Source organism: Mycobacterium appelbergii (assembly GCF_032883035.1).
Lineage (GTDB): Bacteria > Actinomycetota > Actinomycetes > Mycobacteriales > Mycobacteriaceae > Mycobacterium > Mycobacterium appelbergii.
In genome coordinates this window covers 340,784-396,007 of record NZ_JAMQTH010000007.1, presented here as the reverse complement: position 1 = coordinate 396,007, position 55,224 = coordinate 340,784, and the positions used below count along the sequence as shown (strand labels likewise).

Here is a 55,224-nt window from a genome sequence, read left to right as displayed (position 1 = left end):
TGCCGGTCGAGACGGCTTCTGAGGTCCTGGCCCGGTTGTCCAAGGGCCTCGGAACGCCAGGGGCGGTGCCCGACATCATCGGGTTGGCCCTGCGCCTGCCGCCGGGACCGCTCGCCGCCACCCCGTGGGACATACTGCTGGCCTCCGCCGGGACCGGGGCCCTGGGGAGGGTGGTGGGCATCCAGCCGGTCCTCCGATGGTCGGGGCAGGCCATGTCAAGTGTGATGCCGCTGCGGTATCGCGGAGCCGATTGGTGGCTGAGCGCCCGGATCGTCAGTGATGTCAAGGGTATCGGTGTGTCGCTGGATGACATGCGCAACCAGTTGTGCACCGCTGCTCTGGAGTTGGATCTTGACCAGGCATGCGGCGCCGGACAGTTCCGGCGGTTGGCTCGATTGACAGTCACCGGTGTGGTTCCGTCCGGCGAAGCACATGATGTGGCGTTCGACCCAGTGCTGCATGTAGCGCAGGGTGTCGAGCCGAGGCCCCGCTGGCTGGCCAATGTGCGAGCCCACGCATACGACCGCAGTCGGCACGGGCGCCACGCCGGGTGATCGGTTGAGGCGTGCGGTTCGCCACCTGGCGGGGTGAGGAAAGAGGGCCGACAGTGAGTCGGCCCTCTTCACACTGGTCAGGACATCGCGGTGTGCTGTTCGTGGGTGAACGGCTTGTCGCTGTGGACGGCGGGTTCTCCCTCCGGATTGGTCTTTGCGCCCTTGTTCTCCCGCATCGAGCTCCCGAGCCACTCGTCGGTCGGGGACTTGATGTATTTCCACTTCATCCCCTCCGGCCAGGGACCCTGCCCCTGATTCCAGGGTCCCCGTGCGTCCCGTTTGCCGTTGGACATGTTGAACGCGACGTTCTGGAATCGGTCATCTCCGGCCAGCGTGCCGGGTGGGAAATTGACCGGCAGCTCGTTGAGTGCCGCTGTGAACTGCTGGTAGTGCGCGACCTCGCGGGTCATCAGGAATGTCAAGGTGTCCTGAACTCCCGGATCATCGGTGAACTGTTTGAGGTATTCGTAGACGATCTTGGCTCGTGACTCAGCGGCGAGATTGCTGCGCAGGTCGACCGACGGGTCGCCGTTGGAATTGACGAACGTGCCCGACCACGGAACACCCGCGGAATCCTTGACGTCGGGGCCGCCCCCGGTGAGCGCGAAGAACAGCGGGTTTACGGCGACCTGGTGAATGGCCTCGTCTCTACCGTCGGGACTGGCGACTGCGGGCATCCAGTTGCAGCGTTCGTTGGCGAGCTTGAGGTCGTCGTTCAGGCCGTCGAGCAGCATGGTGATCATCGACCCGACCATCTCCAGATGGCTGAACTCCTCCGTGGCGATGTCCATGAACAGGTCATACATCTTCGGATTCTTCTGCCTCAGGACGAACGCCTGGGTGAAGTACTGCATCGCAGCCTTGAGTTCGCCGTTGGCTCCGCCGAACTGCTCTTGGAGGATGGTGGCGAATCTGGGATCGGGTCCGGATACCCGAACCTCGAACTGCAAGTCCTTGTTATGGATGAACATTGGTGCTCCTTCGGGCCGGCGGTAGACATGACACCCCCGCGTACCACGCGGCCCCCACCGCCAAACCGATTCAGTGGGAGTGAATCCGTCGGTTTGAAATACGGCGTAAAAGGTAATTCGACTGTCGGACCGGCCGCATTGAACCGTGCTCGGGGACAGGCCGGAAGGCCGTGCTGCACGTTTGGAGATTCGATGACCGCCGACGCACCTTCTAAGCCGCTACTGACGCCCAAGAGGCCATTCCCCGAGCGGATGGGACCCAGGGGCAACCTCGTCTACAAGCTGATCACAACCACCGATCACAAACTGATCGGGATCATGTACATGGTTGCGTGCTTCGCCTTCTTCTTCGTCGGCGGACTGATGGCGCTGTTCATGCGCACCGAACTGGCCGAACCGGGGCTGCAGTTCCTGTCCAACGAGCAGTACAACCAGCTGTTCACCATGCACGGCACGCTGATGCTGCTGTTCTATGCGACCCCGATCGTGTTCGGGTTCGCCAACCTGGTGCTGCCGCTGCAGATCGGCGCCCCCGATGTGGCCTTTCCGCGGCTGAATGCGCTGTCGTTCTGGCTTTTCCTGCTCGGCGGCATCATCACGATCGCGGGGTTCATCGTCCCAGGGGGTGCCGCAGACTTCGGCTGGACCGCCTACTCCCCGCTGACCGACGCCATCCACAGCCCGGGCCCGGGAGGAGACCTGTGGATCATGGGCCTGGCCGTAGGCGGGCTCGGCACCATCCTGGGTGGGGTCAACATGATCACCACCGTGGTGTGCATGCGTGCCCCGGGCATGACGATGTTCCGGATGCCGATCTTCACCTGGAATGTTTTTGTGACGTCGATCCTGGTCCTGCTGGCTTTCCCGCTGCTGACCGCGGCACTGTTCGCCCTGGCCGCCGACCGTCATCTCGGCGCGCACATCTACGACCCGGCCAACGGCGGGCCCATCCTGTGGCAGCACCTGTTCTGGTTTTTCGGACACCCCGAGGTCTACATCGTGGCGCTGCCGTTTTTCGGCATCGTCACCGAGATCATCCCGGTGTTCAGCCGTAAACCGGTGTTCGGGTACACCACGCTGGTCTATGCCACCGTGAGCATCGCGGCGCTGTCGATGGCGGTCTGGGCACACCACATGTTCGCCACCGGCGCGGTGCTGCTGCCGTTCTTCTCGTTCATGACCTACTTGATCGCGGTGCCCACCGGGATCAAGTTCTTCAACTGGATCGGCACCATGTGGAAGGGCCAGTTGACGTTCGAGACACCGATGCTGTTCTCCGTGGGTTTCCTCGTCACCTTCCTGCTCGGCGGCTTGACGGGGGTGATGCTGGCCAGCCCGCCGATCGATTTCCACGTCACCGACAGCTATTTCGTGGTGGCGCACTTCCACTACGTGCTGTTCGGCACCATCGTGTTCGCCACGTTTGCCGGGGTGTATTTCTGGTTCCCCAAGATGACCGGACGCCTGCTCGACGAGCGCCTCGGCAAGCTGCACTTCTGGCTCACCCTGATCGGGTTCCACACCACGTTCCTGGTGCAGCACTGGCTGGGCAATGAGGGCATGCCGCGGCGTTACGCCGACTATCTGCCCTCTGATGGTTTCACCACGCTCAACGTCGTATCGACGATCGGCGCGTTCACCCTTGGGGTCTCGATGCTGCCGTTCCTGTGGAACATCTTCAAGAGCTGGCGCTACGGCGAGCCGGTCACCGTCGATGATCCGTGGGGTTACGGCAACTCCCTGGAGTGGGCCACGAGCTGCCCGCCGCCGCGGCACAACTTCACCGAACTGCCCCGGATTCGTTCCGAGCGACCGGCATTCGAGCTGCACTACCCGCACATGGTCGAACGCATGCGCGCGGAGGCCCATGTCGGCCGCGATCACGACCACTCGTTCGAACCCGCTGACGCGTCACGTTGATTCCGCGGAACCGGTCACTTCGTGGTACGTAGTGCAGCCGGTTGACGACTGTAGCCGGGGCGAAGCGTCACCTGCTCAGATCCGATCCGCGCCAGGTCATCCCAGCCGGCCAGGAACGTTCCGCGATGTCGCCACTGCGCGAGCGCGCCCAGCATCGCCGGAGCGTTGATGCCGGTGCGCTCGTATCCCAGATACGACGAGCGGCTCCGAGGACTGACTATCAGGCCGGTCACCGTGGCCGCCTTCGGATTGTCGTCGCGGTCACCGGCGACGGAAAGCCTGACATCGATCACCGTGCCGACCCGGTGATGGCCGGCATCCACGACGGGCAAGCCGAGAAGCCTACTCAGCTGCATGACGCCCTCCCGGAATGCGGGCGACGATGTGGTCGCGGAGCCAACGTTCCACCCACAGCACGTCGAACTCCATGTCCGTGGGTGCCAATCGCACGGTGGTCCCGATGGAGGCCACCAGCTTCCACGAAATGCCCTGCAGCCGCGATCGTGGCGGGGCACCCCCGAAGATGCGGGTGGCCAGCACCTGTCCCGACAACAACGCGGTGATGCGCGGCGCCGGCGTACCGGGGGCGATGTCCTCGTCGATCTCGACCCCATCAATCTCAAGGTCATCGACGATCCCGACGGGATCGCCTTTGTGGTCGAGCAATTGGCGATCGAGCAGATGGAGTCGCGCATCCAATGTGGTCATTGCCCTGCCCCGGTCACGATCATGAGCGGGATCGCTGCCAGCGACGCAGCCAGAATGATCACCAGATACACCGAACCGAACACGTTCGTCACCCTTCCGTTGGTGTGGTCACCCATGTACTCAGGGTCGTTGGCCACGATGAGAATTGGCAGATAGGTCAGCGGCAGTGCGATGGCCGAGAACACCACCGAATACTCCGTCACCATGACCGGATCAACGCCGGTGAACAACACTGCCGCGCAGACGACGATGCTCACGAACATCACGACGTGGAACCGGGAAGCCTGCGCCGGGCGGCGAAATTTCCCCCAAGGCCAGCCCAGGAACTGCGCCAGCGTGTATCCACTGGACAACGTGGTCTCCAGTGCCGCACCGAAAGTGGCAGCCACGATCCCGATTATCGCGAACGCCAGGGCAAGTTTGCCGCCGGCCTCGGCCACCGGCATCACCACCTGTGAGAGCGACGTCACTTCGATGCGGTTGGGCATCAGCACCAACGTCGCGCACGTGGCAATGGCGACCGACAGGATTCCTCCCAGCGGAAAACCGATCATGACGTTGAGCCGTGAGACGCCCAGGTCCTTGGTCTTCCAGTGTTCTTCAACGGCGCCAGAGGAGAAGAAAAACACTTCGTATGGTGTCATCGCCGCGCCGAAGAGTGCGATGGCGTAGTACCAGTAGGTGGCCGAGGACTCCGACTCCGGGATCACCGGTTGAGTCGTCTGATGTGCGAGTGATCCCCAATCAGGGTGCAGTGCAAAAACACTCACCGCAAATACGATGAGACACAGCCCCATCAGCCCTGCGACATTCTCCATGATCGAGAATTTCACCCGCCAGATGACCAGCCACACCGCAAACGCGGCAACCGGAATCCACATCATCCGGCCGACATCGGTGGCCAGCTGCAGCGCCAAGGCGACACCACCGATTTCTGCGGTCAACGTCATCAGATTGATCAGGAACGAGGCGACAAGATTGGCAGCGGCGGTGCGCGGACCCAGTCTTTCCCGGATGATCTCAAAGGTGGCGCGACCGCTGACGGCCGCCACCCGGCCTGCCATCTGCGCGAACAGGCAGATGCCGACGACGCCGACGACGACGACCCAGACCAAGGCCAGACCGAACCTGGAACCGACGACGGCGTTGGTGACGAGGTCGCCGATATCGAGGAACCCACCGATCGCAGTGAGGATTCCCAGGGCAACCGCGAAGAATTTTTTCATCAGCGGTACCCGGATTCCAGTTCGTCCGCCGATGACATGAGGTCAGCACGCAGCTTCGGCAAAGCCGGATCGGAAACGACGTGGCGTATATGTGCCGATGCCGCGTTGAGCTGGTCGATGATGGTCGTCATGGATTTCGTCAGGAACTGCTGGCGCGCGAGGTCTGCCGGGTAGTCGGCCTTGAGGTCGGCGATGCCCTCATAGGCCTTCACCACCTCGTCACGTGCATCGGAGATCTGCACGCTGACCAGTCGAGCGGTGGTGCGGTCACGCATCCTCAGGTCCAACGCCAGCGCCCCACTGCGGGCGGCGGCCGCGGTTTCCTCCATCGCCTGTGAGAGCTGTCCTGACATGCCGTCCCGGTTCGGCGGACATCGGGTCAGCAGCAGGCCCAGCGCCGCGACGACCAGAACCGCCAGTACCGCGATCCGAAGCTGCCGCAGTCGCTCACCTTTGCGCACTGCGGCCATGTCAGCTCACCCGAGTAGTGTCTGAATACCGGCCGACTTGGACTGACCTGGTCGCAACCCCGGGAACGTCATTGTCACGGGATACCCGGGCACAGAATGATCAAACTCTTCGCGCGTTTAAGTGTGGGTTGGCCGGGTACTTCGGCTTCATGAGTGCAGAATTCACGCGGTCGGTCCTCGCGTGGCACGTGCACGGCTCCTGGATGGAGTCCCTCACCGCAGGTCGGCACCGGTACCTGGTCCCGGTCAACGACGCCAAGGACATCGATGGCCGCGGGCTCAGTGGACGTAATTGGCCGACGGCACACGAGGTTTCGTACAACGATCTGCGCGCCCAAGACTTCGATCTGGTGATACTGCAGCGTCCCGAGGAAATTGACCTCGTCACCAAATGGTCGGGTCGGCGGCCGGGGGTCGATATTCCTGCGGTGTACGTCGAGCACAATGCGCCGCGCCCGTCGGCGGTGGACAGCGTCCACCCCTTGGCGCGCCGTCGTGACATCCCGTTGGTCCACGTCACCGACTTCAACAGGTTGATGTGGGACAACGGAGTGGCACCGACCAGGGTCATCAACCACGGCATCGCCGACCCCGGCCACCTTTACACCGGTGACGTGGCGGCGGCGGCGACGATGATCAACGAGCCGTTGCGGCGCTGGCGCACGGTGGGCACCGATCTACTCACCGAGCTCAGTAGCCATGTGCCGATCGATGTCTGGGGGATCGATTCGCTCGAGCTCAATCGCTCCGGCCACGCCGCGGTGCGGGGCAAGGGAGACATGGACCACGCGCGGTTGATGCGCCAGCTGGCTCGCCGCCGGGTGTACGTGCACCCGGCACGTTGGACCTCACTGGGGCTGTCGCTGATCGAGGCGATGTACCTGGGAATGCCGGTGGTGGCGGTGGCGTCGACGATGGCGCCGCTGGTGGTGCCACCCGATGCCGGCGTTGTGAGCGCGGATGTCAAGACGCTGGCATACGCGCTGGAGGGTTTCGTGACTGATCTACCTGCAGCAACGGCGGCGGGCAAAGCGGCCCGGGAATTCGCCGTGGCGCACTTCGGTATTGACCGGTTCCTCGGGGAATGGGACCGGGTCATCGATGAGTGCAGCTGCTGAGTTCGTGAAGGAGGAGCGAATGAGGATTGCAATGGTTTCCGAGCATGCCAGCCCATTGGCTGCGCTCGGGGGCGTCGACGCCGGTGGCCAGAACGTGCACGTGGCCGAGTTGTCCGCCGCGCTGAGCCGTCGTGGCCATGAGGTTGCGGTGTACACCAGGCGCGACGCCCCGAACCTTCCCGAGCGCGTGGAGACCGCGGACGGTTACACCGTGGTCCATGTGCCGGCCGGACCGCCGGAACAGATCCCCAAAGACGAGATGCTGCGGTACATGGGGCAGTTCGGGCAATTCTTGGACGCGGAGTGGTCGGCCGACCGGCCCGACATCACGCACGCACACTTCTGGATGTCGGGCGTGGCGACCCAACTGTGTGCACGCCATCTGAATCTTCCTACGGTGCAGACGTTCCACGCCCTCGGCGTGGTCAAACGGCGACACCAGGGGGCACGGGACACCAGCCCGCAGGAGCGGCTCAAGCTGGAGGCCATGGTGGCCCGCGGCGCGACGTGGGTCGCAGCGACCTGTACCGACGAGGTGTTCGAGCTGATACGTCTCGGGCGGTCCAAGTCGCGCACCTCGGTGGTGCCGTGCGGCGTGGATCTGAACCTCTTCACTCCCGACGGGCCGAAAGCCCGCCGTGGCGCACCGCGCCGCATCGTCAGCGTCGGGAGATTTGTGCCCCGCAAGGGATTCGATCTCGCTATCCGGGCGCTGGCCAGTATCCCCGACACGGAACTCGTCATTGTCGGCGGACCCGAAAAGCCTGCGTTGAAACATGATCCGGAAGCATGCCGCCTGCGCAGTTTGGCCGAAGAACTCGGTGTCTCCGACCGGGTCCGGCTGTGCGGGCCGGTGGCACGGGCCGATATGCCTGCCTTACTGCGGTCCGCAGACGTGGTGGCCTGCACCCCCTGGTATGAACCGTTCGGAATAGTGCCGCTGGAAGCGATGGCATGCGGTATCCCGGTGGTGGCCTCGGCCGTCGGCGGAATGCTCGATACGGTCGTGCATGACGTGACGGGTCGTCTGGTGCCACCGAAGCGCCCCGACCTGCTCGCCGAAACCCTCAATCAGTTGCTGCGCGACGATTTTCTCCGGCAAAGCCTCGGAGCGGCGGGCCGTGACCGCGCCCGGTCTCGCTATTCGTGGGAACGCATTGCTACCGACACGCTCCGTGTCTACGACCGCGTAGGCCCGACCGGTTACCAGCAACCGGCAACGTCCGGCGTTTCGTCGGGTTGACTCACCGACGATAGAGAACGGCGACATTCATGCACGAACTGAAACGCGTCATGGTCACCGGTGGAACAGGCTTCCTCGGCGGGCATCTCTGCGAGCGCCTGCTCGACGACGGTGTCGAGGTGCTCTGTGTCGACGACCGGTCCACCAGTGCGCCGTCCGCCGAAAGCCTGCTGCGTGACCGCACGGGCTACCGGTTTCTGCTGCACGACATCACCGAACCGCTGCTGGACCTGCCGCGCGTCGACACCGTGTTCCACCTCGCCTCACCTGCCTCACCGGTCGACTACCACCGGATGCCGGTGCAGACGTTGCGGACCGGCGCGCTGGGCACGGCCAATGCCCTGGAGTTCGCGCAGCGGTGGGACGCGCGTCTCGTCCTGACCTCCACCAGTGAGGTGTACGGCGACCCGTTGGAACACCCTCAGCGCGAAACCTACTGGGGCAATGTCAATCCCATTGGACCCCGCAGCGTCTACGACGAGGCGAAGCGGTACGCAGAGGCGCTGACCTTTGCCTACCGGCGCTCACGGTCAGCCGATATCGGGGTGGCCAGGTTGTTCAACACCTACGGGCCGCGGATGCGTTGTGACGACGGCCGTATCGTGCCCACCTTTTCCATGCAGGCACTCGCCGGAGCACCGATCACGGTACACGGCGACGGTGCGCAGACCCGGTCCTTGTGTTATGTCGACGACACCATCGATGCGTTGGTGGCGCTGGCGCGATCAGAGTGCGAAGGGCCGATCAACATCGGTAACCCTGACGAGTTGACGGTGCTTCAGATCGCCGAACTCATCCGTGACCTCGCGGCCAGTGAGTCACCGATCAAGTTCGTGCAGCGCGGGGATGACGACCCGCAACGACGCTGCCCCGACGTCACCGCGGCACGGGAACAACTCGGTTGGAAACCGCAGGTGGAACCCCGGCACGGCCTTGCCGAAACCATCGAATGGTTTGCCAGACAGAAACTTTAGGAGAGGCACATGCGGGTACTCGGAATCAACGCGGTGTTCCACGATCCCGCCGCGGCGCTGATCGTGGACGGACACATCGTCGCGGCGGCCGAAGAGGAGCGGTTCAGCCGGCGCAAACACGGCAAGGAGGCCGTTGCGTTCTCCACCTGGGAGCTGCCATTACAGGCGGCGCGGTGGTGCCTGCAAGAAGCGGGACTCGAACCGGCCAACATCGACGCTGTCGGCTACTCGTACGACCCGCGGTTGATGCAGGATGGCGATACCGATCCGGCAGGGACCGACCGGGATTGGGAATACCTGCGCACGCTGTACGCCGAACGTGCTCCGAAGTTTCTGCAAGCCGCACTTCCCGGGCTGAATCCGGATGTCGTTCAGCATGTCCGCCATCATGTGGCGCACGCCGCATCCACCGCATTGGCATCCCCGCATCCGGACTGTGCGGTGCTGGTGGTCGACGGCCGCGGCGAACGCACCTCGATGCTGGCGGGCACCTACACCGACAACAAGCTCGACGTGCTCTCCGTCCAACGGTTGCCACATTCACTGGGGTTGCTCTACGAGGAACTCACCGAGTACCTGGGTTTCAAGCGGTCCAGTGACGAATACAAGGTGATGGCCATGTCTTCCTATGGCACACCCCGTTTTGCCGATCATTTCCGCAAGCTCGTCTACGCCACCGGGGACGGTGGCTTCCGTACCGACGCGGTGGATTGGCGGTCGTTCGGAACCACGTGGGATGACCGCGTCGATCTGGCGTGCAGTGTGCAGCGGGTGCTCGAAGAGGTGCTGCTCGACCTGGTGTCCTGGCTGCGCGCGCGTTCCGACCATCCGAATCTGTGCCTCGCCGGCGGGGTGGCGCTCAATTGTGTTGCCAATTCAAAAATTCACCGCGACGGCGGTTTCGACAACGTGTGGGTACAGCCCGCCTCGGGGGATTCCGGCACGGCGCTGGGCGCCGCGCTCTCGCTGGCCGCCGAGGCGGGCGAACCGATCACCGGCATGACCTCGGCGGCGTTGGGTCGCGGCTGGTCTGATGAGGAGATCGGATCGGCCCTCGACCGGGCAGCGATCCCGCACGAACGGCCCGCCGATCTCGCAGCCACTGTCGGTGACGCCCTGGCCGACGACCAGGTCATCGGCTGGTTCCAGGGTCGGTCCGAATTCGGTCCGCGGGCACTCGGCCACCGCTCCCTGCTGGCCGACCCCCGGCGGGTGGAGAACCTCGAGCGCCTCAACGACGTCAAAGGGCGCGAACAGTTCCGGCCGGTAGCGCCGATGGTTCTGGCCGAACGCGCGGGCGAAATCTTTTCGGGCGGACCGGTTCCGAGTCCCTACATGCTTTTCGTCCATGATGTTGCCGAGGCGTGGCGGCCGCAGATCCCTGCGGTCACCCACGTCGACGGTACGGCCCGGATCCAGACGGTGGGCCGCGCCGATCCGCTGCTGCACGGCACCATCAGTCGGTTCTGTGAGCGCACCGGCGTGCCGGTGATCGTCAACACCAGTTTCAACACGGCCGGCCGGCCCATGGTGGACAGCCCCCGTGATGCGCTGGAGTGCTTCGGGAGTGCGCCGATCGACATGCTGGCAATCGGACCGTTCGTGGTGCGGAGGCCCCGGTGAGTTTTGCGATTGTGATTCCGACCATCGGCCGCCCATCGCTGCGGCGTCTGCTTGCGGCATTGGAGCAATCCGACGGTCCGGCGCCGGAGGCGGTGATCATCGTCGACGACCGGCCGGTCCCGCAACCGCCGCTGATGACCGAGCTGCCGGTCACCGTGCTGCGCAGTGGAGGCCGGGGCCCCGCAGGCGCCCGCAATGTCGGTTGGCGCGGTGCCACATCGCGGTGGATCTGCTTTCTCGACGACGATGTCGTGCCACACCCCGGTTGGCTCGCAGCCCTTGCCGAGGATCTTCGGCAGGCCGAAGCAGTCGGTGCGGCAGGCTCGCAGGCAGTCATCGAGGTGCCGGTGCCGCGGCAGCGTACCTCCGATGACGAACAACGTACCGTGCGGTTGGCGCACGCACAGTGGATCACCGCAGATATGGCCTACCGCCGGTCGGCGCTCGTGGCGGTCGGCGGATTCGATGAGCGGTTCCCGCGGGCGTACCGGGAGGATTCCGATCTGGCGCTGCGAATTACCCTGGCCGGCAAGACCATCACCCGAGGAAAGCGTCGATCCAGTCATCCGGTCGCGCCCGCCACCTGGGCCGGCAGCGTGCGGGCACAGATCGGCAACCGCGACGACGCGTTGCTGCACCGTAAGTACGGGAGCGGGTGGCGGACCGCGATCGGTGAAGGTCGCGGACGGTTGCCGGTCCATGCGATCACAACTGCTGGTTTGCTGCTGGCGGTGACAACTCCGGCAGGGATCGCGCGGTGGGCTCGAGCGGTGTGGCTGTCGCTGACCGCAGAATTCGCGTTGCGCCGGTTTCTGTCCGGACGGCGGACCCTTTCCGAGGCGGTGCGCATGCTGGCGACCAGCGTGCTGATACCGCCGGTGGCCGTTGCTTACCGGCTATGGGGGGAGTGGGCGTATCGGGCTGCACGCCGCGATCCGCCATTGGCGGTGTTGTTCGACCGGGACGACACGATCATCGAAGACGGCCCGTATCTGAACGACCCGGAAAGGGTACGTCCGGTCCCGGGCGCCATCGATGCACTGGACCGCTTACGGAAACGTGGGTTACTGCTGGCCGTCGTGACGAACCAGTCCGGCGTGGCAAAGGGTTTGATCCAACCCGGCGAGTTGACCGACGTGAACGCCCGAGTGGACACCTTGCTGGGACCGTTCGACTCGTGGCAGGTCTGTGTCCACGACACCGGCGATGGCTGTACGTGCCGCAAGCCGTCGCCGGGGATGGTCCATGCCGCGGCCGACGCGCTCGGTGTGAAGGCCGCCCGCTGCGTCATGATCGGTGACACCGGGGCAGACGTCCAGGCGGCGCTGTCGGCCGGTGCGCGGGCGATTCTGATCCCGACTGAACGCACACTGCCACAAGAGATCACGAACGCACACAGGCGCGCTGCGGTCGCGCCGACATTGGCAGCTGCGGTGTCGCTGGTACTGAGGGACGTCCGATGAGCCGGGCATTGGTGGGCAGGCTGGACAGCGCCGGCGACGTGCTGATCACGGGCCCGGCGGTGCGGGCTGTCGCCGCCGGGCACGACCGCCTCGTATTCCTGGCCGGTCCGCGTGGCCGCGCGGCCGCCGAGTTGTTACCCGGGGTCGACGAAGTCATCGAATGGCAGGCACCGTGGGTCGATTTCGATTCCCCCGAGCTGACTTCCGACCACGTGACCGCACTGATCAAACAACTTCGAGATGTGCGGCCGGACCGGGTGTTCATCTTCACGTCCTTTCACCAGTCACCGCTGCCGCTGGCGCTCATCTGCCGGATGGCCGGGGCACAGTGGATCGGTGCGATCAGTGAGGACTATCCGGGCACCCTGCTGAACCTGCGCCATCACGTCCCGGCCGGCGTGCCGGAACCTGTCCGCGCACTCTCACTGGCCCGCGCGGGCGGTTGCGGATTGCCTCCGCAGGACGATGGGTCGTTAAGGGTCAGGACGCCGGTCCAGCTGTCCGGCAGTTTGCGGAAAATCATCGGTACGGCACCGTATGTGGCGTTCCATCCCGGCGCGGCAGTGCCGGCCCGACAGCCGACGGCGGCGAGAAGCGCACGTATGGTCCGTGCGCTCGTCGCCGCGGGATACCGCGTCGTGGTCACGGGAGATGAGCCGGAGCGGGACCTCACCGCATATGTTGCAGCGAACATCGCCGTCGACCTGGGCGGGCTGACCTCACTGGCGACCCTGGCCGCTGTGTTTGCCGGTGCCAGTGTCGTGGTGGTGCCCAACACCGGTCCCGCGCACCTGGCCGCGGCCGTCGGTGTTCCGGTGGTATCGCTGTTCGCCCCGGTGGTGCCTGCTTCGCAATGGACCCCTCACGCCCGCAGCGTGATTCGACTCGGAGATCAGGAAGCGCCGTGCCGGCGAACTCGCGCCCGCCGGTGTCCGGTTCCCGGTCATCCCTGCCTCGACGGCATCAGTGACACCGACCTAGTCGACGCGGTCGATCAACTCCGGAGGTAAGAAACCATGATTGCGACACACATGTCCGCACTGGCACAGGCGGTGGGGGACATCGAAAGTGAAGCGGCGCGCCTGACCGCGTGGGGAGCACACCTCGCCGACGTGCTCACCGCCGATGGAAGGCTGCTGGCCTGCGGCAACGGAGGTAGCGCGGCCGAGGCTCAACACCTCACCGCCGAACTGGTCGGACGGTTCCGCGAAGAACGGATACCGCTGTCAGCGATCGCATTACATGCCGATACGTCGGCCTTGACCGCCCTCTGCAACGATTACGGTCTCGACGAGATGTTCGCCCGCGGCGTGCGCGCACACGGTAGGCCCGGCGATGTGCTGGTGGCGTTGTCGACGAGCGGCACCAGCCCGAACGTAGTGGCTGCAGTCAAAGCTGCCCACGAGATGCGGTTGACGACCTGGGCGCTGACCGGCCCCGCGCCCAATCCGCTGGCATCGATGTGCGACGACGCGGTCTGTGTCGAGGCGCCCAGCACCGCGACGGTTCAGGAGATTCACCTGCTTCTTGTCCACTCGCTGTGCATCGCACTCGACGGTGCACTGGCGCGCAGCGGCAGACTGTTGGGAGCCACCCGTGGGTAGGCCGGTGGTGATCGTCGGAGATTGCATGCTCGACATCGACATCGAGGGCAATGCCACGCGGTTGAGCCCTGAGGCGCCCGTGCCGGTGGTCGATGCCGAACGGGTCTGGCACCGTCCCGGCGGTGCCGGGCTGGCGGCATTGTTGGCTGCGCGGGTGGAATCCGACGTGGTTCTGGTGACTGCGCTCGCTGCTGACGCCGAAGGCCGGGAACTGTCGGAGATGCTCGGGTCGGCCGGGGTGACCGTGGTGGGACTGCCGATGGCGGGCACCACGCCGTGCAAGACCCGCATTCGGGCGACCGGCCAGTCCATGCTCCGCCTCGACCACGGTGACGGCACTGTGCTGGGCGGTGCGCCGCCAGCCGACGTCGCCGAGGTGCTCGATGATGCGCGCGCGGTATGCGTGGCAGATTACGGCCGCGGGGTGACCGCACATGCCGGCATACGACGGTTGCTGACCAGGGCTGCCCAGCGGGTGCCGGTGGTGTGGGATCCACACCCGCGTGGCGCGGACCCCGTGGCCCGGTGCCACCTGGTAACACCGAACCAGGCAGAGGCCCAACGGTTTTCGGCTGAGACGCTGCGTGGGCGATGGGACGCGCACGCGGTGTGTGTGACGTTGGGCGGAAAGGGTGCCATGCTGGCCACCGAGGGGGGCGGCAGCGTGCACGTGGCGGTGCCCGCCGCGGCAGGTGTCGGAGCCGGCCGGACCGATACCTGCGGGGCGGGCGACAGATTCGCGATCGCCGCCACACTCGCGCTTGCCGACGGCACTGACGTCGAGGGGGCGGTCGCGGCCGCCGTTGACGCGGCCAGCCGGTTCGTCGCCACCGGCGGTGCTGTCGGGGTATCCCGCCCTGCACGACTGGGTGGTCACGGCTCTGGGCCCGATGAATCCGCGATCATCTCCAGGAATACCGAAGAGGTTCGTCACCGGCTGCACGGCCGCGGCGGCGGCAGGCTGGTGGCGACCGGAGGTTGCTTCGACCTGTTGCACACCGGTCATGTCCGCCTTCTGCACCAGGCCAGGCAGCTCGGCGACGCACTGGTCGTGCTGCTCAACTCCGATTCCTCGGTCCGAGGTCTGAAGGGAGCGGGCCGCCCGATCGTAACTGCAGACGACCGTGCCCGGGTGCTCGCCGCACTCGCATGTGTTGATGCGGTGGTGATCTTCGACGAACCGACGCCAGAAGCACAGCTGGAACTGCTGCGACCCGACGTATGGGTCAAGGGCGGCGACTACACCGAAGCCGATCTGGTCGAGGCCGGTGTAGTGCGCGGTCATAGCGGCGAGGTGGTTTTACTGCCCACCGTTGCCGGTTACTCATCGTCCAAACTGATCGCCGCCATGACCGAGAGGTGAACATCATGAACTTGGGAAACATCATCATTACCGGGGGAGCGTCAGGCCTGGGCGCGGCAACGGTGGAAGCTGTTCTCCGCCAAGGCGGTACGCCCCTGGTCATCGACCGCAACGAGCCCGCCGCGGATGTCGCGTTCCAGGGGGCCGACCTCGCCGACACCGAGGCGGTCGACGCTGCGGTATGCATCCTCGCCGACCGGGTGGACCGTCAGATCCACGGCGTCTTCACCGCCGCGGGCATCGATTCGTGCGGCAAGCTCGACGAGGTCAGTGTGAAGGACTGGGAGCAGGTCGTCCACGTCAATCTCCTGGGCACCGCCGCGGTGATCCGCTCGGCGCTGCCCTTCCTCAAAGCCAGCGGTGGCCGCATCGTGACGTGCGCATCGACGCTGGGCATCAAGGCGGTCAGCGACGCGACCGCCTACTGTGCCTCGAAATTCGGGGTCGTCGGCTTCAGCCGTGCACTGGCAGCCGAGCTCGCAGGCGAGGTAGGGGTGACCACCCTGATTCCCGGGGGGATGGCTACGTCATTCTTCGACGATCGCGACGACCAGTACAAGCCCCCGCCGGGCACCAAGCTGAATGATCCCGGCAACGTGGCCGAGACCGTCGTGTTCGCGCTCTCGCAGCCTGCCGGTTGCGAAGTGCGGGAGTTGGTCGTGTGCGCACCCACGGAGTCGTCGTGGCCATGAACACGACCGATGACCAAGTGGTTTCGCTGCCCCCATCCGATCCCGAGCACATCCTGGTTCTGCGCGCGTTGGGCCTGGGAGATCTGCTGACCGGTGTCCCGGCGCTACGCGGCTTGCGGCGAGCTCACCCGGATGCGCACATCGTGCTGGCCGCACCGGAGCGGTTCTGCCAGCTTGCGATGTTGACCGGTGCGATCGACGAGGTCGATCCCACACCTGGCCTGGGACGGCTGCATCCGCGACGTCGACCGCCGGACGTGGCGGTGAATCTGCACGGAAGCGGCCCGGAGAGTATCGGGGAACTGGTTGCTCAACATCCGAAAACTCTGCTGAGTCACCGCCACCGCGACTTCCCGGATTTCGCCGGGCCGCCGTGGCGCGAGGATCTGCATGAGGTCGACCGGTGGTGTGGGATGCTCCAGTGGCATGGAATCGCGTGCAACCCGGACGATCTGGCCATCGCCCGGCCGCAGGGCTATCCGGATCGGTCCGGGGTGGTGGTGATCCATCCGGGCGCTGCGGCAGTGGCCCGGCGGTGGCCGGCCGAACGGTTCGCCGCGGTCGCGGCGGCCCTGCGCGAAGCCGGACATGACGTTGTCGTCACAGGTGACTGTAACGAAATCGACCTGGCGCGCTCGGTGGCGCGACAGGCGGGTTTGGCTGAAACAGCGATGATCGCGGGAACTTTGGGGCTGCTCGGACTGGTGGCGCTGATCAACGATGCCAGTCTGCTCATCTGCGGTGATACCGGGGTAGGGCACATCGCCACCGCCACCGGAACGCCGTCGGTGTTGCTGTTCGGACCCACCCCGCCCAGTCGCTGGGGCCCGCGCGGCACCGGTCCGCACGTCGCGGTCTGGGCGGGGGACATCGGCGATCCGCATGCCGATGAGCCGCACAGCGGGCTGCTGTTGATCACTGTTCCACGGGTATTGGACGCCGTGGAAAGTGCGTTGGGAGTGCGCGCATGAAAGTCGGAGTTGTCGGAGCCGGATATGTCGGCCTCACCACCGCGGTATGCCTGGCCGAACGCGACCACGACACGGTCTGTGTCGATGTCGACGAATCCCGGGTTCAACAGTTGTCCTCAGGTGAGGTCCCGTTCGATGAACCTGGGCTCCCACAGTTACTGAAGTCGGGGCTGAGTCTTGGAACCCTGCACTTCGGCACTGACTACGGGCAACTCGGTGACCGCGACATCGTCTTCGTCTGTGTGCCCACGCCCAGTCGGTCGGACGGCTCTGCCGATCTCAGCGCTGTCGATGCCGTGGTGGGAAACCTGGCTGAAGTCCTGCAACCCGGTGCGATTCTGGCGCTGAAATCGACCGTGCCGGTCGGGACCACACGGGAAATCGCCCGTCGGCTACGCGGCACCGGCGTCCGGACCGTGTCCAACCCGGAATTCCTGCGCGAGAGCCACGCCGTGTATGACTTCCGAAATCCCGAGCGCGTCTTGATCGGGGCGGTGGACGACGCTGCGGCGGATGCGATGCAGAAACTGTATGGTGCCGGCCAGGGTGCGGCGCTGCGGATGAGCCCGGAGAGTGCCGAGCTTGCGAAATACGCGAGCAATGCCTTCCTGGCGGTCAAGATTTCCTATGCGAACTCCTTGGCGCAGTTGTGTTCCCGGGTGGGCGCCGATATCTCCGACGTCACCCGCTGTATGGGTGCGGACGTCCGAATCGGTCGGCATTTTCTCCAGCCCGGACCGGGCTGGGGTGGTTCCTGTCTACCGAAGGACACCGCAGCACTGTTGGAAACGGGTCGCCGTAACAATGTCGAGTTGCTCGAGGTGGCCTCCGCGCGCGCGACCAATGCCGCCCAGGCAGACCGGATCGTCGCCGCACTCGACCGATCCATGGCGGCTCCAATGGGGTCCGCGCGGGTGGCAGCGCTGGGGTTGACGTTCAAGGCGGGCACCTGTGATGTCCGGGATTCACCCGCGTTGACGGTATGTGCCGAACTGGCCCGTCGGGGCGCGCAGATCACCGGTTACGACCCGCGCCTGGCGGCGATCGACCACGACGTGCTGCGACGCTCGGCGGTGAACCCGGTCGACGATCCGTACCTGGCGACCAAGGAAGCCGACGCGATCGTGGTGTTCACCGAATGGTCCGAGTTCAAGAGGCTGGACTGGACGCGGATCTCCGAGCAGGTGCCGACAGCAGTGGTGCTGGATACGCGTAATCTGCTGGATCGCAGCGCAATCGATGAGGCAGGCTTGGGATATCTCGGGAACGGGAAAGCCGCGGGATTCTGAGTCGGTTCGGGCGTCAGGTCGTGGTCACCTTGCGGATCAGCCGAGCGGTGCTGCGTTCCAGTATGGCCTGGCGTTTGTCGGCGGCCCGAGTCCGCGCCGCCCGGCGTGCACCGGCGGCGATGGTGAGGCCGGCGCGGTAGCCGTCGACCACCCGTGGGTCGACGTAGGCACTACGCGCGACGGCCGGGGTATTTCCAAGGGCGTCGGCCACCTCTTGCATTACCGCGGTTTCCACCCTTTTGATCACCCTCCCGTCGACCGCGGGGTCGGCGTCGACCAATGCCACGGCGGCCAGCACGGTTCCGTGCCAGGTACGAAGGTCCTTGACGGAATAACCATCACCGACGATCTCCCTGAATCTGACATTGAGATCATCGGCATGAACCTCACTGAACCCGGCCGAGTTCCGGTACGCCAGCAGGCGACCGCCACGGCCGCAGTTGCGTCGCAGGGCCCGGACGACACGAAGCACTTCCGGATCTTCGATGACCAGCGTCCGGCGCACTCCGCTCTTGGCGGGATAGTCGAATTCGACCGAGTCACTGCGCACCGTGACATGCTCGCCGAGCAACGTCGCAATGCCGAATGAGTTGTGTTCCTCGGCATATTGGTCGCCGCCGGCGCGGAAGTATCCGAGATCGAGTAGTCGCAGTCCGAGCGCCAGGACCCGGTCGCGTGGGAGGCCGCGGATTCTGAGGTCGGCGGCGACGCGGGATCGCCAGTCCGGCAGGGCCGCAGACAACTCCAGCGTCCGGTCGAACTTCTCCTCGCTGCGCTCCTCCTGCCATTGCCGGTGATACAGATACTGTCGGCGGCCTGCGGCGTCGGTGCCGACCGCCTGGATGTGGCCATTGGGGTACGGGCATATCCACACGTGCTTCCATGCCGGTGGTATCACCACCTCATCGATCCGGCGCAGCGTTGCGGGGTCGGTGACTGTCCGTCCATCGTTGTCGTGATAGCTGAAACCGCGGCCGCGGCGCACACGGCGTAGCCCCGGTCCGCCAACAGTGCTGTGACGAAGTCGCATGTCGATCTCCCTGCGTGTGCGTTTACTGCCGGTCAAGCTGGGTATTGGGGGACCATGGCAATTTCAGTGCAGCAGGGTGCCGAAAATGCGCGGGCAGACCCGGGTGCAGGCGAAGTAACGGTCAAAAGTTGCCAGCAAAGCTTGGTCCGGGCGCTCATTCGTCATCGTGATCTGTGGTTACCCCGCGTTGTGCCGCCCCACACCTGGCGGTCCGATGGTTAGCCGACCACGAGGAGTAACAGGACTTGGAGACCACGGCAACCGGGCGGTCGAGTTCTGCATGGCCGCCCGTCCCGAGCAGTTGGCTGTCGCGCGGACTCTGGTGGCGGCCCTGGCGGACTCGGAGAAGTTCGACGTCGAGGACATCGCCGATGTGCGCTTGGCCGTCGACGCTGCTTGTACCGTGCTGGTGCAATCCGCGGCGGCCGACTCGATGCTCCGCTTGGTGGTCGACCCTGGTGACGACGCGATCACGGTGGATGCGTCCACGACCTGCGACACCCCTGAAGCCTTCGAGCCGGATGACCTGAACTGGAACGTGCTGACCTCACTCACTGATGAGGTCAGCACGTTCTCCCGCGCCCAGGACCAGCAGGTGTTGATCGGGATATCGATGACCACCAGGCCGGCGGGGCCCTGGGGAAGCGTCAGTCCGATCCGCTGATCAGTTGTAAGGGTCGTGCTTCAGCGCTGATCACGGAGAGCGCCTCCCGGACGGAAGTGCAGACAGGCAGCGTGGCGTCGGGGTCACAGATGCGCAGGATCCGAGATACCTCCTTGCTGGGGGCGAGGGCCCAACTGACGCCTTCACCGGCACACGCCACGTTGAGGGTGTGCAGCGTCGCGAAGCAGGCCGTTCCGAAGAATGTGACTGCGGTCAGGTCCAACACCAGTCTGGTGCTGTGTTTGACCTGTGTCAGTGAGTATTCGGTGAATATCGTTGCATTGGCGGCGTCCAGGTCTCCGTGCGCGGACACGACAGCGGTGGACGGTTCCAGCCAGCGGGTGGCGAAGTGCGCGGTTTGCCGTCCGGCAAGGTCATGGGGTGGCCGAACGAGCGTTCGAGCGACGTTATCGATGGACATGTGTTGACTCCATAGTCGAATTGCGCGAGACATTCTCGGACGCGTCACGGCCGTGTCGTTACACAAAAGCCCCGGTTGCAGGGAGTTCCTTCCCCCTGCACGTCCTGCGCGTCCAGTGGCTGTGAACTCAACCTGGCATGAACGCTACTACGGGCCCGCACCAGGCACAATCGGTGTAAGAGACTTCTCATGAACCTATCAGCTGAGATGGATCTCGACCGTCGGGACCGCGCCCACGCTGAGAGACCCTGGCGGACAAGGGATTGCAGCGCCCTCGATGGGCATCGCTGCGGCACAGGACTGTTCATCACCGGCGCGACGCGCGGGCGACGAGAATGCTTGACACTGCAACGACTTGGCTCGCGTCCCGTCTCAAGATCACTGGCCGGGGCCCGGTTTGCCACGTTGTTTGATCACCGTCCTGCCTGGGTATATGTCGACTCATGAGGCTAGGTGGACTATTCGGAACACTCGTGTTGGTGTGGTTGCTGATCGGCGTGGTTGCGGCATGGCAGCGTGACTACTTCCAGACCGGAACAACCAGTTGTGCGACTGCCGGCGCCATAGCGCTGACTGTTCTCGCAGGACCGCTGAACTACGCCGGAGTCAACCCCAAGGTGGACGAATGTCGTTTGCCCGAACCCAGTGCGATGAACTCGATCGCCCACTGAAACGGAGGTCATGATGATCATCTTCGGAGCGATCCTGCTCATCCTCGGATTGGTGCTGAACATCTACTGGCTGTGGGTGATCGGTGTGATCCTGTTGGTCATAGGTGCGGTCTTCTGGGTGCTCGGGATGGTGGGCCGCCCGGTTGCGGGGCGCCGTAGCTGGTATTGACATTTGATTAGCTCTCGGAAGGGGAGGTGCATGATGCCGCGTTCGTCGATCAAGGATGAAAAGCTCTACAGCGATCTGCGGAAACAGGGAGACTCCAAGGAGAAGGCGGCGAGGATATCCAACGCCGCCGCCGCGAGGGGCAGATCTTCGGTCGGAAAGTCGGGCGGGCGTTCCGACTCGTACGAGGATCGGACGGTAGCGCAGTTGCGTGATCGCGCAAAGAAATTGGGCCTGAAGGGATACTCCGGCAAGTCCAAGAAGGAATTGATCAATCTACTGAGGAATCACTGACCCTGCCTCGGCCGCGTCAGCCTTCAGGGCGCGCCGGGGCATTGTCTGCATCCCGGATGTCTGTTTGCGCGACAGCGCGTTCAGATCGTTCTACCGTGGTTATCAGCCCGGGAAGTATGGGCGATGGGCGGAAGGAGCAGCCATGAAAGGTCCAAAGGATCCGGTTGATCACGCCAGGACGACGCGTCCACACGCGGGCGAGTCGATGAAGGACAACGTGATCATGCCTGCGCTCATTTTGATCGGCCTCGCACTGGTGATGTTCGTGGGGTGCCTGGCCGCCTTCGCGACCGGCCATCCCGACGTCGGGATGACCGTGGGCGGGTTGGCTGTGGCTGGATTCACCATCGGTTCGGTGTGGCTGGCGCTGGAGCATCTGAGGGTGAGACGTATCGAAGAACGTTGGTACGCGGATCATCCCGGTGTGCTCAGGCAACGACCCAGCAGTTGACCGGACCGCCGCGCGCAGCTGCCTGGCCATCAACCGCCGGGCAGCCGGACATTTGTGCGTGCTCCACGCGTCTTCGGCGGGAACGGCTCAGAATGTGACGGCCAGGACCGCGAAGTCGATGGCCAACAACGCCAATGCGATCAGCGGGACGATGATGCCGCCCCGCCGGCGCGCGGTGACGATCGACACGGCGATGGTGACCACCGGCACGACCAGCGAGCCGTAGAACAGGATTCCGAACCAGAATTCGCCGGGGCCCTGACGTGCGCAGGCATCGGTCGTGCAGCCGGCCATGCTCATGACCGCGCCCATGCCGTACAGAAAGACCGCGATCGCCGCGGGAATCGTCAGCACCGCCAACACCCAGTTCGTCGACAGCCAGACCGGCCGGTGCCGTTGCTCGCCCGTTCGCGTGTCAGATTCGGTCATGCATGCCGGAGTACCCAGTTTCGCCGATTCGTGCACGGGTATTCGTTCGACCATGACGAGATTCGGATACACCTTGATGACCGAACAGAGTGGGCCAAAAGATCTGGTCCGATATGCGGTTTCGGCCGAGGAGGTGGGCTTCGATTTCGAGGTCAGCAGCGACCATTTCAGCCCATGGCTGGCCGCCCAGGGCCATGCCCCGAACGCGTGGACCGTGCTGGGTGCGGTCGCCCACGCGACACAACGGGTTCAGCTGTACTCGTATGTGACCTGCCCGACGATCCGGTACCACCCCGCCGTCGTCGCGCAGCAGGCTGCGACGGTGCAGATACTCGCGGACGGTCGGTTCACCCTTGGACTGGGCAGCGGAGAGAATCTCAACGAACACGTGGTGGGGCGCCGGTGGCCCACTGTTGAGCGGCGCCTGGACATGCTCGGCGAGGCCACGAAGATCATTCGCGAACTCCTCAGCGGCGATCTCATCGACTTCCGGGGCCAGTACTTCGAGGTCGACTCCGCCAGGCTCTGGGACGTGCCCGACGACCCGGTCACCATAGCGGTGTCGATGACGGGCGAGCGAGCGGTTGAGAAACTCGCTCTGCTGTCCGATCACCTGATCAACGTCGCGCCCGATGCCGGCGTGATCGACGATTGGCACCGCCACAGGCAGGCGACCGTGCTTCCTGAGGGCCGGGTGATCGGGCAGATACCGGTGTGCTGGGACCCCGACCGCGACGCAGCGGTCGCGCGCGCCCACGACCAGTTCAGATGGTTCGCCGGCGGCTGGTCGGTCAACGCGGATCTGCCGACCCCGGCGGGGTTCGCCGCGGCGACGAAGTTCGTCCGGCCCGAGGATGTTGCCTCGGCGATTCCGTGCGGCCCCGATCTCGACGCCATCGTCGCCGCGGTCGCCGAGTATCGCAACGCCGGGTTCACCGACATCGCGTTGGTCCAGATCGGCGGGGACAGCCAGGAGCAGTTCCTGAACGAAGCGGCCAAACCGCTACTGGCGGCGCTGCGTGCTGAACTGTCGTAGCGGGGACTAACGGCGTGCTTGATCCACCGACATGGGGCGACCGTTGCGCATCGCCAGCGGCAGCCACAACCACAGGCCCACGAACCCCATCAGGGCGCATGCGCCCGCGATCACTCCGGCCGCGCGACCGGCCACGGTGTCGAAAATCAGCGCAGTCACGCCGGCCACAGCGAGCCCGAGCAGCAGGAGACCGATGAACGCGCAGCGATGGGCTGCCGCGACAAGAGCATTGAGGCGGTGGCGCCGGAACAGTATTCGATGCATGGCCACCGGGGCCACCAGCAGTGCCGTTGCGCCGGTAGCGCACGCCACGGTGATGAGGTACACGGTGCGCATCGGCGCATCGAGCAGTTCGAAGCGCTCCTGGAACGGCAGCGTCAGCAGGAAACCGGTGAGCAGCTGAACGCCGGTCTGCACAACTCGCAGCTCCTGCAGCAGGCTCGACCAGTTGCGGTCGAGCCGTTGGACTTCCGTCTCGTGACGAGCGGCTTGGTCCCAATGTCGGTCGTCCTCGGGACCGTCCGCGTCCATGGCGTCGATGATCCCACCGCTCACCGCCGGGCATCGCGTGTTCGACCGGTATTGCCGCGACGTTTGTCTACGGGATTATTCGGGCACTCCGTCCAGAGCGACTGCAAATGAGGCGAAGGAGTGTTGACGTTGCCGAAGACAACAAGCAAGGGCAAGCCCAAGAAAGACGAACTGCCGAGCACATTACGGAAGTCGGATACCAAGGCACAGCGGACATTCGCCGAGGCCCATGACTCTGCCGTCGAGACCTACGGTGAAGGCGAACGTGCCCACCGCGTCGCATACTCGGCGCTCAAACACAGTTACGAGAAGGTGGGTGACCACTGGGAAGCCAAAGCGCAGCGCGGGCCTTCCGACCAAAGGGCCCGCAGCGGCGGTCCTGATGCGAAGGGTGACACCGCCGAAGGCGTCGACGAGAGCGCCAGCAAGAAGCACCTCATGGATGTTGCTCGCCGGCTGGACGTCCACGGACGGTCGACGATGAACAAAGATGAGCTGGTAGCCGCGATCGAGAAAGCGAACCGCCGGGAGACGCGAAGCAACAAGCGTTGACCGTGAAAACCTTTGCCGAAGCGGGCGCACATCGACCTCGCCCGGCTACCGGGTGACGAGGCGAACCCGCGCCGACGCCTGGAGTACTGTCGGTCGGGATATGCCGGGAGGTCAGATGGCCGAAGCGATGGGCCAACACAACATGCCGACCCGCGGTGCGCGGGCGGTCGAACTGCGGGTAGCAGCTGAGCTCGAGAATTTGGCGGTGCTCCGAACCCTGGTCGGCGCGATCGCCACCTTCGAGGATTTTGATTTCGATGTGGTGGCCGATCTCCGGCTCGCCGTCGACGAGGCCTGCACCACGTTGATCCGGGCGGCGGACCCCGATTCCACACTGGTCCTGGTGGTAGATCCTCATGACGACGCCCTGGCGATCTCTGCGTCCACCACGTGTCATGACAGCGCCGGCATCGAGCCGGGAACCTTCAGCTGGCATGTGCTGAGTTCGCTCACCGATGAGGTGTCGACGTTCACCAACGGGGTCGGCCCGGAAGAACGCCGGGTGATGGGTATTTCGCTGATGACAAGGCGAGCGAGCCTGTTGCAGTGACCTCGGAATACGCGGATGTTCTCGAGAAGTTCCGCGAGCTCCGCGACCTGAGCGCGGACTCGCGGGAGTATGCCCGCAAACGGGAGCAGATCGTGCAACGGTGTCTGCCGCTGGCCGACCACATCGCCCGCCGCTTCGATGGGCGTGGCGAGGCCCGGGATGATCTCGTCCAGGTGGCACGGGTGGGGCTGGTCAACGCCGTCAACCGGTTCGACGTCGAGACCGGATCGGATTTCGTGTCGTTCGCAGTGCCGACGATCATGGGCGAGGTCCGGCGGCACTTTCGCGACAACAGCTGGTCGGTCAAGGTGCCGCGGCGGCTCAAGGAACTGCATCTACGCCTCGGCGCGGCAACTGCTGAATTGTCGCAGCGGCTGGGCCGGGCTCCCACTGCATCGGAGCTGGCCGCCGAGTTGGAGATGGACCGCGAGGAGGTCGTCGAAGGGCTGATCGCAGGCAGCTCGTACAACACCCTGTCGATCGACACCGGCGGCGGCGGTGACGAGGACGCACCGGCAATCGTCGACACCCTGGGCGACATGGATGCGAGCCTGGATCAGATCGAGAACCGGGAATCTTTACGACCGCTGCTGGCTGAGCTACCGGAGCGGGAACGCACCGTGCTGGTTCTGCGCTTCTTCGAGTCGATGACGCAGACGCAGATCGCCGAACGCGTCGGCATCTCGCAGATGCACGTGTCGCGGTTGCTGGCGAAATCGCTAACGCGGCTGCGCGACCAGATGCAGTAGCGACGAACTGTCCTGGGCGGCCAGTGCGGCGGCGACAGTGTTGTGGGTCGGCAACGTGGCTGTCGGATCGCAGATCCGCAGCAATCGGGTCACCGCCGGACTGGGTATCAGCGTCCAGTCGATGCCGGCGTCCACGCACCTCGCGTTCAGTGCGTACAAGCTGGCGAAGCCCGCGGTGCCCAGGAAACCGATACCGCTCAGATCCAGCACGATCTGCTGGGCGTGGATGGTATGTCGCCTCACATACTCGGTGAACTCGCCCGCATTGGCTGCGTCGAGTTCGCCCCGCGCGGTGATCGCCACGGTCGACGGCCGTAGCCAGTGAGCGGAAAAAACTGCGGCACTGTTGCCGATGTAGGTGTCGGTTTGAGTTGTCGGCTGTGTAACAGTCATAGGTGACTCCATCAGTCGGAATACGTGTATTCGTTCTGTGGGCTCGTGGCGGCTGTGAACTCAACCTGTTTCGGACCCTACGCGCATCAATGTGGTTGGACAACCGGCGCGGTCAGCGCACATTTTTCACCGGATGCGCCACGCCGTAGAGGCGTCGCTGGTCCACACTGGTCACATGTCGAACGACGGTGTGATCGGTGGCGTGGTGCTCGCCGCGGGCGCTGGCAGCAGATTCGGGATGCCGAAAGCGCTTGCCGGGCAAGGTGAATGGCTTGCTGCCGCGGTGCGGGCGTTACACGACGGCGGGTGTGACGACGTCGTGGTCGTGTTGGGGGCCGCCGTCGTGGACGTGCCCGCACCTGCCCGGGCGGTCATCGCCCAGGACTGGTCAGCTGGGCTGGCCGCGTCGCTGCGCGCCGGGATCGGCGCCCTGGGCACCGCCGAGTATGCGGCTCTACAGTTGGTCGACACTCCCGACATCGGCGCTGACGTGGTCCGTCGCGTACTCGCAGCGGCGTCGGCCTCGGCGTCGGGGTTGGCCCGGGCCGTCTACGGGGGCCGTCCCGGACATCCCGTGGTGATCGCGCGCAGGCACTGGCCCGCATTGCTGCGTCAGCTCGGCGGCGACACCGGTGCCGGGCCGTTCCTGCGCCGCCGCGACGACGTCGTCAGCGTCGAATGCTCGGACCTGGCCACCGGGGCGGACATCGACGTGCGTTAGCCCGTTACGTCTGGACGTGCAGGTTCAGCGCGGCCTGGGCGAACCGGCGGACCGTGTCTTCCGCCGTCGCGGCGACATCGTCGTGACCGGGGCGCGCCCGGCTGGTCAGATACGCGGTGACGGGATCGAGACTGACCTCGGCGAGTAGTTCGCCGGTACTCGGTTCGCACACGGCCCAGGTGTAGCGGGTGTCGTCGGCCCAGCCGTCCTCGGCATCGTGAACATAATCCAGGTCAGTCTCACCGAGGTCGGCGAGCGCGGGTCGGTCGTCGACGCGGTCGTCGCATCGCAATCCGCGTAGATACCACTGGCCGTTATTGATCTCTACGGGTTCCATGGACGCACACTCCTTGAGAATGCGCTCAGGGCTGCGATCCGCAGTGGACCACAGCCCTGAGCACAATGTCAGCGGTTGGTTACTTGATCTCGGCGATCACGGTGCCCTGTGTGATGGCGGCGCCCGCCTCGACAGCCAGGCCGGTGACGACGCCGTCCTTGTGCGCGGTGACCGGGTTCTCCATCTTCATGGCCTCCAGCACCACGACGAGATCGCCTGCGGCCACTTCCTGCCCCTCCTCGACGGCGACCTTGACCACGGTGCCCTGCATCGGCGCGGTGACCGAGTCACCCGAGGCGGCCGCACCACCAGCGGCGCCACGCTTGCGGGGCTTGGGCTTCTTGCGAACCACACCGGGGGCCGCGCCGCCGCCACCGCCGATCGCCAGGTCTCCGGGCAGCGACACCTCCAGGCGACGGCCGCCGACCTCGACGACCACGGTCTGGCGCGGGACGGTGTCCTCTTCCTCGATCGGATCACCACCGGTGAACGGCTCGACGGTGTTGTCCCACTCGGTCTCGATCCAACGGGTATGCACCGAGAAGCCATCCTCATCACCGATGAAGGCGGGATCGGAGACCACCGCGCGGTGGAACGGGATGACGGTGGCCAGGCCCTCCACATTGAACTCGGCCAGCGCGCGCCGCGACCGGTCCAGTGCCTCTTGGCGCGTGGCGCCCGAGACGATCAGTTTGGCCAGCATCGAATCGAACTGTCCGCCGATCACCGAACCGCTCTCCACGCCGGAGTCGAGCCGCACCCCGGGTCCGGTGGGGGGCGTGAACGTCGTCACCGGGCCGGGAGCCGGCAGGAAGCCGCGGCCTGCGTCTTCGCCGTTGATCCGGAATTCGAAGGAGTGCCCGCGGGGAGTGGGGTCCTCGGTGATGTCCAGCGCCTCGCCGTTGGCGATCTTGAACTGCTGGCGCACCAGATCGATACCCGCGGTCTCCTCGGTGACCGGATGCTCCACCTGCAGGCGGGTATTGACTTCGAGGAAGCTGATCAGGCCGTCCTGGCCGACCAGATACTCGACCGTGCCCGCACCGTAGTAGCCGGCCTCCTTGCAGATCCGCTTGGCGGACTCGTGGATCTCCTTGCGCTGCGCATCGGTCAGGAATGGGGCCGGTGCCTCCTCGACGAGCTTCTGGAAGCGACGCTGCAGCGAGCAGTCGCGGGTGCCCGCGACGACGACGTTGCCGTGCGTATCGGCGATCACCTGGGCCTCGACGTGGCGCGGCTTGTCCAGGTACCGCTCGACGAAGCACTCACCGCGTCCGAATGCGGCGACGGCCTCGCGGGTCGCCGAGTCGAACAGCTCGGGGATCTCCTCGATGGTGCGTGCCACCTTCATGCCGCGGCCGCCGCCGCCGAAGGCCGCCTTGATCGCGACCGGCACGCCATATTCCTTGGCGAAGGCCACGACCTCGTCGGCGTTCTTGGCCGGATCCGGAGTTCCCGGCACCAGCGGTGCCTTGGCGCGGGCGGCGATGTGGCGTGCGGTGACCTTGTCACCGAGGTCGCGGATCGACTGCGGGCTCGGACCGATCCAGATCAGCCCGGCATCGAGCACGGCCTGGGCGAAGTCGGCGTTCTCCGAGAGGAAGCCGTAGCCGGGGTGGATGGCATTCGCGCCCGACTTGGCCGCGGCGTCCAGGATCTTTTCGAAGACCAGGTACGACTCGGCCGAGGTCTGGCCGCCCAATGCGAACGCCTCGTCGGCGAGCCGCACATGCGGTGCGTCAGCGTCCGGCTCGGCGTACACGGCCACGCTGGCCAGTCCGGCGTCCTTGGCGGCGCGAATCACCCGGACCGCGATCTCCCCACGATTGGCGACAAGCACCTTGGAGATCTTTGAGCTGGCGTGGTTGGCCACTGTGCCTCCTCGGCAAGTTCTCTAAGAAACGTCTTTAAGAATCTATCGGGGGAAGTTTAGGCGGCGCACCTGGGTGGCCGTCGAGGCGGTGCCGGTTACTGATGGGTAGGTTGTATTCGCCGGTCGTGGTGAGCCTCGCGACCAGCAGCGATGCGGTCGGCATCGCGTTGCGGTCCGGTGAATTTGTGTCCAGAAATTCATCACATTGAGCGCGTGTCCGTCGCCGATACTGTTGCCTCGATGGGTGTGAGGATCTTCATAATCGTTCGCGGCAGCTCATCGGGGGCCGTGGTGCGGTGAGGCTCAGGCTGCGCGCAGGCGTCGCTTGATCCGGGCCAGCATCGCCGACATCCCGCGGAGCCGCAGCGGGCTGATCAACGCGGCCAACCCCAGCTCAGAGTAGAAATCGTCGGGTACGGCGAGGATGTCGGCCGCGGGTTGGTGGTCGAGCCCCGCCGCCAGGATCGCCGCGAAGCCCCGGGTGGTCGGGGCCTCGGCGGGCGCGCTGAAGTAGAGCCGGACCTGATCAGGATCGGACGCGTCAACATCGAGAAAGAGCGGGGACTGGCATTCCGGCACCGGCTCCATCGCCGCTTCTTCGAGATGGGCTGGCAACTCGGGCAATTCGTTGGCGAACTCCAGCAGGAGCTGCAGCTTGTCCTGACCGGCCATCCCCTGGAAGTCCGAAACCACCTCCGCCAGCGCGGCCGGCATGGAACTCATGCGGAACCTGGAGCCTCTCCTGCGTCCGGTCCGACGGCGACCGGAACCCGCACTGCGTTGCCCCACTCGGTCCACGAGCCGTCGTAGTTCCGGACGCCGGGCAGCCCCAACAGGTGGGTCAGCACGAACCAGGTGTGGCTCGAACGCTCACCGATACGGCAATAGACGATGGTCTTGTCCTCGGGGGTGAGGAAGCTGTACAGGTCCTCGAGCTCGGCGCGGGTGCGGAACTGGCCATTGTCCCTGGCTGCCTTCGCCCACGGGATCGACTTCGCGGTGGGGATGTGGCCGCCGCGCAGCGCACCCTCTTCCGGATAGTCGGGCATGTGCGTGCGCTCACCGGTGTACTCCTGTGGCGAGCGGACGTCGATCAGCGGCTCGTCGCCGAGGATGCCGAGCACGTCCTGTTTGAACGCCCGGATCGGTGTGTCCTCGCGCTCGACGACCGGGTAGCCGGTGGTCTGCCTGACCGGCACATCCAGCGTGGTGTCCCGACCATTGGATACCCACAGGTCACGGCCACCGTCGAGCAGCCGGACGTCGGGATGGCCGAACAGGGTGAACACCCAGAGTGCGTAGGCGGCCCACCAATTGCTCTTGTCGCCGTAGATCACCACGGTGTCCTCGCGGCCGATGCCCTTGCGATTCATCAACTCGGCGAACTGCTCGCCGTTGATGTAGTCGCGGACATGGGGATCGTTGAGGTCGGTATGCCAGTCGACCTTCACCGCGCCGGGAATGTGGCCGGTGTCGTACAGCAGCACGTCCTCGTCGGATTCGACGATGGCAAGCCCGGGCCGGCCGAGGTTACTGGCCAGCCAGTCGGCTGTGACGAGGCGTTCCGGATGGGCGTAGTCGGCGAGCGCGGGGCTGGGATCTGCAGGCAGCGGCACACCATGAGCCTACCGCCGGGCTCAAAGTTCCTGCTTCGGCACCACAGCGGTGGCACTTAGGATTCGTGCATGGGACCGGCGATCGTCTGTCTGCTGGTCGGAATCCCGATCGGCTTGTTCCTGCTGCTGCGCCCCAGACAGATCTGGTGGACGTTCCAGTCGTGGAAGTACAAGAATCCCGAGGCCAACGAACCCAGTGACGCCGCCTACGGGATGTCCGCGCTGGGTGGTCTCGGCGTGATCGTGCTGGCGATCTTCCTCGCCGCGATGCTCTGGTCGAGCGACGGTGAAAAGCGGGCCGCGGAAGCCGAGAAGCAGAAGAAAGCCGACTGGGACGCGGCTGTCGCCGCCTATGATCCGCCCGAACCCGAAGATCGGGGCATGCTGCCGATCATCGGCTACACCGAACGCGGACCGCGTCAGACTCTGACGGGTCGCATCGAGTACGAAGTCTTCTATCGGCAGCCGGCGGGTGCCTACCCGTACCGGACAAAGGATTACCGGTATGACAGAGCTGCAGGTCCATCAGGCCGCTTCCAGTGCCTCACGATTGCCGGTGACCGCGGGCCCGTCGTCGAAAATTCCGCCACGGTGTATGCCAGGTTGAGCTGGGAACCCTATGTGCCGCAGTCGGACAGCAGCGCATCCGAACAATGCACCACCGATGATCTCTCGTCCGGCGACATTGGTTCAGAGAAGGTCTATCTCTGTCCGGGGACCCGGCTTGTCACCGAGTCGCCCGTTGTCGACGCGCACGGGTCGGTGCTGTTGGCGGCCAAGCCCGGCAACGCGGTGCCGAAGCTCGCCGCGGCGCCTACGCGGTGAACGCGACCTCGTAGGCCACGGCGTAACGCCGCGTGCTGATACCCGATCTGCGGAACAGGGAGCCGCCGTCCTGGCACCAGGTCACCACCCGCAGTAGGCGCTTGCCCGGCGTGAGTCTCTTGGCGATGACGTCGGCGAATGCGGCGCGCAGCCGCTCCAGGTCATACGATTCGATGTCGCGAGCCACGCGCACATCCCACATCGTCTCTTCGACTGGCATGCGGCCCAGTGTCGACCCGCTGTGGGGTCCACATGGGTGATTGAACCCGGCGCGCCGCACCTCAAACTAGGTTGCAATTTGGTCACTGCGGTCCGGGAACTCCCGCCGCGGCCACGAAAGATCGGTGCCGGCACACCGATTCGACTCGCGGATCAGGCTCCGTGACGGGATCCCCACAAGGCCCCGACAGAGACCCCTGCTGCCGCCAACATCCGCCGGAGCAGCGGCAGGCTCAGCCCGATCACGTTCGACGGGTCGCCCTCGATGCGATCGACGAACCAGCTTCCGAGGCCGTCGATGGTGAAACCGCCTGCGACGCCGAGTGGTTCGCCACTGTTCAGATACGCATCCAGATCGGCATCGCTTGGTGAAGCGAAATGCACTGCGGTGACAGCTGATTCGACCAGGCGATTGGTCACCGACCGGTCGCGGACAGTGATCAGGGCATGTCCGGTGTGCAACTGGCCGGTCCGCCCCGACATGGCGTGCCACTGGCGCCGTGCGGCGTCGACTGTTCCCGGCTTACCGCACAGCCGCCCATCCAGATACAGCATGGAATCGCAGCCGATCACGATGCAATCCGCGGCCACCTCCGCGGGCAGTCGAGTCACCACATCGTCGGCTTTGGCCGCGGCCAGCGCACCGACGACCTGCTCCGGCCCGGCATCACCGAGCGCCGCGATGACGGCATCCTCATCGACGCCGGAGACCACCACCAGCGGGTCGATGCCGGCCTGGCGCAGCACGCCGAGCCGACCCGACGAGGCCGAACCCAGCACAACCTGGCCCATCAACATCCATGTTCTTCGCGCAAGCGGCTCATCAACGCCTTATGTGGGTCCGCTCCAACAACGTCACCCGCTGCCAGCTGAACACCGCATAACGCAACTTGTCCACCGGGTGGCCCCACAGGTTGCGTTCCTGCCGCGCGGGCTCGGCAGCGCCGCCGCCCGTGGTGCTCAGGACGGCCATCAGTGCCGCCAGCTCGGCGTCCGTGGGCTGACCCTTGACGACCTTGATGTGGGCCTCGTGGTTTGCGTTGGCCTTGTCCGCGTCAACCACGTTCGCCCCGCTCACTCCGGCTGCATCGTTCGCCCCGCTCACAGTGGAATGTTCCCATGCTTCTTCGGCGGCGTCTGCACGATCTTGCGCTCCAGCAGTCGCAGCGCGGTCGCGATGTAGCCACGGGTGTGTGACGGCGGAATGACCGCGTCGACGTACCCGCGCTCGGCCGCGATGTACGGGTTCACCAGGGTGTCCTCGTAGGTCTGCTGCAGCTCCAGGCGCAACGCGTCGACGTCCCGGCCCTCCTGGGCGGCCTTCTTCAGGTCCGAGCGGTACACGAAGCCGACCGCACCCGATGCGCCCATGACCGCGATCTGCGCCGTCGGCCAGGCCACATTGACGTCACAACCCATGTCCTTGGAACCCATGACGCAGTACGCGCCGCCGTAGGCCTTACGGGTGATCACCGTGATCTTGGCGACGGTCGCTTCACCGTAGGCATAGAGCAGCTTCGCGCCGCGGCGGATGATGCCGTTGAACTCCTGATCGGTCCCGGGCAGGAAGCCCGGCACGTCGACCAACATCACGATCGGGATGTTGAAGCAGTCGCAGGTCCGCACGAACCGGGCGGCCTTCTCTGAGGCGTTGATGTCCAGGCAGCCGGCGAACTGGGTCGGCTGATTGGCCACGATGCCCACCGTGCGGCCCTCGATGCGGCCGAAGCCGATGACGATGTTTCCCGCGTAGCCGGCCTGAACCTCGAGGAACTCATCGTCGTCGAGGATGCGGGTGATCACCTCGTGCATGTCGTACGGCTGGTTCGGAGAATCCGGGATCAGCGTGTCGAGCTCGAGATCTTCGGCGGTGAGGTTGTCCTCGATCGCACCCTCGTCCACCTGGGCCGGATAGCGCGGCGGATCGGCGTAGTTGTTGGGCGGCAGGTAGCTCAGCAGGTCGCGCACGTAATCCAGGGCATCCTGCTCACCGGAGGCGACGTAGTGCACGGTGCCCGACTTGGCCATGTGGGTGTGGGCGCCGCCCAACTCCTCCATGGTCACGTCCTCGCCGGTGACGGTCTTGATGACGTCGGGGCCGGTGATGAACATCTGGCTGGTCTGGTCGACCATGATGACGAAGTCGGTCAAGGCGGGGGAGTAGACGTGCCCGCCCGCGGCAGCACCCATGATCAGCGAGATCTGCGGGATGACGCCCGAGGCCAGGATGTTGTTGCGGAAGATCTTGCTGTACAGCCCGAGCGAGACCACCCCCTCCTGGATGCGCGCGCCCGCGCCGTCGTTGATGCCGATCAGCGGGCGGCCGGTCTTGATGGCCAACTCCTGGACCTTGACGATCTTCTCGCCGTAGACCTCACCGAGGCTGCCGCCGAACACCGTGGCGTCCTGGCTGAAGACGCAGACGTCGCGGCCGTCGATGGTGCCGTAGCCGGTCACCACGCCATCACCCAGCGGGCGGTTCTGCTCCAGCCCGAAGTTGGTGCTGCGGTGGCGGGCGAGCGCGTCGAGCTCGACGAACGAGCCCTCGTCGAGCAGTGCGTAGATGCGCTCCCGGGCGGTCAGCTTGCCCTTGGCGTGCACCTTGTCGATGGCGGCCTCGCCGACCGGGTGCAGCGTTTCTTCGGCCCGCTTCTTGAGGTCGGCCAATTTGCCGGCTGTGGTGTGGATGTCCACCTGGTGCTCGGCGGACGGCTCCGTAACGCTCGTCATGGGTCACGATGCTATCGGCAGTCCTAAGACAGTCATAAGAGAGGTGCGTCTCACGGGCTCCGGTTAACCTCGCCGAAGGCGTCACCATGACCGAAACGTCGCGTGCCGATGTCGTGCTGGAGGGAGTGCCGATGCGCGATTCCATCGCCGGGATGCTGCTGGACCGCCGCGGCGATCAGCGCCTCGGGCTGCGTACCCGTGAGCGAGACTGGACCTGGGACGGGGTGCTCGCCGAATCCGCGGCCAGGGGCGCGTTGGGCCGGGAAATGTTGTCGCAACGGCCGGGACGACCTCCCCATATCGGGGTGCTGCTGCCTAACGTGCCCGAATTCGTGTTCTGGCTCGGTGGTGCGGCATTGGTCGGAGCCACCGTGGTCGGCATCAACCCGACGCGTGGGGCAGCCGAACTTGCAGCCGAAATCCGGCTTGCGGACTGCCAATTGATCATCACCGACAACACGGGCGCGGCGCGGTTGAGCGATCTGGACACCGGATTGGGCACCGACCGCGTGCTCGTGGTGGGCACCGCCGCTTATGACGAGATGGTGGCCGCGCACCGGGCAGCGCCGGAGGTGCCCGCGGATATCGATGCCGACACACTGTTCCTGCTGCTGTTCACCTCGGGGACGACGGGCACGTCCAAGGCGGTGAAATGCAGTCAGGGCCGACTGGCGCGGATCGGGTACACCGCGGCAGAGAAGTTCGGCCACGTCGCCGACGACGTGGAGTACTGCTGCATGCCGTTGTTCCACGGCAACGCCATCATGGCGCTGTGGGCGCCCGCGCTCGCCGTCGGCGCGACGGTGTGTCTGACGCCGTCGTTCTCGGCGTCGGGATTCCTCGACGATGTGCGGTACTTCGATGCGACATTCTTCACCTACGTGGGCAAGGCGCTCGGGTATCTGATGGCCACCCCGGAACTGCCCGACGATGCCGACAACCCGTTGGTGCGCGGCTTCGGTACCGAGGCGTCCCCGGACGATCAGGCGCAGTTCCGCCGCCGGTTCGCCGCGGAGTTGTTCGAGGGCTATGGCTCAAGTGAGGGTGGTGGCGCGGTGGCACTGGTTCCCGATGCGCCCCAGGGTGCGCTGGGCAGGCCGGCGCATGCCGGTGTGGCGATCGTCGATCCGGACACGCTGAAAGACTGTGCGCCTGCCGTTTTGGATGAGCACGGTCGCGTGCTCAACGCGGACCAGGCAGTCGGGGAGATCGTCGACAAGTTCGGCACCCGCACCTTCGAGGGGTATTACAACAACGATGCGGCCAACGCCGAGCGCATCCGCAATGGCTGGTACTGGACCGGGGATCTCGGCTACCTCGACGAGGCCGGTTTCATCTACTTCGCCGGCCGACGCGGCGACTGGATCCGGGTGGACGGTGAGAACACCTCGGCGCTGACGATCGAGCACGTGCTGCGCCGGCATCCGCAGGTGGTCGCCGCAGGCGTGTACGCGGTGCCCGACCCCCGCTCCGGGGACCAGGTCATGGCGGCGATCGAGGTGACCGACGCGGACGGGTTCGACGTGGCAGAGTTCGCCGCGTACCTCGCCGCGCAGGATGACCTGGGTGCCAAGGCCGTGCCGCGGTTCCTGCGGGTGTCAGCCAACCTGCCGGTGACCGGCTCCAACAAGGTACTCAAACGCGAACTGCAACAACAGTGCTGGCGTACCGAGGATCCGGTGTACCGATGGACCGGCCGCGGCGCTCCGGCGTATCACCGCATGGGTCCGGCCGAAAAGCGTTCTCTGGAAGCGGAATTCGCACATTACGGAAGGCAACGTTACGCATGACGGTCAGCTGGGATGAGCAGTGCGACGTGCTGGTCGTCGGATCGGGCGGCGGCGGTGTCACGGGAACCTATACCGCGGCCCGCGAGGGGCTCAACGTGATCTTGGTGGAGGCAACCGGGAAATTCGGCGGCACCACAGCATATTCCGGTGGCGGCGGGGTCTGGTTCCCATGCAACCCGGTACTGATGCGTGCAGGCACCGACGACACCATCGAGGACGCGCTGGAGTACTACCACGCCGTGGTCGGTGACCGTACTCCCCGTGAGCTGCAGGACACCTACGTGCGCGGCGGCGCGGGCCTCATCGAGTATCTCGAAGCAGACGACAACATGAAGTTCTCGCCGATGCCGTGGCCGGACTACTTCGGCAAGGCGCCCAAGGCGCGTACCGACGGTCAACGTCACATCGCGGCGCGGCCGCTCGCGGTGGCGAAGGCGCCGCACCTGCGGGAGGTGGTCCGCGGCCCATTGGATGCCGACCGGCTCGGCGCCGAGCAACCCGGTGATTATTTCGTCGGCGGGCGGGCGCTGATCGCCCGGTTCCTCAAAGCCATCGAGCAGTATCCGAATGCGGCACTGCGCCGCGGTACCGCCGTCGTCGAGTTGGTCGCCGACGGAGATGAGGTGACCGGCGCGATCGTCGAGACCGCAGGGGGGCGCCGGACAATCCGGGCCCGCCGGGGGGTGCTGCTGGCGGCAGGCGGATTCGAGGGCAACGACGAGATGCGGCGACGGTACGGGGTGCCCGGCGCGGTGCGAGACACCATGGGGCCGCAGGGAAACCTGGGCCTGGCCCACCAGGCCGCGATCGCCATCGGCGCAGACGTCGATCTGATGGATCAGGCGTGGTGGTCACCGGGACTGATCCACCCGGACGGACGATCGGCATTCGCGCTGTGGTTCACCGGCGGCATTTTCGTCGATCAGGACGGTCGACGATTCGTCAACGAATCGGCCGCCTACGACCGGATCGGACGTGCCATCCTGCCGCGGCTCGCCGACGGCTCGATGAGCTTGCCGTACTGGATGATCTACGACTCCGCCGACGACACCGCAGGGGTCATGCCACCGGTCAAGGCCACCAACGTGTCGATGGTCGAGCCGGCCCGGTATGTCGAGGCGGGCCTCTGGCACACCGCCGACACCCTGGGTGAACTGGCCGAAAAGATCGGCGTTCCGGCCGATAATCTGGTCGCCACCGTCGCGCGGTTCAACGCCTTCGCGGCCGAGGACGTCGACGCCGATTTCGGTCGTGGCGAGGAAGCGTATGACCGGGCGTTCTCCGGTGGCGCCTCGCCGCTGGTGGCCATCGAGCAGGGACCGTTTCACGCCGCCGCGTTCGGTATCTCCGACCTCGGCACCAAGGGCGGGCTGCGTACCGACGCCGCGGCGCGGGTGCTGGACACTTCCGGCGCGGTGATCCGCGGGCTGTACGCCGCGGGCAACACCATGGCCGCGCCGAGCGGCACTGCCTACCCGGGCGGTGGAAATCCGATCGGCACCAGCATGTTGTTCAGCCACCTTGCGGTGAAGGACATGCTGACGCGCTGATCGGCGCGGTCAGCATGGCCGCGAGCATTCCGATGATCTCCTCGGGATCTTCGGGCGTGCGGTCGACGTCCTGGGTCTGGCGTTCACGGTCGGCGATCAGTGCGAACATGGCGGTGGCGACGGCGCTGACCCGGCGGTGCTGTAGCCGGCGGTCGGATATCGGTACCGCATGGGACAACGCGTCAAGGACCCGCGGCCAGGCTGATTCGCCGGCCCGCTGCGGTTCGGCGGGTAACCGGGGCCGCACCACCTCGAGAAAACGTGCGTAGTGCGTCGCGTCGACATCGACCAACGGCAGCACCAGAATGCGTAGCAGCGCCCGTGCGTCGGCGCTCTGCTCGCTGTCGAGATCGCTCAGCATGCGTTCGCGTTCGAGTTCCATCGGCAGGAGCCGGCGGGCTACGACGGCGTCGACAAGTTCCTGCCGATTGCGGAAGTGGTAGTTGACTGCGGAATTGTTGCGTTGCCCCGCCGCCAGCGCAATGTCGCGCAGCGGGACGTCGTAACCGTGTTCGGCGATGAGTCGTTCAGCGGCGTCGAGGAGCTCGGCCTTCGCCCGGGATCCGCGGTTCACGAACAGCAATGATACGAGCCGGTCTTTCCAAGTTTAAGCATTTGCGCTTAAATAGGGTGGTGCCGTGTGGTGTGCTCAAGGAAGGGATGACCGATGAGCGATCAGGCCGGAATTCGCGAGATCGATGCAGGCGCGCCGATGGAACGGTTCGCCCGTGGCTGGCACTGCCTGGGGTTGGCGGAGAATTTCCGCGACGGGTGCCCGCATGGCATCGAGGCGTTCGGTACGAAGCTGGTGGTGTACGGCGACTCGGCCGGGGACATTCATGTGCTCGACAGTTACTGCAGGCACATGGGTGGAGACCTGTCGATGGGGTCGATCAAGGACGACAACCTGGCCTGCCCGTTCCACGACTGGCGGTGGGGCAGTGACGGCAAGTGCAAGCTGGTGCCGTATGCCAAACGCACCCCCCGGCTGGCGCGCACCCGCACCTGGCCGACGCTCGAAGTCAACGGCCAGTTGCTGGTGTGGCACGACCCCGAGGGGTCGACACCGCCCGCAGAGTTGGCCCCGCCCACCATCGAGGGCTACGCCGAGGGGAAATGGTCTCCCTGGCAATGGAACTCAATACTGATCGAAGGGTCGCACTGCCGCGAAATTGTCGACAACAACGTCGACATGGCGCACTTCTTCTATATCCACCACGCCTATCCGACCTACTTCAAGAACGTCATCGAAGGCCACACCGCCAGCCAGTTCATGGAGTCGAAACCCCGACCGGACTACACTCCGAATCCCGAAAAGCTATGGGATGGAACGCATCTTCGGTCCGAGGCGACCTATTTCGGTCCGGCCTACATGATCAACTGGCTACACAACGACCTCGGTCCCGGCTTCACCGTCGAAGTGGCGCTCATCAACTGCCACTATCCGGTGAGTCACAATTCGTTCGTGCTGCAGTGGGGCGTCGCCGTGCAGGAAATGCCGGGCCTGCCCGCAGAGAAGGCCGAAAAGCTCGCGGGGGCGATGGGGCGCTCGTTCGGCGAAGGCTTCCTCGAAGACGTCGAAATCTGGAAACACAAGACCCGCATCGACAATCCGCTGTTGACCGAGGAGGACGGCGCGGTCTACCAACACCGCCGGTGGTATGAGCAGTTCTATGTCGATCTCGCAGATGTCACCGCCGACATGACCGACCGGTTCGAATTGGAGGTCGACACCACGCACGCGTTCGGCGTGTGGCAGCAGGAGGTCGTCGACAACATGGCCGCGGCAAGGGGTTAGTCCCGGCGCGTGCCCGGCCCCGTAAGCTCACCGCGATGAACGAGAGGCCGGCACTGGACACGACCGCGCTACGTGACGGGCTCACCGGCCTGCCGTGGCAGTGCGTCGACGTCGTGGAGGAAACCGGGTCGACGAATGCCGATCTGTTGGCCCGCGCCGCCGCGGGCGAGGACATCGCCGGGGCGGTGTTGTTCGCCGAATATCAGAACGCCGGCCGGGGCCGCCACGGCAGGACGTGGACCGCACCTCCACGTTCGCAGTTGGTGGTCTCGTTCGGCGTGGACGCCGCCGCCGTGCCGACATCGGCGTGGGGATGGCTGCCGTTGACCACCGGCCTCGCGGTGCTCGACGCACTCGACGAGGTGGCCGGTGTCAACGCCGGGCTCAAATGGCCCAACGACGTTCTTGCCGGCCCGCCCGCTTCGGCAGGCAAACTGGCCGGCATCCTCGCGGAGGTGGCCTCACCGGCGCAGGTCATCGTCGTCGGGCTCGGTCTCAACGTCACGATGACTGCTCAGGAGGCCCCCGATCCGAGGGCCACCTCGCTGGCGCAGCTCGGTGCCACCGAACTTGACCGCACAATGCTGGGCCGGGCACTGCTGCGTCACCTCGCCACGCGCCTCGACAGTTGGCGCCGCAGTGATCCTGCGCTGGCCGACGACTACCGTGCGCGCAGCATGACCGTCGGCAGCCGGGTGCGTGCCATCCTGCCGGGCGATCGCACGGTGGAAGGCGTAGCCGACTCCGTCGACGAACTGGGCCGCCTCGTCATCGACACCGGCGCGGGACCCGTCATGGTGTCCGCAGGTGATATCACGCACCTGCGTCCGCTTGAGTCGTAGAGTTCTGCCGTGGGGTACCCGGAGAACGTGCTGGCCAACGACGAGCAGGTTGTTCTGCACCGGCACCCGCACTGGAAACGCCTGATCGGCGCGGTGCTGGTGCTGCTGATCGCCAGCGCGGCCGCGGCATTCGTGGCTGCCGTGGTCAACACCACGGACTGGGAATCGACCGCCAAGAACGTGTTGTTCATCGTGATCGGCGTGATCTGGCTGATCGTGGTCGGCTGGCTGACGGTGTGGCCGTTCCTGAACTGGTGGACGACACATTTCGTCATCACCGACCGCCGGGTGATGTTCCGGCACGGTGTGCTCACCCGGTCGGGTATCGACATTCCCCTGGCGCGGATCAACAGCGTCGAGTTCCGCCATGGTCTGTCGGACCGTGTGTTGCGCACCGGCACGCTGATCATCGAGTCAGCGTCGCAGGATCCCCTCGAATTTCACGATATTCCGCGCGTGGAGCAGGTGCACTCACTGCTGTATCACGAAGTCTTCGACACCCTGGGGTCCGAAGAATCACCGAGCTGACGCTGCCGTCGGGCCGAGCGCCGCAACGGCGTCACCGTGCCGCGCTCGCGTTGCCGCTCTGCCTTGTCCTCGAAAACCTCGGCGATGCCGCCACCGGTGAGCGTGGACTCCAGTGCCACATCGGCTTCCTGGCCGAATTCGTCGGGGAAAACCCAGCGCCGGAACGCCCAGAACCGGAACGCCATCTGGAGCAGATTGCCCAGGATGTAGGCGGAGACGAAGTCGGCGATGTTCTCGACCGTGAGCGACACCTCGGGCACCCGCAGCCCCAGCACGTAACTGGAGAAGTACAGCGGGGCCATGGACAGCAGCACGCCGACACCGCTGAACGCGAAGAACAACAACGCCTCGTGGTGACGTTCCCGACCGCCCCGGTTCTGGAAGCTCCATTCCCGGTTGAGGATGTAGGACGCGATCACCGCGACGATGCCGGCGATGATCTTTGCGGTGACGGGCTTGGGCTCCAGCACCGTGAGTTTGAGGGTGTAAAAGATCGTGGAGTCGATGACAAAAGTCGTCGCGCCGACGATCGCGAACTTGATCAGCTCGTGATGCTGTTCGGCGTAGGGACGGACGAATCGCGGCAGGCGCGCGATGGTCGCATCAGCGAAGGACACAGCCAGCCAGTGTACGTAAACTGGGGAACCCGTGTCGCATCGCTGCGTCGTCACGCCTTAACCGCAGGTCAATGCGCCGGCCATCCTGAGGTCCCGAACACGGCATGACACCATAGGCGACGTGCCGACTACTCCAAACAGCCGACCTTCCCCGACCGGTGAGGGCCCCAAGGTGGCCATGATCGGCGGCGGTCAGCTCGCCAGGATGACCCATCAGGCCGCGATCGCGCTCGGACAGACCCTGCGGGTGCTGGCCACCGATCCCGACGAGTCGGCAGCACAGGTCACACCCGATGTCGTGCTCGGATCGCATACCGACCTCGATGCCCTGCGCCGCGCCGCGGCCGGCGCGACGGTGGTGACGTTCGACCACGAGCATGTGCCCACCGAAATACTCGAACAGCTGCAGTCCGAAGGCGTCAATGTGGCTCCGCCACCTCAGGCGCTGGTGCACGCGCAGGACAAATTGCTGATGCGGCGCAGGCTCGAGGCGCTGGGCGCCCCGGTTCCGCGCTACGCCGCGATCGAGTCCGTGGCGGACATCGAGGCGTTTGCGCGCCGGATCGACGGCCCCGTGGTGATCAAGACTGTGCGTGGCGGCTACGACGGCAAAGGCGTGGTGATGGCCGACGATCCGGCGCAGGCCCGCGAGGTCGTCGGCCGGTATCTGGCCGAAGGGGTCCCGGTGCTGGCCGAGGAACGTGTCGCGATGCGCCGGGAACTCGCCGCGCTGGTGGCCCGCTCACCGTTCGGGCAGGGTGCGGCGTGGCCCGTGGTGGAAACCGTGCAGCGAGACGGGGTCTGCGTGGAGGTGCTGGCTCCAGCGCCCGGGTTGTCCGATGAACTGGGCTCCGCGGCAAGCGAGCTCGGCCTGCGGCTGGCCAGTGAACTGGGAGTGGTCGGGGTCTTGGCGGTCGAGCTGTTCGAGACCGTCGACGGGCAGCTGTTGGTCAACGAGTTGGCGATGCGCCCGCACAATTCCGGGCACTGGACGATGGACGGCGCGGTCACCAGTCAGTTCGAGCAGCATCTGCGGGCAGTGCTGGACTACCCGCTGGGTGACACCGCCGCGATCGCGCCGGCCACGGTGATGGCCAACGTGCTCGGGGCGCCCCAGACACCCACGATGTCGATGGATGAGCGGCTACACCATCTCTTCGCGCGGCTTCCCGAGGCGAAGGTGCATCTGTACGGGAAGGGTGAGCGGGCCGGTCGCAAGATGGGGCACGTCAACATGATCGGCTCGGACGTGGACGAGCTGCGGGAACGGGCGGTACGTGCGGCGCATTGGTTGTCGCATGCCGTGTGGACGGATGGATGGGATGAACATGCCGAATAGGGCGAGAGTCGGGCTCATCATGGGCAGTGACAGCGACTGGTCGGTGATGTCCGACGCCGCCGAGGCACTGGCCGAATTCGAGGTGCCGTTCGAGGTGGGCGTGGTCTCGGCGCACCGGACGCCCGGTCGGATGCTCGACTACGCCACCGGCGCGGCCGACCGCGGCATCGAGGTGATCATCGCCGGCGCGGGCGGTGCGGCACATCTGCCGGGCATGGTGGCTTCGGCGACCCCGCTGCCGGTGATCGGCGTGCCGGTGCCGCTGGCCCGGCTCGACGGCATGGATTCGCTGCTGTCGATCGTGCAGATGCCGGCCGGGGTGCCGGTCGCCACGGTGTCGATCGGCGGTGCCCGCAACGCCGGCCTGCTGGCGGTGCGCATCCTTGGTTCTGCCGACACCGCACTGCGGGCCCGGATGACGGCGTTCCAGGCCGATCTGGAGGCGATGGTGCTGGCCAAAGACGCGGCGTTGCGTGAACGCCTGTTGGGCGACGGCTGAATCAATCGCCGATGAGCCCGCGAATACGGGGCGTGAGGGATTCGATCGGTTCATCGGTCGACATCACCACGACCGCGGTGCGGCTGCTGCCGCCCCGGTAGATCGGCCAGGTCGCGGCCAGCGCCTCGGCCAGGTCCGACCGCGGGTTGGCCACATCGCCGCGCAGCCATCGGCGCAGCACATGATTGTGTGCGACGACGACGGCGTTGGCGAATAGTTCGGCGCGCAGTCCCGCCGTCCAATCCCCGGTCTGCGCGGTCCGCAGGTGTCTGGTGAACATCCGGACATACCGCGACACCACGGCTGTTTCGAAGTCGCGCAGGGCAGGCACCGAGCGGGTGAGTCGGTACCGCGTCCGGGCCCGCTCGCCCTCGGCGAGATAGTTCTCGAATACCGAGGTGGTTGCCACCGCGATGACTTCGGCAGGGAGTGCTTCGGCCGGCACCGCCGACAACCTCTCGTCAGCGCGGCGCAGCAACGCCTCGTGATCGGGAAAGATCAACGCCTCTTTCGAGCCGAACTGACGAAACGCGGTGGTGCGTCCCACCTGCGCCCGTGCCGCGATGTCATCGACGCTGGTGGCCTCGTACCCGCGTTCTTCGAACAGGTCGAATGCCGCGCTGACCAGACGCTCCCGGGTGCTTGGCAGGACGGGCATGGGCGCATCTCCTCAGGTACTGAGTGCCGATGGTATGGTACTCAGTACCAAACGTAGCAGGGCGATGTACTCGATGTGCGGTCCGGGCAACGATGAAACAAGAGAGCCAAGAGCTGAAAGTGAAGGAGAAGATCATGGCTGGTTGGGCAGGTAACCCATCTTTTGATCTGTTTCAGCTGCCGGAGGAGCATCAGGAGCTTCGGGCGGCGATCCGGGCGCTGGCGGAAAAGGAAATTGCGCCGCACGCTGCCGACGTCGATGAGAACGCCCGGTTCCCAGAGGAGGCCCTGCAGGCGTTGAACGCATCGGGTTTCAACGCGGTGCATGTGCCGGAGTCGTATGGCGGGCAGGGTGCTGATTCGGTGGCGGCGTGCATCGTGATCGAAGAGGTGGCGCGGGTGGATGCCTCGGCGTCGTTGATTCCCGCGGTCAACAAGCTGGGCACGATGGGGTTGATCCTGCGGGGTTCTGACGAACTCAAGAAGCAGGTGTTGCCGTCGTTGGCCTCTGGTGAGGCGATGGCCTCCTATGCGCTGTCCGAGCGTGAGGCGGGTAGTGATGCGGCCGGGATGCGTACCCGTGCTCGCGCTGATGGTGATGACTGGATCCTCAACGGCACCAAGGCGTGGATCACCAATGGTGGGAAGTCGTCGTGGTACACGGTGATGGCGGTCAGTGATCCGGACAAGGGCGCCAACGGGATTTCGGCGTTCGTGGTGCACAAGGACGATGAGGGGTTCTCGGTGGGCCCCAAGGAACGCAAGTTGGGGATCAAGGGTTCGCCGACCACGGAGCTCTATTTCGAGAACTGCCGCATTCCTGGTGATCGGATCATCGGGGAACCGGGTACCGGTTTCAAGACGGCGTTGGCCACGTTGGATCACACGCGGCCCACGATCGGGGCGCAGGCGGTCGGTATCGCGCAGGGGGCGTTGGATGCCGCGATCGCATATACCAAGGACCGCAAGCAGTTCGGGACGGCGATCTCAGAGTTTCAGGCGGTGCAGTTCATGCTGGCCGATATGGCGATGAAGCTGGAGGCGGCGCGGTTGATGGTCTATACCGCTGCGGCGCGCGCCGAACGCGGTGAGGGCAATCTGGGGTTCATCTCGGCAGCGTCGAAGTGTTTTGCCTCTGATGTGGCGATGGAGGTGACCACTGATGCGGTGCAGTTGTTCGGTGGTGCGGGCTATACGGCGGATTTCCCGGTCGAGCGGATGATGCGCGATGCCAAGATCACCCAGATCTATGAGGGCACCAACCAGATTCAGCGGGTGGTCATGTCGCGCGCACTGCTCAAATAGTTTCTGGCCGAGCCATTTTCGCCGGGATTGGCCGGCGTCAGACGGGTTTGTGGAACGTGTAGACCCGGTACTGGATGAGGCCGACCTTGGACAGCCACTTCATCCACCGGGTACCCACGATCAGCGTCTTCTGGGCATCCGCTGACCCGTGCTCACGACAGAATTTGAGTATGAAGGGGTACGTCGGCAGCGTGTTCTTCCGGATGTTGCGGTTCGCCTCGAGCGCGAGCCCGGCACGTCGTCCCATCGACTTGTAAGACCGAAGGGGCACATTTCCCAGCGTCCCGTAGGACTTCGCGATGCGGGCCCGGATCGCGATCCAGAACGGGGTCTTGCCGAAGAACGCCACGGTCGGAACGAAATCGGACACCGCCAGATAGCCGCCCGGCTTGAGCACCCGTGCGGCCTCGGCGAGGAATTTCTCGCGCGACGGAAAGTGGAAGATGCATTCGACGGCCAGCACCCGGTCGAAGGAGCTGTCCTCGAACGGCAGCTGACATGCGTCGCCTTCGACCCAACCGATCGTGTTGCCGTTGGCGGGCTTGCTCTGGGCTTCGGCCGCGGCGAGTTGGCGCGCATCGATGTTCAGGCCCGTGAGCGCCATCCCGGCGTGGCCGGCATTGATTTGTTGGATGGTTCCGCCGAATCCGCAGCCGACATCCAGCAGCTTCTGTCCGTCGGCAACCTTGCCGGCCTCGAACAGCACGCCGTTCATCTGCTCCATGGCGGCGAGGTAGTCGGCCCTGGTGCCCTTGGCAGCCTTGGGATCCTCCCAATATCCCCAGTGCACCTGGTTTTCCCACAGCTGACCGGATTCGCCACCGTTCTGCCGTTCATCGATGAGCAGGTCAAAGTAGGGGAGGTCTGGCATCCGCGGACGGTAGCACGTTCCGAGAGTGACGGAGGTCACAGGGCCGGCGTGAATTCGGAAACGGCAAGGATCGTGAACACCACCAACCCGAGCCCGATGAGCCCACCGACAGGAATCATCAACGTGCATGCCACTGTCCAGATGAAAAGCCTTGGCCATTCAAACGGTTGGTTCCCCGCCACGCCGCCATGACGTTCTCGGACAGCGTGGTAGATCGCCCATATGCCCGCGCCCGCAGCGGCAGCCACGATGATCCGCGGTCCGTCTGGTGTCAACGCCATGGCAACCCCGGCCATGGTCGCCGCGGCGAAAGCGCGTGCCCAGACTGTCGTTCGAATCTCGACGAGTGGGGAAACCGTCGCGTTCGTCAACAACCGATTCGGCTCACCCCGGTAGCGCGGGAGTCGGCCGTCGATGCCGAGCGCGCGCCAGATCCACCGGAAACCGGCGGTCCGGAGACCAAGCCGGTCCGCCACCCGCCGGGCGTCCGCTGCCGACTCCGCCAACATCCGACGCGAGTGTGCACTTCGCCAGTAGGCGGACTTGAAAGTTCGGCGCGGCACCCCGAATTCGCGCGCAAATGATCTCGGTGGGGTGAATATTTCGCCCATAAGCCAGCGGAGAAAAAGCGGGAACATGATCGCGTACACCGCCCGTTTGCAACGTCCCGAATGTTGCAAACGCTCGGTCAGGTAGTCATCGGCAAAAGTGATATGCCGGGCCTCTTCGGCCAAATGGATATAGGTGATCTTGCTCAGCAGCGGCGGTATCCGCGATGCTCCCCGCTGTAGGAGGGTCTGCTGATAATGAACTGGTTGTTCGCCACAAAGTACGCCAATGAAAAGCAGGATCTCCAGGTATCCGCTGATGAAACCTACGACAGGGCCCACGATGCGCGACATCCGCCGCATGCCGGGCACGTCATGATCGTTTCGATTGATGAACTCCTGAAACATCTGGATGTGGTTACATTCATCGGTGACCTCGTGTAACAGGTACCGAAACACTGGATCAGAATTGGGCAGCTTTCCAGCGAAATGCACTACGCCGCGAATCAGTATCATTTCGAACTGAATGCCCACTTTGAACGTGTTGGCGGTGACCCAGCGACCGATGTCCACACGTTTTTCCAGGGACTGTCCGGCATACCAATCGGTCGCCGCGAGGGGGCTTGTATCCGGATGTAGCTGCCATCGGCTGTCATTCCTGTCCAAGGCGTTCTCGGGGGCAGCCCAGTCGATATCGGTAAATGGATCGAAACGCAGGCGGGCGGTCGCACGAGAGAGGGCCTCCACTTTGGTGATGTAGAGGTCCTCCGGTGGGCCGCCCGCGTCGCTGATCGTAGCCATTTACCGTTCCGTAAAAGTGAGGTAACCCGGTGAGAGTACCAACTGAGAGCTGGATCACGATGGCTACCGCGCCGGTCGCGTTGACCGGGCCTCAACTTTGGTCGAATACCCCTGGGGATGCGCTGCCAGCGAATCTTGCGGGCGGTCGTAAAACTGCCCTTTTTTCACGGAATTCCGGGCAGGTCTGTGACTGCTCGCCGGCTAACCGACCAACAGTTGCACGGTGTGGATCGGTCGGCGCCCCGGGGCCAGCTCGCGGATCTGGGTGCGGCAACTGAACCCGTCGGCCACCACCACGGTGTCCGGCTCAGCCTCGCGCAATGCCGGTAGGAGCTTGTCCTCGGCGCATGCCACCGACACGTCGTAATGTCCGCGTTCGAAGCCGAAGTTTCCTGCCAGCCCACAGCACCCGGCGTCCAGCACCTCGGTGGCGACGCCGGCGCGCTCAAGCACCGCGTGCTCGTGCCGGTAGTGCAACACCGCGTGCTGGTGACAGTGTTGCTGTACGACCGCGGTGCCGGAACGTTCGGGCGGCCGCCAGTCTGGGGCCCGCAGCCGCAGGATCTCCCCGATCGTGTAGGTCTGCCCGGCCAAGCGGTGTGCATCTTCGTCGCCGTGCAGCAGTTCGGGTAGATCGGACCGGAACACCGCCGCACAACTGGGCTCCAGCACCACTACCGGGGTGCCGGCATGAAGCGCAGGCCGGAGCACCCGCAGAGTGCGTCGCAGTGCGCGTTTGGCCGTGACGAGTTGACCGGTCGAAATCCAGGTCAGCCCGCAGCACACGGCCTGTCGCGGCACATCGACCGCGAAGCCCGCGGACTCCAGCACCCGCACTGCGGCAGAGGCGATCTCAGGTTCGAAATTGTTGGTGAACGTGTCCGGCCACAGCACGACCCGGCCCAACGGCGGCGCGGCCGGGCCCACATGTCCGTCGAACGCCGCACGGAAGCGTTGCCGGGCGAACTGTGGTATCCCACGGCGGGAGTCGACGCCGCCGACGCTTTTCAGGAGGGCGCCGGGGCCTCTGGACTGCGCGACGCGGTTGATCGGGCCCGGTGCCGCGGCGGCCAGTCGCGCCCACAGTGGAATCCAGCCCATCGAGTAGTGCGCCATCGGACGCAGTCGCCGCCGGTAATGATGCGAGAGGAACTCCGCCTTGTACGTGGCCATGTCCACGTCTACCGGGCAATCGCTACGACAACCCTTGCACGCCAGGCACAGATCGAGTGCGCCACGCACCTCCTCGGAGTGCCAGCCATCGGTGATCACGTCGCCTTGCAGCATCTCGAACAGCAGCCGGGAACGGCCGCGGGTCGAGTGCGCCTCCTCGCCGGTGGCCCGGTAGCTGGGGCACATCACCCCCGATTCGTGCCCTCGGCAATTGCCGACGCCGACGCAACGGGCGGCGGCGTGGGAGAAACGGTGCCCGTCATCCGGATAGCTGAAGTGCGTCTGCGGTTCGGCCGGGCGGTAATCGGGTCCGTAGCGCAGGTTGTCGTCGAGCCGGTAGGGGTGCACGACCTTTCCCGGGTTCATCCGGTTATCCGGGTCGAACAGCGCCTTGGTCCGCTCGAATGCGGTGACGATGCGGTCGCCGAACATGATCGGCAACAGCTCGCCACGGGACTGGCCGTCGCCGTGTTCGCCGGACAGTGAACCGCCGTAGTCGACCACGAGCCGGGCGGCATCGATCGCGAACCGGCGGTATTTCGCGATGCCGTCGGCGGTCCGTAGGTCGAACGGTATCCGGGTGTGTACACAGCCCTGACCGAAATGACCGTACAGTGAGGCACTTTCGTAGTCGTAGCGGCTGAGCAGCGAGCGGAAGTCGCGCAGGTAGTCCCCGAGCCGGTCGGGTGGCACCGCAGCGTCCTCCCAGCCCTCATGGGTTTCCGGACTCGTCGGGGGATAGGCGGTCGCGCCGAGTCCGGCTTCGCGGGCGGCCCACACTTCCTTCTTGCGGACCGGGTCGTCGAGCACCGAACCGTTGGCCTTCTCGCCCAACGCCGCGATCATGACCTCCGCCTTGCGGTCGGCCTGCTCTTGGGTACCGCCGTTCATCTGCACCATCAACCACGCCTTGCCGTCGGGCAGCTGGCGCAATGCCTGCTCGGCCAGCCGCTGCGAGTGTTCGAGTTCGACCAGCCGATGGTCGAGACCCTCCAGTGCGGCAGGTTCATGTTCGAGTACGGCAGGCACTGCGTCGGCCGCGGTGGCGATGTCATCGAACCCGAGCAGTGCCATGGCACTCGCCGCCGGCCGGCGCGCCAACTTCACCTTCGCCTGCAGCACCGTCACCAGCGTGCTCTCGCTACCGACGAGAGCCTTGGCAAGGTTGAAGTTGTTCTCCGGCAACAGCGAATCGAGATTGTAGCCCGAAACTCGGCGCGGGATGTGTGGGAAGCGGGTGCGAATGTCATCGGTGTACTCGGTGACAATGTCACGTAGACCGCGGTACAGCTCGGCGTCGCGGCCGCCCGCAGACACGATCCGGTCGAAGTCCTCGGCGCTGGTTTCCCCGACCCATCGGCGTGCACCGTCGTAGGTGAGGATCTCCAGTGCCAGCACCGAATCGGCCATCTTGCCGTACTCCTGCGCGGTCGACCCGCAGGAGTTGTTGCCGATCATGCCGCCGATCGTGCAGTTGACATGCGTGGACGGCCTTGGGCCGACCATCCAACCTGACGGTGCGAGTTGAGCGTTGAGCACGTCGAGTTTGATGCCGGGTTCGACGACGGCGGTGCCTGCATCGGTGTCCACCTCACGGACCCGGGTGCAGTACTTGCTCCAGTCCAGTACCACCGCGGCGTTGCAGCATTGGCCGGCCAGGCTTGTGCCGCCGCCGCGGGAGAGCACGGGCACGTCGTTCTCGCGGCACACCGCGATCGCGGTGGCCGCAGCCTCGGGCGTGGCAGGCACTACCACGCCGATCGGTACCTGCCGGTAATTGGAGGCATCGGTCGAATAGAGGGCACGGGCACCGGGGTCGAAACGGACCTCACCGGCCAGGCGTTCGCGCAGCTGGGCGGCGAGGGACTCAAACAGCAGGGCAGTCATGGTGTTCCTGTGGGGTGAATTCTCATGCAACTCGGTGGGTTTCGATATCGGAATCGCGGAGGGTCAGGCCATGGCCGGGGTTGTCCGGGGACAGCCGCAACACGCCGCCGACCGGGGGCGCGGCGCCCTCGAAGAACCGCAAGGCGATCCGGGTGTGGTCGTGAAACCACTCGAGGTGGCGCAGGTTGGGCACGCACGCTCCGACGTGGGCGTGCAGGTACGGCGCGCAGTGCGCGGAGATCTGCAGATTGTGGGCGGCCGCCACGGCCGCGACGCGCAGCCATTCGGTGATGCCGCCGCAACGCGTCGCGTCGGCTTGTAGGCAGTCGACGGCACCCGCCTCGCACATCCGGCGGAAATACGTCAGGTCGTATCCGTATTCACCGGCGGCCACATCGGCATCCACGGCTTCGCGCACCGCCCCCAACCCGGACAGATCGTCGGAGGACACCGGCTCCTCGAGCCAGATCACGTTGCAGTCCGCCGCTTCCCGCATCATCCGCACCGCCTGTTTGGCGGTGTAGCCGCCGTTCGCGTCGACGTACAGTTCGCAGTCGTCGCCGATCAGTTTGCGGGCCTGCCGGATCCGGCTCACGTCCCGTGCCATGTGTGAACCCCACAACTCGCCGATTTTGATCTTGACCCTCGGGATGCCGAGGTCTTCTGTCCATTCGGTCAGCTGGCGCCGCAGCTGATCGTCCTGGTAGGTGGTGAAGCCGCCGCTTCCATAGACGGGGACGGTTTCGCGCACCGCCGAAAGCAGCCGGTGCAGCGGAAGACCGAGCAGGCGCGCCTTGAGATCCCACAGCGCCACGTCGACGGCCGAGATCGCCTGACCCGCAATGCCGGAGCGACCGGTGTTGCGCACCGCCTTGACCATCACATCGAAGCAGGCAGTGACGTCGAGCGCACTGCGCCCCAGCACCTGCGCGGCAAGCAGATCGGCCACCACCTGTACCGCGGCGGCGCTGCCATAGCTCCAGCCGGTGCCCGTCACCCCACCGCAGCGGGCGGTCACCACGATGAGCGTGGTCGTGTCCCAGCTCAGCGTGCCGTCGCCCTCCGGCGAGTCGGTGGGGATGGTGTAGGCAGCCGCAGTCAGGTCGGTGACCTCCGCGTTGACCGTCGACATCGGATCGGACCCGGCCGTCGTCATTCAGCGCGGTGGGGAACGAATTCCTGCACCTTGGCCTTGATGCCCTGCTTGACGAATCCCCAACTGTCCTCGTCACCTTCGAGCACTGCGGCAGTGGTCGACTTGAACTGTTCCCAGGTGGCATGCGGCGGAATCGGCGGCATATCGGGGTCGGTGTGCACGTCCAGCACCGTGGGCCGGTCAGCCGACAGCGCCTGACGCCAGGCCTCGCCGAGGTCTCGGGGATCGGTGACCGTCATCGCGCCCAGCCCGAGGCCGGCTGCGAAGGCCGCGTAGTTCACATCGGGAAGTGTTTGGGATTCAGCGAATTTCGGCGCACCGCCCATGGCCCTCATCTCCCAGGTGACCTGGTTGAGATCGTTGTTGTGCAGGACCGCGACGATCAACCGGGGATCCGACCATTGACGGTGATAGCGCTTGATGGTGATGAGCTCGGCGAGCCCGTTCATCTGCATCGCGCCGTCACCGGCGAACGCTATCGCCGGGCGGTCGGGGTGTGCGAACTTCGCACCGATCGCGTACGGCACTCCGGGCCCCATGGTGGCCAGGTTGCCCGACAATGAGCCCCGCATATCGCCGCGGAACCGCAGTAGGCGGGCATACCAGTTGGCCGAGGAACCCGAATCGGCGGTGACGATCGCATTGTCGGGGAGCTGCGGGGACAGCTCGGCGAATAGCCGCAGCGGATTGACCGGGTCCGCGCTGACCTCGGCCTGCAGCGCCATGGTCTCCCACCAGCGCGCCACATTCTTCTCGATGGTCTCGCGCCAGGACCGGTCGGACTTGCGGTGCAGCTGCGGGATGAGCGCCCGCAGCGCGGCTTTCGCGTCCGCGACCAGGTTGACTTCGTACGGGTAACGCATCCCGATCATCTTTGCGTCGATGTCGATCTGCACTGCGCGGGCCTGGCCGTACTCGGGCATGAACTGGGAGTAGGGAAAGCTTGACCCGACCGTGAGCAACGTGTCGCAGTCGCGCATCATCTCATAGCTCGGCCGGGTGCCCAGCAGGCCGATCGATCCGGTCACCCAGGGCAACTCGTCGGACAGAACGTCCTTGCCCAGCAGCGCTTTCGCCGCACCCGCTCCGAGTAGATCGGCAACCTGGGCCACCTCTTCGCGGGCATCGCGGGCGCCCGTGCCCACCAGTATGGCCACCTTGCTGCCGGAGTTGAGGATCTCAGCGGCCCGGCCGATCGCCGCGTCGTCGGGAGCGATGGCGGGCCAGTCCACGCCGAGGCTCGACGGCACCATCTTGAACTCGTGCGTGGGTGGCGTATACGGCAACTCCTGGACATCGGCGGGAATGATCAGCGCCGTCGGCGCCCGCTCGGCGAGCGCCGTGCGGACGGCGCGGTCGAGCACGTTGGGCAGCTGTTCGGCCACGTTGACGGTCTCGACGTACGCGCCGGCAACATCCTTGTACAAATTGGCCAGGTCGACCTCCTGCTGATAGGAACCGCCCATCGCGCTGCGATTGGTCTGGCCGACGATGGCCACCACCGGCACGTGGTCGAGTTTGGCGTCGTAGAGGCCGTTGAGCAGATGGATGGCGCCGGGACCGGAGGTGGCCATGCAGACACCCACTCTGCCGCTGAACTTGGCATAGCCGACGGCTTCGAACGCGCACATCTCCTCGTGCCTGGCCTGGATGAACGTCGGTTGATCCTCGGCGCGGCCCCAGGCGGCCAGGATCGCGTTGATGCCGTCGCCCGGGAAAGCGAACACATTCCGCACGTCCCACTCGCGCAGGCGTTGCAGCAGGTAATCGGCGACGTTTTGTCCTGACATGTTCGGTTCCTCCTCAACGACAGTCATTCGGTGGAATTCGGGTACCCCGAATCGCTGTGGCTATACAGATGCTGTTCGCGGCCACGCGCCGACGTGGTGGTGCGGTGGCCGCTGAGTTGGCGCGCCGTGTTGATCAGGCCGACCAGGCTGAACGCCTGCGGTGTGTTGCCGATCTGCCGGTGCGCGACGGTGTCGTACTCCTCGCTGAGCAGTCCGACGTCGTTGCGCAACCCCAGCAGCCCCTCGAACAGCTCGGTGGCCTCGTCTGTGCGGCCGATACCGGCGAGCGCATCGGCAAGCCAGAAACTGCACGCCAGGAAAACGCCTTCCCCGCCGGGCAACCCGTCGTCGGTCTTCTGCGGGTGATAGCGGAGTACGAACCCGTCGTTGCAGAGCTCGTCGCGGACGGCGTCCACGGTCCCGATAATCCGTGGGTCGTCCCACGGCAGGAATCCGACCCGTCCGATGAGCAGCAGAGCGGCATCCAGCTCCGGTGCGCCATAGGATTGGGTGAATGTATTGCGTTCGGCGTCATAGCCGTTGGTGCAGACGTCACGGTGTATCTCGTCGCGCAGGGCGCGCCACCGGTCGACCGGACCATCGAGGTGATGATTGCTGACGGTGCGTACCGCGCGGTCCACACCGGCCCACGCCATGACCTTCGAATGTACGAACTGCCTGCGATCCCCGTGAACCTCCCACAGTGAATTGTCGGCGTCGCACCAGTGTCCTTCGAGGTAATCCAGCAGGGCCCGCTGGACATCCCACGCCGTCTCGTCGATGTGCATGCCGGCTTCCCGGGCGAGATGCAGACCATCGAGAACCTCGCCCCACACGTCGAGCTGAAACTGCGCGGCGGCTGCGTTACCGACGCGCACCGGGCGCGAATTCGCATAACCACCAAGCCAATCAAGCTCGAACTCGGGAAGCCGCCGTCGGCCGTCGAGCCCGTACATGATCTGCAATTTGGCCGGGTCGCCTGCCACCGCGCGCACCAGCCATTCGCGCCAGGCCTGGGCTTCAGCGACGAAGCCGGTGCCCAGCAGCGCCTGCAGGGTGAACGTCGCGTCGCGTAGCCAGCAATAGCGGTAGTCCCAGTTGCGTGGTCCGCCGATCTGTTCGGGTAGCGACGTGGTGGCCGCCGCGACGATCCCGCCGGTCGGCGCGTAGGTGAGCGCCTTCAGCAGCAGCAGGGAGCGCTTGACCTCGGCCTGCCACCGACCGGTGTAGCTGCACCGCTCCATCCACTGTGCCCAGTATCTGTCGGTGTCGACGAGGGCACGTTCGGCGTCGACCGGCTCGGGCCGGGGCAGATGGGACAGCTGATAGGTGAGTACAAACGGGATGCGTTGCCCGGAAGAGACTTCGAATTCAGCCACGGTCGACATCTGCTCGCCGCGGGTATCCACCGGCGTGCGCAGCCAGACCGCGTCCGGGCCGGCGATCGCGGTCAGGTCTTCGCCACGGCGGCGCACCCACGGCACCACGTGGCCGTAGTCGAAACGCAGCCGCAGGGTCATCCGCATTCCGACCCGCCCGCGTACGCCCTCCACGATGCGTACCACGTCGGCGGCGATGCCGCGTGGCGGCATGAAGTCGATGACCCGTACCGCGCCTTCGTCGGTC

The 55,224-nt window shown here is 65.4% G+C and carries 59 protein-coding genes (2 of these 59 only partly in view); 32 read left to right on the top strand and 27 right to left on the bottom strand.

The window, feature by feature from the left end:
• Window positions 1-554, top strand: partial view of a phosphodiesterase gene (locus M1247_RS18640; protein WP_317157830.1) — the 3' portion only. Its footprint begins 130 nt before the window's first position; only the last 554 of its 684 coding nucleotides appear in the window; its start codon lies off the left edge, out of view; its stop codon occupies window positions 552-554.
• Between the two features lie 77 nt (window positions 555-631).
• Here M1247_RS18640 and M1247_RS18635 read toward each other — a convergent pair whose 3' ends face one another.
• On the bottom strand, window positions 632-1,525 hold the full coding sequence (locus M1247_RS18635) for a manganese catalase family protein (protein WP_317157829.1): 894 nt from the start codon (window positions 1,523-1,525) through the stop codon (window positions 632-634).
• A 192-nt stretch (window positions 1,526-1,717) separates the two neighbouring features.
• On the opposite strand from M1247_RS18635, the gene ctaD reads away from it, so the two are divergent.
• Complete coding sequence (ctaD, locus tag M1247_RS18630; RefSeq protein ID WP_317157828.1) at window positions 1,718-3,445, top strand: aa3-type cytochrome oxidase subunit I; 1,728 nt, start codon at window positions 1,718-1,720, stop codon at window positions 3,443-3,445.
• A gap of 14 nt (window positions 3,446-3,459) precedes the next feature.
• On the opposite strand, the gene M1247_RS18625 is transcribed toward ctaD, so the two are convergent.
• From M1247_RS18625 to M1247_RS18610, 4 genes are read right to left on the bottom strand one after another with little or no spacing between them, the layout of a single operon-like run.
• Window positions 3,460-3,801 carry a hypothetical protein gene (locus tag M1247_RS18625; protein WP_317157827.1) on the bottom strand — a complete coding sequence of 114 codons (342 nt, stop codon included), beginning with the start codon at window positions 3,799-3,801 and terminating at the stop codon, window positions 3,460-3,462.
• Window positions 3,788-4,153, bottom strand: coding sequence for a hypothetical protein (locus tag M1247_RS18620; protein ID WP_317157826.1), 366 nt, complete (start codon window positions 4,151-4,153; stop codon window positions 3,788-3,790). The genes M1247_RS18625 and M1247_RS18620 overlap by 14 nt, the downstream gene beginning before the upstream one ends.
• On the bottom strand, window positions 4,150-5,379 hold the full coding sequence (locus M1247_RS18615) for an Nramp family divalent metal transporter (RefSeq protein ID WP_317157825.1): 1,230 nt from the start codon (window positions 5,377-5,379) through the stop codon (window positions 4,150-4,152). Before M1247_RS18615 ends, M1247_RS18620 begins: the two co-directional genes overlap by 4 nt.
• The gene (locus tag M1247_RS18610) at window positions 5,379-5,849 is read right to left on the bottom strand and encodes a hypothetical protein (RefSeq protein ID WP_317157824.1); all 471 of its coding nucleotides are present in this window, start codon (window positions 5,847-5,849) and stop codon (window positions 5,379-5,381) included. Before M1247_RS18610 ends, M1247_RS18615 begins: the two co-directional genes overlap by 1 nt.
• A gap of 149 nt (window positions 5,850-5,998) precedes the next feature.
• On the opposite strand from M1247_RS18610, the gene M1247_RS18605 reads away from it, so the two are divergent.
• The 11 genes from M1247_RS18605 to M1247_RS18555 are packed head-to-tail and all read left to right on the top strand — an operon-like array spanning window position 5,999 to window position 18,189.
• Window positions 5,999-6,967 carry a glycosyltransferase gene (locus tag M1247_RS18605; RefSeq protein ID WP_317157823.1) on the top strand — a complete coding sequence of 323 codons (969 nt, stop codon included), beginning with the start codon at window positions 5,999-6,001 and terminating at the stop codon, window positions 6,965-6,967.
• A 19-nt stretch (window positions 6,968-6,986) separates the two neighbouring features.
• Window positions 6,987-8,210, top strand: coding sequence for a glycosyltransferase (locus M1247_RS18600; protein WP_317157822.1), 1,224 nt, complete (start codon window positions 6,987-6,989; stop codon window positions 8,208-8,210).
• 29 nt (window positions 8,211-8,239) lie between these two features.
• Entirely contained in the window at window positions 8,240-9,184 is a 945-nt protein-coding gene (locus tag M1247_RS18595) for an NAD-dependent epimerase/dehydratase family protein (protein ID WP_317157821.1), read from the top strand.
• A 9-nt stretch (window positions 9,185-9,193) separates the two neighbouring features.
• Window positions 9,194-10,807: a carbamoyltransferase family protein gene (locus tag M1247_RS18590; RefSeq protein ID WP_317157820.1), complete on the top strand. Its 1,614-nt coding sequence runs from the start codon at window positions 9,194-9,196 to the stop codon at window positions 10,805-10,807.
• Window positions 10,804-12,270: an HAD-IIIA family hydrolase gene (locus M1247_RS18585; RefSeq protein WP_317157819.1), complete on the top strand. Its 1,467-nt coding sequence runs from the start codon at window positions 10,804-10,806 to the stop codon at window positions 12,268-12,270. Before M1247_RS18590 ends, M1247_RS18585 begins: the two co-directional genes overlap by 4 nt.
• Window positions 12,267-13,280, top strand: coding sequence for a glycosyltransferase family 9 protein (locus tag M1247_RS18580; protein WP_317157818.1), 1,014 nt, complete (start codon window positions 12,267-12,269; stop codon window positions 13,278-13,280). The genes M1247_RS18585 and M1247_RS18580 overlap by 4 nt, the downstream gene beginning before the upstream one ends.
• A gap of 6 nt (window positions 13,281-13,286) precedes the next feature.
• Window positions 13,287-13,874 carry a D-sedoheptulose-7-phosphate isomerase gene (locus tag M1247_RS18575; protein ID WP_317157817.1) on the top strand — a complete coding sequence of 196 codons (588 nt, stop codon included), beginning with the start codon at window positions 13,287-13,289 and terminating at the stop codon, window positions 13,872-13,874.
• A complete protein-coding gene (locus M1247_RS18570; RefSeq protein WP_317157816.1) occupies window positions 13,867-15,237 on the top strand; it encodes a PfkB family carbohydrate kinase in 1,371 nt (456 codons plus the stop codon). The genes M1247_RS18575 and M1247_RS18570 overlap by 8 nt, the downstream gene beginning before the upstream one ends.
• A gap of 5 nt (window positions 15,238-15,242) precedes the next feature.
• Window positions 15,243-15,929 (top strand): SDR family oxidoreductase, encoded by a 687-nt coding sequence (locus M1247_RS18565; RefSeq protein WP_410506897.1) that lies wholly within the window; start codon window positions 15,243-15,245, stop codon window positions 15,927-15,929.
• Complete coding sequence (locus M1247_RS18560; RefSeq protein WP_317157915.1) at window positions 15,926-16,900, top strand: glycosyltransferase family 9 protein; 975 nt, start codon at window positions 15,926-15,928, stop codon at window positions 16,898-16,900. Before M1247_RS18565 ends, M1247_RS18560 begins: the two co-directional genes overlap by 4 nt.
• Window positions 16,897-18,189, top strand: coding sequence for a UDP-glucose dehydrogenase family protein (locus M1247_RS18555; protein ID WP_317157814.1), 1,293 nt, complete (start codon window positions 16,897-16,899; stop codon window positions 18,187-18,189). The genes M1247_RS18560 and M1247_RS18555 overlap by 4 nt, the downstream gene beginning before the upstream one ends.
• Before the next feature lie 13 nt (window positions 18,190-18,202).
• Here the strand turns inward: M1247_RS18555 and M1247_RS18550 are convergent, their stop codons facing one another.
• Entirely contained in the window at window positions 18,203-19,219 is a 1,017-nt protein-coding gene (locus tag M1247_RS18550; protein WP_317157813.1) for a DNA topoisomerase IB, read from the bottom strand.
• A 280-nt stretch (window positions 19,220-19,499) separates the two neighbouring features.
• On the opposite strand from M1247_RS18550, the gene M1247_RS18545 reads away from it, so the two are divergent.
• The gene (locus M1247_RS18545) at window positions 19,500-19,883 is read left to right on the top strand and encodes a hypothetical protein (protein ID WP_317157812.1); all 384 of its coding nucleotides are present in this window, start codon (window positions 19,500-19,502) and stop codon (window positions 19,881-19,883) included.
• On the opposite strand, the gene M1247_RS18540 is transcribed toward M1247_RS18545, so the two are convergent.
• Entirely contained in the window at window positions 19,867-20,304 is a 438-nt protein-coding gene (locus M1247_RS18540; RefSeq protein ID WP_317157811.1) for an STAS domain-containing protein, read from the bottom strand. The two genes, M1247_RS18545 and M1247_RS18540, sit on opposite strands and share 17 nt — an antisense overlap.
• Window positions 20,305-20,747: 443 nt before the next feature.
• Between M1247_RS18540 and M1247_RS18535 the strand changes: the two genes are divergently transcribed.
• From M1247_RS18535 to usfY, 4 genes are all read left to right on the top strand, one after another.
• On the top strand, window positions 20,748-20,975 hold the full coding sequence (locus tag M1247_RS18535; RefSeq protein ID WP_317157810.1) for a hypothetical protein: 228 nt from the start codon (window positions 20,748-20,750) through the stop codon (window positions 20,973-20,975).
• Between the two features lie 10 nt (window positions 20,976-20,985).
• A complete protein-coding gene (locus M1247_RS18530) occupies window positions 20,986-21,144 on the top strand; it encodes a hypothetical protein (RefSeq protein ID WP_317157920.1) in 159 nt (52 codons plus the stop codon).
• Between the two features lie 33 nt (window positions 21,145-21,177).
• On the top strand, window positions 21,178-21,435 hold the full coding sequence (locus M1247_RS18525; protein ID WP_317157914.1) for a DUF7218 family protein: 258 nt from the start codon (window positions 21,178-21,180) through the stop codon (window positions 21,433-21,435).
• Window positions 21,436-21,577: 142 nt separating this feature from the next.
• Window positions 21,578-21,886 carry a protein UsfY gene (gene usfY / locus M1247_RS18520; RefSeq protein WP_317157809.1) on the top strand — a complete coding sequence of 103 codons (309 nt, stop codon included), beginning with the start codon at window positions 21,578-21,580 and terminating at the stop codon, window positions 21,884-21,886.
• Between the two features lie 87 nt (window positions 21,887-21,973).
• Here the strand turns inward: usfY and M1247_RS18515 are convergent, their stop codons facing one another.
• On the bottom strand, window positions 21,974-22,315 hold the full coding sequence (locus tag M1247_RS18515) for a hypothetical protein (RefSeq protein WP_317157808.1): 342 nt from the start codon (window positions 22,313-22,315) through the stop codon (window positions 21,974-21,976).
• A gap of 52 nt (window positions 22,316-22,367) precedes the next feature.
• Here M1247_RS18515 and M1247_RS18510 point away from each other — a divergent pair, with 52 nt between their 5' ends.
• Complete coding sequence (locus M1247_RS18510; RefSeq protein ID WP_317157807.1) at window positions 22,368-23,351, top strand: LLM class F420-dependent oxidoreductase; 984 nt, start codon at window positions 22,368-22,370, stop codon at window positions 23,349-23,351.
• Between the two features lie 6 nt (window positions 23,352-23,357).
• On the opposite strand, the gene M1247_RS18505 is transcribed toward M1247_RS18510, so the two are convergent.
• Window positions 23,358-23,882 (bottom strand): DUF6328 family protein, encoded by a 525-nt coding sequence (locus M1247_RS18505; protein ID WP_317157913.1) that lies wholly within the window; start codon window positions 23,880-23,882, stop codon window positions 23,358-23,360.
• A 129-nt stretch (window positions 23,883-24,011) separates the two neighbouring features.
• On the opposite strand from M1247_RS18505, the gene M1247_RS18500 reads away from it, so the two are divergent.
• The 3 genes from M1247_RS18500 (at window position 24,012) to M1247_RS18490 (ending at window position 25,733) form a co-directional block, all read left to right on the top strand.
• Window positions 24,012-24,434, top strand: a complete 423-nt coding sequence (locus tag M1247_RS18500) for a ChaB family protein (protein WP_317157806.1) — start codon at window positions 24,012-24,014, stop codon at window positions 24,432-24,434.
• 115 nt (window positions 24,435-24,549) lie between these two features.
• Entirely contained in the window at window positions 24,550-24,984 is a 435-nt protein-coding gene (locus M1247_RS18495; protein WP_317157805.1) for an ATP-binding protein, read from the top strand.
• On the top strand, window positions 24,981-25,733 hold the full coding sequence (locus tag M1247_RS18490; RefSeq protein ID WP_317157804.1) for an RNA polymerase sigma factor SigF: 753 nt from the start codon (window positions 24,981-24,983) through the stop codon (window positions 25,731-25,733). The genes M1247_RS18495 and M1247_RS18490 overlap by 4 nt, the downstream gene beginning before the upstream one ends.
• Here M1247_RS18490 and M1247_RS18485 read toward each other — a convergent pair.
• A complete protein-coding gene (locus M1247_RS18485) occupies window positions 25,704-26,126 on the bottom strand; it encodes an STAS domain-containing protein (RefSeq protein WP_317157803.1) in 423 nt (140 codons plus the stop codon). The genes M1247_RS18490 and M1247_RS18485 overlap by 30 nt on opposite strands.
• 175 nt (window positions 26,127-26,301) lie before the next feature.
• Between M1247_RS18485 and M1247_RS18480 the strand changes: the two genes are divergently transcribed.
• Window positions 26,302-26,847 (top strand): nucleotidyltransferase family protein, encoded by a 546-nt coding sequence (locus M1247_RS18480; RefSeq protein ID WP_317157802.1) that lies wholly within the window; start codon window positions 26,302-26,304, stop codon window positions 26,845-26,847.
• Window positions 26,848-26,851: 4 nt separating this feature from the next.
• Here M1247_RS18480 and M1247_RS18475 read toward each other — a convergent pair whose 3' ends face one another.
• From M1247_RS18475 to M1247_RS18460, 4 genes are all read right to left on the bottom strand, one after another.
• Window positions 26,852-27,184 carry a hypothetical protein gene (locus tag M1247_RS18475; protein WP_317157801.1) on the bottom strand — a complete coding sequence of 111 codons (333 nt, stop codon included), beginning with the start codon at window positions 27,182-27,184 and terminating at the stop codon, window positions 26,852-26,854.
• 79 nt (window positions 27,185-27,263) lie between these two features.
• Window positions 27,264-29,057 carry an ATP-binding protein gene (locus tag M1247_RS18470; RefSeq protein ID WP_317157800.1) on the bottom strand — a complete coding sequence of 598 codons (1,794 nt, stop codon included), beginning with the start codon at window positions 29,055-29,057 and terminating at the stop codon, window positions 27,264-27,266.
• 303 nt (window positions 29,058-29,360) lie between these two features.
• On the bottom strand, window positions 29,361-29,780 hold the full coding sequence (locus tag M1247_RS18465; RefSeq protein WP_317157799.1) for a SufE family protein: 420 nt from the start codon (window positions 29,778-29,780) through the stop codon (window positions 29,361-29,363).
• Window positions 29,777-30,673: a sulfurtransferase gene (locus tag M1247_RS18460; RefSeq protein ID WP_317157798.1), complete on the bottom strand. Its 897-nt coding sequence runs from the start codon at window positions 30,671-30,673 to the stop codon at window positions 29,777-29,779. Before M1247_RS18460 ends, M1247_RS18465 begins: the two co-directional genes overlap by 4 nt.
• 69 nt (window positions 30,674-30,742) lie before the next feature.
• Between M1247_RS18460 and M1247_RS18455 the strand changes: the two genes are divergently transcribed.
• Window positions 30,743-31,498: a DUF6199 family natural product biosynthesis protein gene (locus M1247_RS18455; protein WP_317157797.1), complete on the top strand. Its 756-nt coding sequence runs from the start codon at window positions 30,743-30,745 to the stop codon at window positions 31,496-31,498.
• On the opposite strand, the gene M1247_RS18450 is transcribed toward M1247_RS18455, so the two are convergent.
• From M1247_RS18450 to M1247_RS18435, 4 genes are all read right to left on the bottom strand, one after another.
• Window positions 31,488-31,718 carry a hypothetical protein gene (locus M1247_RS18450; protein WP_317157796.1) on the bottom strand — a complete coding sequence of 77 codons (231 nt, stop codon included), beginning with the start codon at window positions 31,716-31,718 and terminating at the stop codon, window positions 31,488-31,490. The two genes, M1247_RS18455 and M1247_RS18450, sit on opposite strands and share 11 nt — an antisense overlap.
• Window positions 31,719-31,870: 152 nt before the next feature.
• Window positions 31,871-32,509, bottom strand: a complete 639-nt coding sequence (locus tag M1247_RS18445) for a Maf family protein (RefSeq protein ID WP_410506896.1) — start codon at window positions 32,507-32,509, stop codon at window positions 31,871-31,873.
• A gap of 31 nt (window positions 32,510-32,540) precedes the next feature.
• The gene (locus tag M1247_RS18440; protein ID WP_317157795.1) at window positions 32,541-32,822 is read right to left on the bottom strand and encodes an acyl-CoA carboxylase subunit epsilon; all 282 of its coding nucleotides are present in this window, start codon (window positions 32,820-32,822) and stop codon (window positions 32,541-32,543) included.
• Entirely contained in the window at window positions 32,819-34,447 is a 1,629-nt protein-coding gene (locus tag M1247_RS18435) for an acyl-CoA carboxylase subunit beta (RefSeq protein WP_317157794.1), read from the bottom strand. The genes M1247_RS18440 and M1247_RS18435 overlap by 4 nt, the downstream gene beginning before the upstream one ends.
• 131 nt (window positions 34,448-34,578) lie before the next feature.
• On the opposite strand from M1247_RS18435, the gene casI reads away from it, so the two are divergent.
• Entirely contained in the window at window positions 34,579-36,237 is a 1,659-nt protein-coding gene (gene casI, locus M1247_RS18430; protein WP_317157911.1) for a steroid-22-oyl-CoA synthetase, read from the top strand.
• The gene (locus M1247_RS18425) at window positions 36,234-37,787 is read left to right on the top strand and encodes an FAD-binding protein (protein WP_317157793.1); all 1,554 of its coding nucleotides are present in this window, start codon (window positions 36,234-36,236) and stop codon (window positions 37,785-37,787) included. Before casI ends, M1247_RS18425 begins: the two co-directional genes overlap by 4 nt.
• On the opposite strand, the gene M1247_RS18420 is transcribed toward M1247_RS18425, so the two are convergent.
• Window positions 37,750-38,361 carry a TetR/AcrR family transcriptional regulator gene (locus tag M1247_RS18420; RefSeq protein ID WP_317157792.1) on the bottom strand — a complete coding sequence of 204 codons (612 nt, stop codon included), beginning with the start codon at window positions 38,359-38,361 and terminating at the stop codon, window positions 37,750-37,752. The two genes, M1247_RS18425 and M1247_RS18420, sit on opposite strands and share 38 nt — an antisense overlap.
• Before the next feature lie 93 nt (window positions 38,362-38,454).
• Between M1247_RS18420 and M1247_RS18415 the strand changes: the two genes are divergently transcribed.
• Genes M1247_RS18415 through M1247_RS18405 form a run of 3 tightly spaced genes read left to right on the top strand, consistent with a single transcriptional unit; the run spans window position 38,455 to window position 40,955 of the window.
• Entirely contained in the window at window positions 38,455-39,585 is a 1,131-nt protein-coding gene (locus tag M1247_RS18415) for a 3-ketosteroid-9-alpha-monooxygenase, oxygenase component (protein WP_317157791.1), read from the top strand.
• A gap of 35 nt (window positions 39,586-39,620) precedes the next feature.
• The gene (locus tag M1247_RS18410; protein WP_317157790.1) at window positions 39,621-40,427 is read left to right on the top strand and encodes a biotin--[acetyl-CoA-carboxylase] ligase; all 807 of its coding nucleotides are present in this window, start codon (window positions 39,621-39,623) and stop codon (window positions 40,425-40,427) included.
• 9 nt (window positions 40,428-40,436) lie between these two features.
• A complete protein-coding gene (locus tag M1247_RS18405; protein WP_317157789.1) occupies window positions 40,437-40,955 on the top strand; it encodes a PH domain-containing protein in 519 nt (172 codons plus the stop codon).
• On the opposite strand, the gene M1247_RS18400 is transcribed toward M1247_RS18405, so the two are convergent.
• Window positions 40,910-41,572 carry a GtrA family protein gene (locus M1247_RS18400; RefSeq protein ID WP_317157788.1) on the bottom strand — a complete coding sequence of 221 codons (663 nt, stop codon included), beginning with the start codon at window positions 41,570-41,572 and terminating at the stop codon, window positions 40,910-40,912. The genes M1247_RS18405 and M1247_RS18400 overlap by 46 nt on opposite strands.
• Before the next feature lie 178 nt (window positions 41,573-41,750).
• Here M1247_RS18400 and M1247_RS18395 point away from each other — a divergent pair, with 178 nt between their 5' ends.
• Window positions 41,751-42,911, top strand: coding sequence for a 5-(carboxyamino)imidazole ribonucleotide synthase (locus tag M1247_RS18395; protein ID WP_317157910.1), 1,161 nt, complete (start codon window positions 41,751-41,753; stop codon window positions 42,909-42,911).
• Window positions 42,901-43,410: a 5-(carboxyamino)imidazole ribonucleotide mutase gene (purE, locus tag M1247_RS18390; protein ID WP_458695237.1), complete on the top strand. Its 510-nt coding sequence runs from the start codon at window positions 42,901-42,903 to the stop codon at window positions 43,408-43,410. The genes M1247_RS18395 and purE overlap by 11 nt, the downstream gene beginning before the upstream one ends.
• A 1-nt stretch (window position 43,411) precedes the next feature.
• On the opposite strand, the gene M1247_RS18385 is transcribed toward purE, so the two are convergent.
• Window positions 43,412-44,068, bottom strand: coding sequence for a TetR/AcrR family transcriptional regulator (locus M1247_RS18385; RefSeq protein WP_317157786.1), 657 nt, complete (start codon window positions 44,066-44,068; stop codon window positions 43,412-43,414).
• 134 nt (window positions 44,069-44,202) lie between these two features.
• On the opposite strand from M1247_RS18385, the gene M1247_RS18380 reads away from it, so the two are divergent.
• Complete coding sequence (locus tag M1247_RS18380; protein ID WP_317157785.1) at window positions 44,203-45,372, top strand: acyl-CoA dehydrogenase; 1,170 nt, start codon at window positions 44,203-44,205, stop codon at window positions 45,370-45,372.
• Window positions 45,373-45,409: 37 nt separating this feature from the next.
• On the opposite strand, the gene M1247_RS18375 is transcribed toward M1247_RS18380, so the two are convergent.
• The 6 genes from M1247_RS18375 to M1247_RS18350 form a co-directional block, all read right to left on the bottom strand.
• On the bottom strand, window positions 45,410-46,243 hold the full coding sequence (locus M1247_RS18375) for a class I SAM-dependent methyltransferase (protein WP_317157784.1): 834 nt from the start codon (window positions 46,241-46,243) through the stop codon (window positions 45,410-45,412).
• 35 nt (window positions 46,244-46,278) lie between these two features.
• Window positions 46,279-47,592 (bottom strand): AurF N-oxygenase family protein, encoded by a 1,314-nt coding sequence (locus tag M1247_RS18370; protein WP_317157783.1) that lies wholly within the window; start codon window positions 47,590-47,592, stop codon window positions 46,279-46,281.
• Between the two features lie 201 nt (window positions 47,593-47,793).
• Window positions 47,794-50,652 (bottom strand): FAD-binding and (Fe-S)-binding domain-containing protein, encoded by a 2,859-nt coding sequence (locus tag M1247_RS18365; protein WP_317157782.1) that lies wholly within the window; start codon window positions 50,650-50,652, stop codon window positions 47,794-47,796.
• A 22-nt stretch (window positions 50,653-50,674) separates the two neighbouring features.
• Window positions 50,675-51,808 carry an enolase C-terminal domain-like protein gene (locus M1247_RS18360; protein WP_317157781.1) on the bottom strand — a complete coding sequence of 378 codons (1,134 nt, stop codon included), beginning with the start codon at window positions 51,806-51,808 and terminating at the stop codon, window positions 50,675-50,677.
• Window positions 51,805-53,598 (bottom strand): thiamine pyrophosphate-requiring protein, encoded by a 1,794-nt coding sequence (locus M1247_RS18355; protein ID WP_317157780.1) that lies wholly within the window; start codon window positions 53,596-53,598, stop codon window positions 51,805-51,807. Before M1247_RS18355 ends, M1247_RS18360 begins: the two co-directional genes overlap by 4 nt.
• A gap of 23 nt (window positions 53,599-53,621) precedes the next feature.
• On the bottom strand, window positions 53,622-55,224 hold the 3' portion of the coding sequence (locus tag M1247_RS18350) for a glycoside hydrolase family 15 protein (RefSeq protein ID WP_317157909.1). The gene runs 236 nt beyond the window's last position; only the last 1,603 of its 1,839 coding nucleotides appear in the window; its start codon lies off the right edge, out of view; the stop codon is at window positions 53,622-53,624.

Excerpts from the sequence above, each read along its gene's own strand:
- M1247_RS18635 (WP_317157829.1), bottom strand. The coding sequence starts at position 1,525 with ATGTTCATCCATAACAAGGACTTGCAGTTCGAGGTTCGGGTATCCGGA.
- ctaD (WP_317157828.1), top strand. The coding sequence starts at position 1,718 with ATGACCGCCGACGCACCTTCTAAGCCGCTACTGACGCCCAAGAGGCCA.
- M1247_RS18625 (WP_317157827.1), bottom strand. The coding sequence starts at position 3,801 with ATGCAGCTGAGTAGGCTTCTCGGCTTGCCCGTCGTGGATGCCGGCCAT.
- M1247_RS18620 (WP_317157826.1), bottom strand. The coding sequence starts at position 4,153 with ATGACCACATTGGATGCGCGACTCCATCTGCTCGATCGCCAATTGCTC.
- M1247_RS18615 (WP_317157825.1), bottom strand. The coding sequence starts at position 5,379 with ATGAAAAAATTCTTCGCGGTTGCCCTGGGAATCCTCACTGCGATCGGT.
- M1247_RS18610 (WP_317157824.1), bottom strand. The coding sequence starts at position 5,849 with ATGGCCGCAGTGCGCAAAGGTGAGCGACTGCGGCAGCTTCGGATCGCG.
- M1247_RS18605 (WP_317157823.1), top strand. The coding sequence starts at position 5,999 with ATGAGTGCAGAATTCACGCGGTCGGTCCTCGCGTGGCACGTGCACGGC.
- M1247_RS18600 (WP_317157822.1), top strand. The coding sequence starts at position 6,987 with ATGAGGATTGCAATGGTTTCCGAGCATGCCAGCCCATTGGCTGCGCTC.
- M1247_RS18595 (WP_317157821.1), top strand. The coding sequence starts at position 8,240 with ATGCACGAACTGAAACGCGTCATGGTCACCGGTGGAACAGGCTTCCTC.
- M1247_RS18590 (WP_317157820.1), top strand. The coding sequence starts at position 9,194 with ATGCGGGTACTCGGAATCAACGCGGTGTTCCACGATCCCGCCGCGGCG.
- M1247_RS18580 (WP_317157818.1), top strand. The coding sequence starts at position 12,267 with ATGAGCCGGGCATTGGTGGGCAGGCTGGACAGCGCCGGCGACGTGCTG.
- M1247_RS18575 (WP_317157817.1), top strand. The coding sequence starts at position 13,287 with ATGATTGCGACACACATGTCCGCACTGGCACAGGCGGTGGGGGACATC.
- M1247_RS18565 (WP_410506897.1), top strand. The coding sequence starts at position 15,243 with ATGAACTTGGGAAACATCATCATTACCGGGGGAGCGTCAGGCCTGGGC.
- M1247_RS18560 (WP_317157915.1), top strand. The coding sequence starts at position 15,926 with ATGAACACGACCGATGACCAAGTGGTTTCGCTGCCCCCATCCGATCCC.
- M1247_RS18555 (WP_317157814.1), top strand. The coding sequence starts at position 16,897 with ATGAAAGTCGGAGTTGTCGGAGCCGGATATGTCGGCCTCACCACCGCG.
- M1247_RS18550 (WP_317157813.1), bottom strand. The coding sequence starts at position 19,219 with ATGCGACTTCGTCACAGCACTGTTGGCGGACCGGGGCTACGCCGTGTG.
- M1247_RS18545 (WP_317157812.1), top strand. The coding sequence starts at position 19,500 with ATGGCCGCCCGTCCCGAGCAGTTGGCTGTCGCGCGGACTCTGGTGGCG.
- M1247_RS18540 (WP_317157811.1), bottom strand. The coding sequence starts at position 20,304 with ATGTCCATCGATAACGTCGCTCGAACGCTCGTTCGGCCACCCCATGAC.
- M1247_RS18535 (WP_317157810.1), top strand. The coding sequence starts at position 20,748 with ATGAGGCTAGGTGGACTATTCGGAACACTCGTGTTGGTGTGGTTGCTG.
- M1247_RS18530 (WP_317157920.1), top strand. The coding sequence starts at position 20,986 with ATGATGATCATCTTCGGAGCGATCCTGCTCATCCTCGGATTGGTGCTG.
- M1247_RS18525 (WP_317157914.1), top strand. The coding sequence starts at position 21,178 with ATGCCGCGTTCGTCGATCAAGGATGAAAAGCTCTACAGCGATCTGCGG.
- usfY (WP_317157809.1), top strand. The coding sequence starts at position 21,578 with ATGAAAGGTCCAAAGGATCCGGTTGATCACGCCAGGACGACGCGTCCA.
- M1247_RS18515 (WP_317157808.1), bottom strand. The coding sequence starts at position 22,315 with ATGACCGAATCTGACACGCGAACGGGCGAGCAACGGCACCGGCCGGTC.
- M1247_RS18510 (WP_317157807.1), top strand. The coding sequence starts at position 22,368 with ATGACGAGATTCGGATACACCTTGATGACCGAACAGAGTGGGCCAAAA.
- M1247_RS18505 (WP_317157913.1), bottom strand. The coding sequence starts at position 23,882 with ATGGACGCGGACGGTCCCGAGGACGACCGACATTGGGACCAAGCCGCT.
- M1247_RS18495 (WP_317157805.1), top strand. The coding sequence starts at position 24,550 with ATGGCCGAAGCGATGGGCCAACACAACATGCCGACCCGCGGTGCGCGG.
- M1247_RS18485 (WP_317157803.1), bottom strand. The coding sequence starts at position 26,126 with ATGACTGTTACACAGCCGACAACTCAAACCGACACCTACATCGGCAAC.
- M1247_RS18480 (WP_317157802.1), top strand. The coding sequence starts at position 26,302 with ATGTCGAACGACGGTGTGATCGGTGGCGTGGTGCTCGCCGCGGGCGCT.
- M1247_RS18475 (WP_317157801.1), bottom strand. The coding sequence starts at position 27,184 with ATGGAACCCGTAGAGATCAATAACGGCCAGTGGTATCTACGCGGATTG.
- M1247_RS18465 (WP_317157799.1), bottom strand. The coding sequence starts at position 29,780 with ATGAGTTCCATGCCGGCCGCGCTGGCGGAGGTGGTTTCGGACTTCCAG.
- M1247_RS18455 (WP_317157797.1), top strand. The coding sequence starts at position 30,743 with ATGGGACCGGCGATCGTCTGTCTGCTGGTCGGAATCCCGATCGGCTTG.
- M1247_RS18450 (WP_317157796.1), bottom strand. The coding sequence starts at position 31,718 with ATGCCAGTCGAAGAGACGATGTGGGATGTGCGCGTGGCTCGCGACATC.
- M1247_RS18445 (WP_410506896.1), bottom strand. The coding sequence starts at position 32,509 with ATGGGCCAGGTTGTGCTGGGTTCGGCCTCGTCGGGTCGGCTCGGCGTG.
- M1247_RS18435 (WP_317157794.1), bottom strand. The coding sequence starts at position 34,447 with ATGACGAGCGTTACGGAGCCGTCCGCCGAGCACCAGGTGGACATCCAC.
- casI (WP_317157911.1), top strand. The coding sequence starts at position 34,579 with ATGCGCGATTCCATCGCCGGGATGCTGCTGGACCGCCGCGGCGATCAG.
- M1247_RS18425 (WP_317157793.1), top strand. The coding sequence starts at position 36,234 with ATGACGGTCAGCTGGGATGAGCAGTGCGACGTGCTGGTCGTCGGATCG.
- M1247_RS18415 (WP_317157791.1), top strand. The coding sequence starts at position 38,455 with ATGAGCGATCAGGCCGGAATTCGCGAGATCGATGCAGGCGCGCCGATG.
- M1247_RS18410 (WP_317157790.1), top strand. The coding sequence starts at position 39,621 with ATGAACGAGAGGCCGGCACTGGACACGACCGCGCTACGTGACGGGCTC.
- M1247_RS18395 (WP_317157910.1), top strand. The coding sequence starts at position 41,751 with ATGATCGGCGGCGGTCAGCTCGCCAGGATGACCCATCAGGCCGCGATC.
- purE (WP_458695237.1), top strand. The coding sequence starts at position 42,901 with ATGCCGAATAGGGCGAGAGTCGGGCTCATCATGGGCAGTGACAGCGAC.
- M1247_RS18385 (WP_317157786.1), bottom strand. The coding sequence starts at position 44,068 with ATGCCCGTCCTGCCAAGCACCCGGGAGCGTCTGGTCAGCGCGGCATTC.
- M1247_RS18380 (WP_317157785.1), top strand. The coding sequence starts at position 44,203 with ATGGCTGGTTGGGCAGGTAACCCATCTTTTGATCTGTTTCAGCTGCCG.
- M1247_RS18375 (WP_317157784.1), bottom strand. The coding sequence starts at position 46,243 with ATGCCAGACCTCCCCTACTTTGACCTGCTCATCGATGAACGGCAGAAC.
- M1247_RS18370 (WP_317157783.1), bottom strand. The coding sequence starts at position 47,592 with ATGGCTACGATCAGCGACGCGGGCGGCCCACCGGAGGACCTCTACATC.
- M1247_RS18365 (WP_317157782.1), bottom strand. The coding sequence starts at position 50,652 with ATGACTGCCCTGCTGTTTGAGTCCCTCGCCGCCCAGCTGCGCGAACGC.
- M1247_RS18360 (WP_317157781.1), bottom strand. The coding sequence starts at position 51,808 with ATGACGACGGCCGGGTCCGATCCGATGTCGACGGTCAACGCGGAGGTC.
- M1247_RS18355 (WP_317157780.1), bottom strand. The coding sequence starts at position 53,598 with ATGTCAGGACAAAACGTCGCCGATTACCTGCTGCAACGCCTGCGCGAG.